We start from the raw sequence: 57,671 nt of genomic DNA, 5'->3' as shown, positions 1-57,671 counted from the left end.
CATTAGCCTCTGTATCCACGGTAGTACCGATCAACAATAACGGATCTACCGATAATTTAGCCCTATCTTGATCTAACAAATTGGACGTTGTACTTAAGTCATGTACTCCATCTGCTAAATCTCCACCAACAAAGACAGAATTAACTACATGATAAGCAGAACCATAAGATACCGGAGCATCAGAATAATCTAACTCTTCAAAAATTCCAATTGCAACATGCTGACCTCCTCCCCCTTTTAATTCTACATCAATATAAGGTACATTCTCTGCAAGCAAAAGTGCATCACCTTTACTATCTTCAAAAGTAGGATTAGTCGCTTTAATAATTCTCCTTCCGTTCGACACAGTTAATCTGACCTTCATATCGGCCCACTTATTGTCTTTAATATACTTGTCCAAATAACGTAAAGGTGGCGAACCAATTGGGACTGATAATTGATAATATTCACTATTTCCCGACAAACTTTCAGAACCCGCTATCGCTAATGCCGCTGCGTTAATAACAGTCCCATTTGGCAATGTTGCTGTAACCGTAATCCTAAAACTGACTTTACTTGCATCCCCACTCTGATTCGATTCTTTCTTATTAGAGAGACCTATAACTTTTGTACTGTTATTACTAAAACCACCATAACCAGACGGCATATTATTTCCAGACCAACTATCAACGTTTGCGCTCGTAAAATTAGTCCCATAAGAATTATACGCGGTTTTTACAATATTAGATATTGTAACTTTATATAATATACCTGAAGGACTTATAAACGTCCTTATGGTACCCTCTGTAATATTATCTTCAGATAATGAATTAGAATTTAAATCCCAATTAACCCAAAAAATTTTATCTTTATACAAACCCGCTCCTGATGTTGCCTTCGAACCCGATTGTGCAAATCCAAAAGTTTGTATCATAAATAAGGCTAGAAACAATAAGTAAGTTGCAAAGTATTTTATTTTCATATTTAATAAATTTGATTCATTTATTTATATTAGGATAACTATAAATTTTATATAGGATAACTATAAATTTCAGTACAACTGAAAGTGTACTTTTTTTTAGGATGATTTTAAGTGAATTTTATTCACACTAAAAAAAACCTTCAATAACCACATAATCAATATTTTAAACAGAGTTATTCTATTTTAAAAACGGCACTCTTTGAGTCAGATTTATCACATAAAACACTATAAGGTTATAAGTAATTTCTAACAAGTATTTTAAAATAAATTTATATAATAAGCATAATAAAACTTACTTAAAATCATCCTAAAAAACAACTACAACCACTCAACATTATCCTACATTATGAAGATTATAAAATTTAAACTCTTAGTATTATAGTAAAAAAGCAAAACAAAATGTAAGTTTTTACTTACCTAAAAAACCGCAAAAGAGCAAACTTATTAAATATAATTAAAAGAACATTCATTTTTATAAACAAAACACAGATATAATCGACGAAATACAAATAAAGCCGACAAAATACAATATCTACTAAGAATAATTTGATTCTCTTCCAAAAATAAATTTTTCTTTATTAAAACATGATTATCTCAAACTATTCATAAATAGACAAAAAAAAATTACAAATAATAAAAAAGTAATGAATCTATACAACGTTACAGCAAACTTTGGAAGCGAAAAATCTTTTAGATTTCATTTTTAAACTAGAACAAAATAAAATCAGGGATTAAGTGTAAATGCGGAAGTAAAGTACATTTTTGAATAAAAAATCGTTAAAATTATGAATATAAAAAAAATGCAGAAGTGGAATTTCATTACATAGCACTACAATAATCCAAAACTCTAACTTATCATTTTTAGCTTGACGTAAGAATATGTTTTTACTAATAGCAACAAAAAAAGGATTTTCGCGTAAAAAAATTAAAATGAATTAGGTCTTAAACGTTACGAGCCTATTTTATCTATGGTCTATAAACTTGGAAAAACAATGAAAATTAGAGGAGCATTTTAATTTTATCTTTTAGAAAAAATGATTGAATTTGGAGATAGTTATTTCACAATTAGATCTACTGAAATAAAGCAGGAAAGAGGAATATGAATGTAGTACTATTAAAAAATCTTACAGTACAATTATAGCAAAATTGACCGTTTTAAAAGACATAGAAACGAGATAAAAATCAAATTAGTGTAATATGTATTTTAAAACAACGGTTTTAACAAATCATACACGTGAGCAATAAATCAAAGGATACTAGTATCTTTTTTGAAAAGAGCATCCTTTTTACAGAAAAGAGTACCTACTTTAAAGATATTGCAGATTGTGTAGAAATTCAGATAACTGAAAATCAAATAAAGAAACAACTACAGAAACTTTAAGATGAAGTCAAATTGCAATTAGTAATATAAAAAAAACATAGGAACTTTTTATAAAATTAAAAGGAAAAATCATCAATTACCCCCAAATAAGTTCGTTTTAAACTTATTTTATAGAAGATCTTTGAAAAAAAATATTAAACAAACTAATGATAATGAGCATTACAGGAATATGCTTTAAAGGAGACAATCAATGTTAAAAAAATCAAAATTTTACGCCAAACACTTTATAAGTCTTTAATATTTTTAATCTTTAAATTAAATATTCAAAACACAATAAAATTACCATTTTAACTAACATAAATTACAAAATTCGAAATAAAACGTTCCAAAAATTCCCAAAACATCTTCACTTACTCTTGATTAAATTACAGCAGATATTCCGATTAAAATTTCACTATAATCTATATTAAAATCATAGTTGTAATTTTTGTATCTAATGTTTTTTTAAGTATTAATTCACAATAATACATTTACTTAAAATAAATTCACTTAAAAAAATTTGCTATAACAACTACTCCATTGTAATTAAAAAGATAAAATATTAAACAAACCTCTTTTACTGAAAGCACAGAGGTTTGCTCAACAAAAAACTCGAAATCACTTAAATTTTAATATTTTTTATCAGCACTAAAAAATTCAAAGATTATTATTTTTTTTCGCATTGCTTAAAGTATAGCAATAATTTGCAGAGTTTTAAACCTTAATCAGAGACCAATAAAAAATGCACTATTTCTTCTTTAACTACATATTTTTTTTTCAGTCCTATTACAGATATTATTCTCATTTTAGCATATCAGTACTTCACTTCTACTTGGGCCTTTCTTCACTACATTAAAAAAAACTTTCTTAATCTACATTGTCGTGTCAATACTTTTTTTACCATTTTATTTTCCATTGCTAATATTGTTTTTTTTTCGATTTCGAAATAGGAATCCAATTCATTGATGCAATACCATACGCATATTTTTATATTCTTTCAATATCAAAATTCTGTCTAATCCACTCACGAATTACCTGCCATAACTCTAATTATTGCTTGAGATCAATTCTTCTAAATTTCTTTTATTCTCTTTGTTAATTTCAGCTTTAAAAAAAAACTGAAGAAATAGTATTTTAAAAGACTTAAAGCATAAGATCTTAATAGCTTAAATTGTCTCTTTTTTCTCTTTAGATTCATTTTCTAATGAGATAGAGTAGTTAACAATTATTATTCCTTTGATAATATGATCTTTCGAAGAAACCCCATAAATAAAAGCATCCAATTTCGGGTCAGGATCGTTAAAATGATAAGAATGTTCTATCTCTACTTCATTGTAGCCTATTTTGCAATTATGATGTCTCGCATCTAAAAAGTCTTTCTTTGCTACAAAACTCATAATATACCCTTGACAGATAAGCCCCTCTAAGGCTTCTGTTAAATTTGTATATGGATTCATATTTTAATCTTTTTTTTTATTTCACATCCAAAGAAATATCCATCTGTTTTTAATTTTGATGTACTCTAAAGGTAGTGATTTAATTCCATTGAGAGTTGATAAATATCCAAAAGGTATCTATAGACAAACATTTGAACCGATAGATTTGAATTATTATTTTTTTATATCTCACTAAAATAATATGTTTTGCAAAACCGGCAATTTTTCTTCTATATCGGCAATCATAAACAATACCATTTTTGAAAAACCAGCCGTTTGTATTCTCCTGGACAAACTTGAAGTCTCTATTACTTTTGATTTTATTTTTGAATGAAGCTTTAAAGGCTTTACAAAGAAATAATCATAAAGCATACTGTAATTGTAGTCAGGATTTGATTTGATCTCTTGTATTTGATCTCCGTACAAGGTTAATCTTTCAGTCAAGAGTTTTTCGACATCTTTAATTTGATTCATTAAATTATGATTTTCGAGATAAAAAATAAGCAGAGTTGCTATTTGATCCCATAATTCATTTTGCTGTTTAATATTACTTTTCTGCAGTGCTGCCACACAATTAAAAAAGAGCACTTCAAAGGATCCTTTCTGGCTTATTTTTTGAAAATTGTTTATTTTCTCTACCTCTGAGAATGCTATAACAAATAAAGATTGTGCTGTATTGTAGGGAGAATATCCATTTGACAAAATACTTCTTTTTATGTTATGATTACTTTTATCAGTTAATTTTTGGAGTATGCGCTGGTCAAAACTACTGTTATGAAAATTTTGAAGATCGTTTAGTATCTGATTAAAAATCATGTACTGATTTATATTATCCAAAAAAATCCACTCTCTTCTCTGGCTATTGTTTTCAATGGTATTGGATTCGATAATAATGGAAATTATACCTGAATATTGAACAAAAAAAACAGCAATAGCCCCTCTTAAATTAGACGAAAATAATGTTATCTCATCCCTGCTGTCATCCTCTATCACCAGCTCTTTGTCCAGCTTTAGCAATAAGTGGATTAGTATAGAGAACTTTGAAGTTATTTGCGTCTTTTTTTTCCGAATCGCATTATAAATGATACAAAAAAGTACCGTTAAAAAACCAATACTGTAAAGAGTCCACATGATATAAAATTTAAGATTATAATTTGAAGTCCATTAAAATTTAGAAAGGTGAAGGCTGATTTTTAGACAGTTTTAATACAGTGCGGTTTATATAAGGGAATAAAGCAACTGCAATAAGAGTTACAATCAGCATTGCGCAGATCATCTCATAATAATCAATTGCATACCTAATGTGATTTTGTGCATTAATGGAATTAATTAACACTTTATTGGCGGCTTTTCCAGCATAATGTCGTGTCGCTCCGTCTTGAATCAGTGCTGTTTTAAAATTATTTACAGATTGCAAGGCGGCAGGGTTAAGATTGGAAATCTTATCCTGAAAAGTATTAAAATGTTTGCTTTTAGCATATAAATCAAAATAATTCATCAAACCAATACTCAAATAAAAACCAAAACACCTCATAAACAAACACATTCCTGCTGATGTCACACTGAGTCGCTCTGGCACAGAGGAAACCATAAAAATAATGGAAGGTGTCATTAAAGTCCCAACTCCTAATCCCTGAAGCAGTAGCGGCGCATAAAAGTTATTCTCATTGGCCTGCGAAGTAAAAAGAAAAATCATCCAGGCGTGATAAAACAGCAATAAAGAAAAACCATAGATCCATAACAAACGTATCGGACGATGCTGCAGGACAAAAACACCGGAAATAATCACACCAATTATAATTCCAAGAACATTAATTAAAGTAATCTCTCCGACATGAATAGGATCTAATTTTAAAACGGTCAAAAAATACGCTGTGGTAATTGAAAAAGCAAAACGACAGATGTAAAAAATTACAATTATCATGGCTCCTATTTTAAAATTCCTGTATTTAAAAACCTCCAGATCAAAATAAGGACGCTTTAATCTGGTTTGTCTCAGAATGAAAAGTCCTCCAAAAATAAAGATCGAAACTACACTCCAAAAAATCCGCGTATCCTCCAGCCAATAATATTCCTGGCCATAAACCATGATATAGCCTATAAGACAAATTGAAATGGCATAGAATAAAAAGCTCGCCCAATCCAATTGATATAAAGGAAATTTAACATCCAGCCTGACATTGTTCATAAATAAAAGCAGTGCGATAAGACTCGGCAGATACGAAAACATGGCACATTTATATACAATATTAAAATCAAAGGAATCAATGATTTCTGCCGTTATAAAATTATTAAAAGGAATCATGCAGACCAGCATCCCAAAAAATATAGAATACCCAATAACCCGTGCCCGCTCTGTTCTCAGACGCGCATAAATAAGTGCTAAGGATAAATTTACCGTCATTGTAAAGGCCATTCCCTGAATAAACCGGAAAATGAATAAAACGGCCATCTCTTTTGTACTGTAGCAGATATAAGAGCTTATTATCTGAATAATTGTAATTATAATAAAATATTCTTTTGCTGCCAGAAATTTAAAAAATCGTCTTTCAAGAGAAAAGAAACTAACATAACCTGCATAAAATAGAGCTACTGAAAAATACACATCATAAGTTTCACTTCCTGTATTTCCTGCAGCGGCATTAATATTGGCCATGGGCAGAAAAAACAAAACCAAACTGGGAAGCAGTACAATAAAGAGCGTTATTTTAACCAGCCACTCCGGAACCCATTTTTTAAATAAAAAACCTTTTGGAAGCATTTTAGTTTTGTTTTTTAGCAATTGAAACATTTACGTTCATTCCTGCTTTTAATAAATCAGCTTCGTTTTTAGGGTTTGTAACGCGGATTCTCACCGGAACCCTTTGCACAATTTTCACATAATTTCCAGTTGAATTATCCGGGGGCAGCAGCGAAAAACTTGAACCTGTAGCAGGCGAAAAAGAGATTATGACACCTTTAAAAGTTTTGTTGGGATACGCATCGACAATAAAACAGGCAGTGTCTCCTAGTTTCATCGAGCCTATTTGCGTTTCTTTATAATTAGCCACCACCCATTTATCGGTTTCTGCATTAACAATATACGCCAATACTTGCCCGGCATCGATCATCTGGCCTTTCTCAACAGTCCTCCTTCCCATAAAACCATCATAAGATGCCGTAACTGCGGTGTAAGTAACATCTAGTTTATGGCGATCCAACAGCGCTTCAAGCCTTGTAATTTCAGCCCTAACTACGGCTTCTTGCGACTGTGCATCGTTTATTTCAGATAATGACGCCTGATATTTATCGGTAGTCGCCTGCGATTCGGCTACAGCTATATTGTAGGCAGCCTCAATAGTTTCTAATTTCTGAGGTGTCGCTGATTCTGCCTGAACTAATTTTTTATATCGGGTATAGTCCAAATCTTCTTTTCTTAATTCGGCATTAGCCACATTAATCTTTGAGAGATTTACTTTGGCTGTTTTATTAAGTGTTAGCACTTTGCTTTGCCAAACTTCAAGCTGGGCTTTTGCATTTAGAAGTGCCGCCTCTGTTTGCTGCTCTTGAATACGATACTCCCTGCTGTCAATAATCAAAAGGGTATCTCCTTTTTTTACCGGCTGATTTTCTTCAAATTTAATTTCGGTGATAAACCCTCCTGCTCTGGAAATCACTGGATTTATATACTCCTGAACCTGAGCATCATTTGTTTTTTCATTTTTATAAATATCCCATAAGGATGCAATACCCCAAATGCTTAAAATGCATGTTATGGCTATTGCAATCCAGCTTGTTATTTTGGTTATTAATTTGTCTGTAACGGTATACGTGTTTTTATTTTTCATTTTTATAGTGTTCCTAAAACATTTTGAAGTTGATAGTATTGAATTTGTGCTGCTATTTTTGCTGAAGCGAAATCAAATTTGCTTTGCAACAATTGAATATCGGCATCTAAGAGATCCGTAATAAGGGCCGTTTGGTTAAAGTAGTTTTGCTTTACAATCCTTTCATTTTCTTCTGATTGAGCTACATCATTCTTGGCTACATCAATTTTTATGAGTGATTCTTTAAAGCGCAGATAGTTTTCATAAACCTGTTGTCGTATTTTATCATCGATGTCATGATGTTCTACTTCTTCTTTCTCTAAATTTAATTGGGCTGCTTTTACTTTTGGCCTGTTGATATAAAGCTCTGAAATTGGTATGGACGCCCTGACTCCAAAAATCCCAAGAGTATAGTTGCTGGGTGAATAGGGATACAAGAAAATTTGAGGATTGGCCAGATAAAATTCGCCATATATTCCAATTTTTGGTTTTACATTAGCCTTGGTACTTTTAAGTTCTATTTTTCTGAGGTCGACTGTCTTTTCTGAAATATGATAATCATACGACTTATTCTTCGCCACTTCCAAATAGCTTTGATAAGATTGCAATTCAAATAATCCAGGATCTAATTCTTCATACGGATTGACCAGCTCCAAATCAGGCAGTCCTGCTAAAACATTAAGTTTTTGATTGGCAATGGCAATATCGTTTTCTATTTTAACAAGCATCATTTTCTGGTTGGACAATTTGAGTTCTACTCTCAGGACGTCGCTTTTCAAAATCACACCATTTCTATAAAGCGCTTTAATTTCCTGCAGCTGTTTTTCCTGATTGGCAATATCTTTGATCATGAGTTCTTTAAAAATGTGACTCCTTTGCAAATTCAGATAATAGACTGCTCCTTGTAATTTGATCTCAGAAACCGTCATCTCTTTTTGCACTTTGGCAATCTCAAAAAGCGTCTTTTTCTTATCTATTTTTAAGTTTAATTTATTTCCGTTGTAAATATTCAAATACATATCTGTACTTACTTTATACAGCCAGTGAATCACTTCATGCTGGGTCGGCTTGCTGAAAAGGCCGTTTTCATAAACCGGAATATTGGTGGCATATTCATAATTTCCTTTTAGACTAATTTCAGGAAGACGCTCGATTTTGGTTTCTGAAATTTCCACTTCAGCTATATTTGATTCTAAAGTATTCAAGTGAATTTTCTTGCTGTTATCAATAACATTTTTCCACATCTGATCAATGGATAATGGAGTTGATTCGAGGCTTGGAATCAATTTATTTTGGGAAAAAAGTAATGAGGTTTGTAAGGTTAAAAAGAAGCAAATTAGTTTTTTTGATGTATCGACAAACATTATAATTTTATTTTAGACCACAAAGATATAATCCAAAAACCTCTTACTATTTATACAAAATAGACGATTATTTAATCATTCGAGCCAATCTTAAATTTAGCTGTAATTGGACCCGAAAGTTCTTTTATTTTTGTTTGAAATAGCTTTTGTTCTTAGCAAAATTCCTATTGCATTTTGTATATTTGATATAACCCTTGGCATAAACCATATCCTCATGAGCCTAATTGCTTCTTTACCTGAAATCGACAATTTATCATCTTCTGTTTTTGTGATGCACGAACGCTTTGAAAAATTCATTCCGCACCATAGCCATGCCAAAGGGCAGTTGTCATATGTTGAAGGAGGATTAGCGTATCTTCAGATAAATGACCGGCATTATGTAATTCCCGCAAGGCATTATTTTTGGGTTCCTCAGGGATTAACACATATCTTAAAAATTGGTCATTCAGGCACCGTTTTGCGTTCCTTATTTTTTTACACCCATGATGATGGCAAACATCCATTTTATTCAGAGGTTGGCATTTATCCTATTAATGACCTGCTGATGGAAATGATCAAATATTCTGAGTCTTGGGATGGACATATACTCCCTGGTGAGAGTCGTTATCTTTTTCTATCGGTCATTAAAAATATTCTCCCTGAAATAAGTGCCAAGAGGCTTCCAATTGCATTGCCTTTTACAGAAAATGAGCGTATGAAGCCTATCTTAGAATGGATTCAAAACAATATAGCAGATACCCATTCACTGCATAGCATAGGTACTCAGTTTGGATTAAGCGAGCGCACTTTATCGCGATTGTTTCAGTCTACTTTAAATACTTCGTTTTTACAATACCTGAAATTACTCCGAATGGTAAAAGCCATTGAGTTAATGCTGCAAACCAACTTATCTGTGAGCGAAATTGGATACGCCGTTGGTTATGGCAGTTTGCCAGCTTTTAGCAATACTTTTTACCAGCTGACCAATTTTAGACCCTCCGATTTTAAAAAAAATTTTTAAGATGAAAACAATAACTATAAAAAGAGTCTATGACCACAAAACCGCTGACGGATCCTATCGGATACTGGTTGATCGATTATGGCCTCGCGGAGTAAGAAAAATAGACTTACAGATTGATGAGTGGAACAAAGAAATTACGCCATCGCCTGAACTTAGGAAATGGTTTGACCACAAAAAAGAGCGTTTTGAAGAATTTTCCAGACTCTACATTCAGGAATTAATGGCAAAAGACCAAGAAATAAACAGAGTGAGATCCATTGCAAAAAATGAAGGTGTAACTTTATTATATGGGGCAAAAGATCCAGAGATAAATCACGCTGTAATTTTGATGAATTATTTATTGAAATAAAAAAAAATGTATTTATTAATAAATCATCCTAGAAAATAAAACTATAGAAAGAACTATGAAACACAATCCATTTTGACCCTAAATAGGAAAATAATACGATTTACTGTTATTGAAAACAATAAAAAACAGCGCATTGAAACCTACATAGACGAATATCCTAATTTAATGTTTCTGCTCAGAGACAGGCTCTATTTAGATAGTTTTGGCGAATACCAGGGTCATGGAAGATGTGCAACCTCTATTGTAAAAGCAAAAGGGATAAAAGGAAATTCAATTATAAAAGAAAGAAATGAACCCTCCACTTTGTCCAAAATGGATATACGGATCCAGACACTCGGCTGTCATGCCAATTATACATCACAACTGATTTAGATAATTCCGAAATTGAAATTCTTGAGTTTTAATAAATCAATTAAAACAAGAATAAAGCTTAAGTAAAAAAGAAATAACTCCGATACAATATCTGACTCATTATTACTAAATTCAATTATAAATTCGTCTATTTTTTTGGATGTAATATAAAAACAGGATTTAAGACTACATTTGAAATTATTACAATTTGATGATTATTCAACAAATTGATAGTATTTAAGAATCAGTACCTATCAATAAAGATAAATTTGAAATAAAAATGCCTTAACGAAGTTATAGATGGCAATAAGAAAAGTAAATTTAAAACGATAGCAAGAATTGAATATAGTAATCCATAAATATTTCAGTATTTTTACTTTTTCACAATGTCATAGATAAGACACCGTAATTAAGTTTGTAAACATACATTAATATATTCAACAACCTTCTTAATTTGCTAAAACCACCGACAGATTCAAAATACAAACTAATACTTAAATCCATTTTACACAATTTAAAAACGCTTTTTTTCAATCTTACTTTTGCAATACTGTAAATAATCTACACCGTATCAAAAACTTGTTACTTAACAATATTCAGTATCCTTTTTGAGTTATATACAGGTCATAATTAAGCAGAAAAATAACTTCCTTCATATAATTTCTTAAAACAAATCTTTAATTTTATTTGTTTTGTTAATCGTCATTTTTCTGTTTTAATTTTTAAAAAAATCTAAATCTTCAAAATATTATCCAACTCTAAAATTGAAATACCAGAGCACATTACTTTTGGTGCTTTTACTAGCTTCTCAACCAAAATATGAATTGGAATAGGTTCATATCTTTTTAAAACTCCTAATGCATTAAATGTTTTTATTATCCTCATTGCAATTTTTTCGCCCCTTAAATATTTACCGTTCCTTAATATCAATCCGGGCCTAAAAATAAGAAACTGCCAAAAGTCACACCCTGCAATTCCCTCCTCTAAAACTATTTTTAACGGAGAATAAAAAACACTGCTCTTTAAAGAAGCGCAGTATGACGAAATCATTACACAAGAACTAACCTCATTTTCTCTAGCAATCCATGCAAATTTCCAGAATATATCAAAATTAATTTCCCAGTATTTTTCTTGAGAACCAGCTTCTTTTAAAGTAGTTCCCAAGCAAGAAAAAAGAATATCACCAGTAATTAATTCCTTATAATTTTCCAACTTCGAAAAATCTATAATATACTCTCTAAGTTTAGGATGCGATTTACCAGAAGATCTTCTTACAAAAACTACTACAGAATTGTAAGTATTGTCTTCTAAAAGTGCATCTGTTAAACATTTTCCTACTGAACCAGTGGCTCCAATTATCAATGCCTTCATCATCTAAAATTTGGTCTACAAAAAACTACTATTCTTTTTAATCAAAAGACAATTAATCTTAATGAAAGATAATCTTTTTTCACTTTAAAAACTTTAAAAACAGTTTTTATTCGTACTAAAGATACAAAAAAATAAAAAAATAAAGTAAGCGACATAAACCACCGACAATATATTACTATAAAAAAAAAATAATTCAAATCTTTTTATTTTCATAATTACGAAAGATAATAATATACCCTGTTTACCAAATTAAAATCTTCAATACGTAGAGGTATCTGTTTTAATTATATACAAACTATAAAACATAAAAAATACACGATTAAAACACTTTCACATCACATTCAAGAAAGTTTTGCGCTTGCAAAATAATTGGAATTCATCTTCAATATCTCCATAAGTGAATATATCATTTACCAATCTTCTTTTATTTTGTCAAATTTTAGAATAGATGTGATAATAGTATATAGATAAATATCAATTCATATATCGTATTTATTACGAAACTGGTCACTATATATATCGGCAACTTCAATTCTAGTTTAACTTTGAGTTGACGCTGATAAAAAGTTTTGATTTTTTTTCACATTAAATAAAAGCTCATCTATAGCATGATCTTTTTTTGAAATGTAGAGCCAATGTTACATATTGTTTTAAAGTTTGCTCTTTTATTGCTCTTCCACATTGGGGAAGATTTAAATCGAATTTAATCTCCAATTCCAAATTCTCATCAATTACCACGATTATTGGTATAGGCTTTGTAAACGTTATTACATCTTCCACAATTAAGCATTTCACTATCAACACTTATATCGCTAATTCCTACAATTTATGAAGATTATAAGTAGTTTCATAAATAATATTGAAGGTAAGATTTTCAATATTAGAAAATGGATTCCTTTCAACATATATTTCACTCGAAAATTTAAAGTAGATAGTTGATTTTCCTCTCTAAACATACGTTTTCGATCATTTTCATCTCGAGGAATACCTGTTGAGAACGAAAATTGACACTCCTGTAAAGTAATTTTATCTCCCCCATGAGTTACTCTTAAAATAATTTATTCACTATCATGTTTAGATAAATCGTTAAAACTTCCTATTAACTCTAATACATGACGATTATTTGCAGGGTCAAAAGTTAAAATACCGGGTGCTTTTCTTTCTTCATTATGAGATAGAAACCACAAACCTTCAAATTCCAATTTATCAATAATGAAAATAATTTAAATTTTGTTAAAAAATATTTTTCGTAAAATCACATAATTCTTTTGTGATTATTTACAAAATTACCGAAAGAATTATTCACCATACAAAGGTACAAACTTAAAATATGTGTGTTAGACTCGACTGATCATTAGATCGTTTTTGTTAGGACGAATTAATAAATATCTTAATTTGACACACCGCGTATATTATTAAAAATATCATAAATAAAACCGGAGTCAAGAAATATCTCTAATCCGGTTTTACCAATTACGCACAAACATTAAAAATAAAATTACTTTACATCCTCAATTTTAAAAAAAATCTTTAATTGTATTATAATGTTATATACGTCCAATCGAAAACAATTAATGCTTAGCCCACCAAAGCGGAGTAAATACATTATCACCGCCAGTACCTAAGAATCCAACCGCTTGTGCATATCCTGTTGGATTTGAATTTTTCAAATCTGAAATATATTTCAAACGTTGTGGGAAGAAACCAACCTGATTACTCATATAATTAGAACTTGTCAAAGCAGGTAAATTAACTAAAGGAAGCTCTATCGCAGGATTTTCAAAGAAAGGCAAACCTAATCTTCTCTGATCATTCCATCCTTCTAGCGGCAACCAAGGTGTCTGTGAAATAAATTTTTGAGTTATAATTTTAGTCAACAAATCATTTTTCACTGTTCCATTTTTATACAAAGTATTACTAGGATATAAAATTGTAGTTACACCTGCTACATTTGTATAACCATCTACATATTGCATTACATGGCTAGCAGGTGGTTCAATTGTGTGATTCCAGCTTACAGAAGTTCCTGCTCTGTTGTAATCTTCAGAAGTTAAATAAGCCCCCAAATAAGAAGAAACACCCCAATACTCAAAATTCGCTTTAATACCAGATTCGTAAGCCGTTTTAGCATTCACTGGAACTGCCCAACCTCTTACAGCAGCTTCTGCAAGTAAAAAGTAAGTTTCCCAAGAAGCAAAAAAGATGCGTTGACTCTTACTCGCTCTAAACTCTTGAGATAAACGTGGCATTGTACCATTGAAGGATCTAACTTGATTCATACTACCCATTGCTCCCCAATTTCCAGCAGCAAAAGCATTCCAAGTATTTTTTGCCTCGATGGTCTTAACTACTTTACCACTAGTATCTACCAAATCTCTTTTTGTCGTTTCTGCACTGTCATCCCATGAAGGGTATCCGGAAAAATTAGAATTTGTAAAATCCCCAGGAATAATAAATGTCTTATATGCACGTGGATCAATCTTATTTGGCAAACCATCCAACCAATAACCAGCTGCAGGCTCATTCGTTTTCATTGTAAAATGATTGGCAAATTTTAATCCAATATAATCTGCTGGTTTAACACTGGCATGAAAAGAGGGATTTAATTGGTCTGTCGATTTTATACCTCCTAAACCAATATAAAGATTATTTAAGGTTACAGACATAATTTGCGCATTCCATTCGCGACTCATTACTCCAGTCAAATCACTCCAACCATCTTTTTCTTGTACCTTAAAATTATCGTTACCATCAATAATCAATTCTTCAGTCGCTGCCGCTTCAAATTCAACTTTGGCTTTAGCAGGATCAACTTCTGATAAACGCATTGCTAAACGCAAACGCATAGAATTAGCATACTTTCTCCACTTTTTATAATCATATTGATAAGCCGGATCTTCTTTCTTTAAAATATCAGGACTCACTACTGAAACATCTAATTTTTCAGAGGCATCTTTAAGCTCGGCTAACAAGAAATAATAAACCGATTTTAGATCATTGAATTCTGGATTCTTACCCTGAAATGCTTCAATAGCTACAGGGCCAAAGTTATCCGCCAATTCACTCATCAAATAGACTCTCCAAATACGTGCTACTTGTTTTAGATTCCCCGAATAAGCTTTTACAATTCCTTTAGTCTCTTTCTCATCTGCCACCTGAATCGCCGTATTGATCGAATTTAACCAGCTTGCAGAGCTATTGTAATAGGCAGATGACCAACCATCGTCGTAGCTACCACCAGAGATTCCGGTACTTAACATTTGATGCCCTGCTGTTTTCCAATAAAGAACGAAAGATCGCTCTGCTGTATCAGGATTCATTTGTGCTCCTATTATCGAATTATTTATAAAGTATTCTACCTGTACCTGATCAACATTGGCAGCGGTAGGATTCGTGTTGATCTCTTCAAAATCATTACACGAGGCAAGCATCGCAAGCATTGCGAAAACTAAACTTAATTTTTTTATTATATTTTTCATGATATACATTTTTAATTTAAATTAGAAGCTCAATGCCAAGTTTAACAAAAACGTACGAGTAGTTGGTGCTCCGCCATTTTCAAAACCAACAGCATTCGTTCCTGTTGCAAAAACAGATTCCGGATCAAGTCCGTTCATATGACTTTTAATCATCCATACATTGTTGCATGACATTCCGATTTTTGCTTTTTGTATCATAGTTTTAGCTAAGAATTTAGCTGGAAAATCATAATTAAACTGTATGTTTCTTAATCTATAATTAGTCGCATCGTATATATTGGCCTCTGTTATTCCTAAGTTACCTGTAGTAGCAATCCTTTCCCAATACAATTGACTGTTTGCTGCTTTGGTATTTTGAACGTAACCAGTCCCACTTGCAACAACACCGTCTGTCAAAATATCATTTCTTAAACCATTGACTACTGTTTTAGACGAAGTTCCACTAGCCTGCATAGCTGCTAAAGTTCCCGAAAACATTTCGCCACCAAATCTGGCATCAATTAAAAAGGCTAATGAAAAGTTTTTGTATGCGAAGGTATTGGTTATTCCCAACATTCCTTTAGCTTGTTGATTTCCTAAACGTACTGATGGACCATTATTCACTTGTGGCAACCCGTTTCCATCAAGTATTAATTTTCCGAATGAAGGACTTGCTTTATCGGTTACTCTCAAAAATTGAGTACCGTATATTTCTCCATATTTCTTACCTACTTCTGCGACTACAGAAACGTTGTCAAATCCTCCTAAACCGTAACGTGTTACTCCGTCTGCAAGTTTATTGATCATGGTTTCGTTTTTAGAATAATTAGCGGTTACATTCCACATTAACGATTTTGGATTCGTTAAAATTTTTGCATCTACTACTAATTCAAGTCCTCTATTTTGAACATCACCCGCATTAATTTTTCTTGAATTATATCCACTTAATGGATCCATTGGAAGATTAATTAACTGATTAGTCGCATTTGATTTATAAACGGCAAAATCGATACCAAATCTACTTTTGAAAAATCGCAATTCTGCACCAAATTCAGTTGATTTAATCAACTCACTTTTTACATTTTTGTCGAATAAAACTTTCCCTCTAAAAGCCGTAACATTTCCGTTAGGATCTTTACCAATTCCGTACACATTATCTAATTGGTATGGATCTAAATCATTACCTACAGAAGCGTAACTTGCTCTTAATTTACCAAAAGAAAACCAGTCTGGTAAAGTTTTACCCATAGAGGTCAACATATCTGTAAACACATAAGAAAGACTCACCGATGGATAAAAGAATGAACGATTCTCTGTACTCAAAGCTGAAGAATAGTCGTTTCTAAAAGTCGCATCTAGATATAAAAATCCATCATAACTAATCTGAGCCGATCCGAAAATAGAATTAATTGATTTTCTACTAAAACCTTCCGTAACTTCTGGATTCCCTTCCGCATTATTCAAGGTGAATAAATTCGGTACCGCCAATTGTCCTGTACTACTATTTATAGAAGACGATTTACGCGCCATCAAGTTCCCTCCAAGAGTAGCCATACCACCAAATTTACCAAAAAGATTATCCTTTTTAGCCACTAATAAGGCTTGGTAATTCGTTTCAGTAAAAGTTCCCTTTCCTAAACTATATCTTCCAGTAGGAGTCAATGGACTACCTCCATAAGTTTTTGCATTTGAGTTATTAGTGTACATATCCCCACCCGCTTTAACTTCAGCATTCAACCAACTTGTGAATTCATACTTCAGCGAAGCATTCATCATAAAACGATCTCTCACGTCTTCATTCAAATTGTATTTACTAGCCCAATAAGGGTTAATTCCGCTTCCGCTTCCGTACCAAAGCATATTCCCATCAGGTTTAGTTGCAGGTCTAAATTGTCTGATATCTAGTGATACTGGAAAAAGGTTCATAGAATAGAATTGGTTCGTTCCATTAGGTCCACCTATGGTTCTATTGTTTGCTTTTGAATTGGTATATTGCACTTTGGTATCCAATGTCCAACGGTCTCCTTCTCCAAATTTAGTTACCGCTCTAGCCAATAAGTTCGTTCTCGCTAATTTAGCCCCAGGAACCATACTTTGATCTTCCATACGATTAAAAGAGGTGTAAATCGAAGTTTTTTGGATCGCTTGCTGAAACGAAAGACTGTTATTTTTAGTTAGACCGCTTCCGCTAAAAAAATTTGATACATTATCATAAGACGCTAACGATTCTGTTTTTCCATCCCAATTTGTTAAAGTTTGACCTTCAATTTTAGGTCCCCAACTAGCTCCAGAAAGACGATCAAAAACACCATTAGAACCTTGACCATAATCTCTTTGCAATTTAGGTTTGGTAAAAATGCTTTCAAAACCAACTGAAGAAGTAAAAGTAATTCCCAATCCTTTTTGTTTTTTACCGGTTTTAGTGGTAATCAAAATAACTCCATTACCTGCTCTAGATCCATAAAGTGCCGCAGCAGAAGGCCCTTTTAAAACCGAAAGACTTTCAATATCTTCTGCATTCAAATCTGAAATTCCATTCCCCATATCAAGACTTGGATTCCAAAAATCATTATTAGATGCACCGGTAAAGTTATCCATTGGCACCCCATCTACTACAATAAGAGGTTGATTATCACCTGTCAAAGAGTTAAAACCTCTCAAAACTAATTTTGAAGATCCTCCAGGACCTGCACTAGAACGTACTACCTGTAAACCCGCTACTTTACCAGTTAAGGCATTCGCTAAGTTAGGTTCTCTGGCTTCTACCAAAGATGTACCTTTTATTTCCTGAACTGCATAACCTAATGATTTTTTTTGCTTCTTAATTCCCAAAGCAGTTACCACTACTCCATCAAGTTCATTTGTAGCAGTTTCCATCCTGATTTTCATTCCATCAGTAGCATTCACTTCCGTTGTTTTAAATCCAATTGAACTTACAATTAGAGTCGCACCTCCTTTTACTGAAATTTTAAAAGCTCCATTTTCATCAGTAGTTGTTACTTCTTTTGTTCCTTTTTCTCTTACAATAACAGATGGAACAGGCATATTTGCGTTATCTGTAATTACTCCGGAGATTGTTTTGTTTTGTGCCTTCGTTCCTTGGAAACACATCACCATTAGAAAAACTAATAGTGATTCATATAACAGTTTTCTCATAATTAATATTGGTTTGGTTTGGTTATTGATTTGTTTAATTAAAGGATCTTGATTTCATTAAAGCCTTTAATTTTTTTATTACTTGTACTCATCACAAGGACATAGTAATAATTAGGTTTCTTAATTAATACATCTTTAATTTCTTTTACATCATAAGCGTTTAGTTTGTTTAATAATCTATTTTGTTCCCTGTATTAGCTCTTTATCCAACTACAACGTTTTAGTGAGGTGATTTAAAAAAAAGGAATACAATTCCTAAACCGATTCCCTAATAGTTAGACTACCTTTTTTCTTTTCTTTCTCAATCTTGTAAACGCTTCCTTCATTCATTTGCTTCATTAATAATCTTACCGTTTTCTTTCCCATCTCCTCAATTGGCTGAGACAAAACCGTAATAGAAGGAGAATGCAATCTAAAACTGTCGTGATCATCAAAACTAATCACCGCTTTATCTGAGGGAATTTTTAAATCTAATTTTCTTAAAGATTGCAAACCGGCAAGCAACAAATAATTTGCTCCAAACAAGACTGCATCAATTTCCGTTGTATTACTCAAAAATTCAGATATCTTTTCTATTCTTTGCTCTTCGCCGATATGATATTCCAAATCAAGAATTCTAGATTCGTCGTATAAACCCACTTCTTTCAAGGCATTCGTATAACCTTGTTTTCTCAAATTCATCTGGATCAACTGGGAGGAATTCGTAACAAATGCTATTTTTTTGAATCCTTTTTTCAAGAGAAACTGTGTTGCGGTTTGTGCACCATCAAAATTATCCAGTACCACATGGCTTACGTCTTGTCCTTCAAAATACCCATCGAGTAAAACAACTGGACATTGAAGTTCTAATAATCTATCTATAGTCTCTTTCATGTTCTCGGTTGGGGTTATAATAAAACCATCAACATTTGCCTGCAATAAACTATTGACTAACTCTGCAGCACGTTCATCATCGCCTCCTGTACTGCAATAAAACACCCTATAATTTAAATCAATCGCTTCTCGCTCAATCACTCTTGCTAAATCAGAAAAAAACTGATTCGAAATATCCTCTACAATAAGCCCAATTGATCTTGTTTTACCTGTTCTCAGACTACTAGCAATCATATTCAGTTTAAATTTCATTTCCTCAGAAACTTTAAAAACTTTCTTGATCACTTCTTGACTAATTCCCTTCTTCTCTCCTTTGTTATTTAGAACAAATGAAACCGTAGTAACTGAAACATTAGCTGCTTTTGCGATATCTCTGATAGTTATCTTTTTCCTCATAAACGTTAATCTTATCTTAAAAACATGTTAATTTATTATTAGCCTAATATTTTTAATGAAATAATTCACAAAAACGTTTTAGTATTTTTTTATTTCAAAAATAACTTTTTTTTTAACATTAAAAAAGAAATAAATAAAAAAAAATCATAATAAAACTGGAATAAACAAAACAAAAAAAATCAAACAATCATAATTTTTCTTAAAAAAAAATAATTCCTTTAATATAACATGAACCAACAGGCAACTAAAAAACTCTTCCAACATCGATAAGCAGATAAATCAGAAAAGTACTAAAAATTGCACGATATTAAAACTTAAGAAAAGTTTTTTAACTATTACTACCAACTAGCTTAAATCCTAAAAACACTCAAGTAATAAAACCTGAATCTGTAACAAAATGTCATCTTTCACATTATACTTAAGCTAAAATCAATAATTATAGCAAACGTATATATGATCCTTTTTTTTGCACGATAATTGAAAAACAATAGTTTACTACTTATCCTATAAGCTCTATTTATTTAATAAATTTTAAGTTTAGCTGACTCCATAATTGTCGCTTCCTTAAAAAATATATCGCAAAACTTGTATTTACCTGAACTGATATAAAATCAGCATACCCTTAATTTTAAAAAAAAAGAACTCTTCAAAAACCTAATAAAAATCAAACTTTAATAAATCTTTATCTCAGTTAATCATAATCACAATTTGAAGATTCTAGAAACCTTAACACACTTAATTAGTATCCTTTTTTTATTTTAAAAAAAAAGTTTCTGCTGCAAAAAATTAAAGAAATTTCATAACGACTCTTCCTAAAAATTTCCAAAAAAAATTTGCTCTTTATATATAATTTTACAACTTAATTTTAAAAGAATGAATTATGCTTAAAATTTATTTTTCTTTAAAATCAGAAACAGTTAGCGAAAGAGATGAATCTGGTATTTGTGTCCTTATATCCTAACAACAATCAATATCTATATTCACAGCTAAAAATGTTTCGAAAGATAGGTGCCATTTCACTAATAAACTGCGAAATATTCTTGAACTAGAATAAGTCATTCACTGTATCCTTGCCACATTCCACCTTTACAATGAAAAAAATTTAATAAACTAGGTCATTAAAAAACGGAAATTCCACTATTAAACCTTAGAGATGAATTTGCTAGTGTACACCGTTCACAAATAAAACCTACAATAACTCAAATAATATGATTACTTTGAAATTAAAATAGGCTCTTTGAATAAACATTTTTTAAAACTAAACACTTATTATTGTCAAATAACTATTTAGGCAAGTCTATTTGACAAACAAACCGAATCAATATCTAAAAGACAAAATTTTGACAATTATAAACCACATCTGGATAACTATAGAAAATTTGAACTTTTACTGGAAGATTTGAAACTTTTAGTCAACTCTTTTTAAAATGTTTTGTAATACAAAACAACCAAATAAAAGTATTAATAAAATCTAATAGAAAAGAATTAATATCATGATTTTTGTCCAAGATTATGGACAACCTTAATATTTAATACATGCAAAATTAAGTGTAATATAGATTTATTCTGGGACGATAATTGTCATAACAATTAATTTTTATTTCTTATCTTTGACATTGTCTTTATTTAATACGCTGTAAGTTAAGTGACCCTATAGGTGACCCTTGCTTAAATAATATATCGCAATCCTTATATTTACTGGAATTGACATAAAATCAGCAGAACCTCTTTCTCCGCAAAAGAAAACCGATTAGGAAACTAATCGGTTTTTTCTTTTTATATTCTTAATTATTTTAGATAGTACAAGAAGACTATCTAATCTTTTTTATCTACTCCACTCTAAACTAAACAAATTCATTCAACATCCAAGCTCGCTTCAAAAGGCGAAGCCGGCAATCCTTCGTTATTATACAAATTAGCTTCTGTAGGATTATCTGCCCAAGCATATCTTACTTTGACTGGATCTGCGACAGAATCATTACTAACTATAATTTTATCTCCTTTAATTACAGCTTTTGCCCAAATAAACTTTCCATCAGTTCCTGCTATCGCAAATTCTTTTAATTCATTTCCATTTTTGATTACCAATCCAGTTCCAACATTTGAAAAACTTAGAATTAATTTATTTCCTTCTTTTTTTATCGATTTGTAAAGCGGTCCTGAAGCTGCTAAGTTTTTTTCACCATAAACCAATTTTCTAGCCTGAAGTGACAATCTTTTTCCAACATCGTACTTATTTAAAGGATGAATATCATTCCATTCGCCTAAATCTATTGCTACTGCCAATCCTGTATTCGGAACTTTCAAGGTATTCAACTGCTGTTGTCTCAAAGCTGTCCAATTACTTTCTGCAGGTTCTGGTTTTGGTTCCATAAAGTTTGGAAGCTGAACCAATAAAAAAGGCAGTTTTTCTTGTCTAAAAAGTGTTCTCCAATTGGTTATCAAGGTTTCCATTAGTGCAAAATATTCAGATGGCTTTTTTGTATTTGCTTCGCCCTGATACCATAAAACGCCTTTTATAGGATAATTTTTCAATGGAGCAATCATGGCATTGTAAAGTCCGACTGGTTTCCATCTCACAAAAGTTTGTCCTGGCAGCGGAAGCATTTTTGAACCTAACTTATAGCTCCAATTCCCTTTTAAATCAATTGTTTTGTCACCTATACTTAACTCGTATGGTTTATCGGTTACGAAACCTCCTCTTCCAGAATTACTGATAACTCGAATGGTAATTTCATTTTTTCCTTCCTTTAAAACATTAGCATTAAAAGAATAAATTCTCGGTGGATATTGATACGATGTTGTTCCAACAAAATTTCCGTTTACAAAAACAGAATCGGCATCTACAATTCGTCCTAAAATTAATTTAGCCTGACTTCCTTTTATTTTCTCTAAAGTAAATTCTCTTTTAAACCAAACTGAACCATTTGTATTTCCTAGTTCTCCATCGGCCCAATAACCTGGAATACTCATTGTTTTCCAATCGGAAATATCGACTGAATTTGCCCATTTATTCTTTAAACCAGTATCGGTCTGATTTAATAATTTATACCAATCTGAACTTACTTTTCGGTCATTTTCATCAATTTGTTTTTCTAGTTTTCCGTCTTTAAATTTTAAATATTCTGCATAATAATCCGGGAACTTTTTTATCCCTTCTTCACTGATCCAAGATTCTGCAGGCGAACCCCCCAAAGAACTGTTGATTAAGCCAATCGGGATTTTGTATTTTTCATAGATTTCACTGGCAAAAAAATAGCCGACTCCTGTAAATTGTAAAACACTTGTTGGATTTGCTTCAATCCATGACCCAGAAGAAAAATCGGTTCTTTCTTTTTCGAAATAATATTCATCCGGAACTAAAAATTGTCTGATGTTTGAATTACTAGCTTTTGCAACAATATCCTTGTATTTATCTTTAATTCTTTCCATCGGAAGTTCCATGTTCGATTGTCCCGAACAAAGCCAGACGTCACCAAAGAGAATGTTTTTTAATACAATTGTATTAGAACCTTTTAAAGTCATTTCGAACGGACCGCCTGCTTTTTGTGACGGAAGCTGAATCGACCATTTTCCGTCTTGAGCTGTTTTAGTCTTGTATGTTTTACGATTAAATTCGAGTTCGACTTTTTCATTTGGAGAAGCCCATCCCCAAATATTGACTTTGGCATCACGCTGTAAAATCATTCCATCGCTTATTAATCGGGGTAGTTTTATCTGTGCATTAATTGCAAAGCTTAAAAGGAAAACTAGTAATGTTATTTTGCTTTTCATTTGATATCTTTTTTTTTACCACAGATTAAAAAGATTTACACAGATTATTCAAAAAATCCTTCTAATCCTTTTAATCTGTGGCTAAAGTTTTTTTTCGCCACGAATTTCACAAATTACATTAATCTATACTTTGTCTATAATATCGCAATTTCACGAATTTTTTAATTTGTGAAATTGATGATAGTTAGAAAAAATTAGTGTCAATTCGTGAAATTAGTGGCAAATAAAAAAACTATTCATAAGTATATAATTTTATTTTTTGGATTTCATAATCGCCAACTGAAATTCTGAGATGTCTGCCTTGATGGGTTTGATCTCCATTAAAATGTCTTATCGTTTTCCATTTTTCATCTTCAAATTTACCTTGATCTGTTTTTAAAATTCCTGCATTTAAATTTTCTTTTAAAGGTTTAAAAGTTACAACAATTCCTGAACCCGCAATGTAAAATTCGTTCTTAGTAATTTCTATAATAATAGCACTTGACATTGGCCAAACTTCAGCCTTTGCGCCGTCAGACCAATTTAGGGTGTAATCGTGTTTGAATGTAAATTCATAATCTCCCAATTTAATAATCTGTGTATTATTTTCTTTGTCTAACAAAACACCTTCGATTTTTCCCAGACCTTTGTTAACTTCAATAATTGGAGTTAACTGATATATCAAATCATAAATTTTCCCAAGAGGTTCCTTTTTGGCATCGGCAACCGATTCTATTGAAAATGGTGAAAAACCAATCGCTTCATAATGTCCAATTGCGTACAAACCTTTAAAAGGCGCGGTTTCATCAAAACGATGTTCGGGAATAAATAACAGATCGCCTTGACGTGTAAACAAATCATTCCATTGTTTGAAAGATGGATTATAAAAATCGGGCGCTAAAAAGTCAATCGAATTTCCCGCAGCTTTCCAAACATCCATAAGATGCGGAAGCGGTCCAGCACTCGGATATTGACCTGGCTTTTTTTCGGGTGCATTTAAAGCTGCATTGACAAACATCGGAATTGGATAAATATCTTTGCCTGCTTTTGCAATTTGATTGGTAAATTTTGAAAAATACCAAGCCATAAAAATTTCATCGGTATGCAATCCTTTTCCAAAAACTTCTTCCCAATTCCATGAAGTTTTAAATCCGTTTTTTTTCCAAATTTCTAAAAACTCTGGAACCAGTTTTTCTTTATTTTTTTGAAGATATTGCAGTAATTCTTTTGGAACTTCTTTTTTAAGAGCTTCATTTGCTAACGGATGATAATCGCGGGCAGTTGGCAGCATTCCGATTTCATTTTCGACTTGAATCATAATTACAGTCTGCTCTTTTTGATCCAATTCTTTAATATGCCTCATCAATTTTTTGAACGCATTTAAATCGGCTTGCAAATTATTTTCGCTGAAAGGCGTTAAAATTTCATGACTTTTATCTTTGTCATCTTTAACTCTCGGATATTTTTTCTGATTTAATTTTACCCAAGCCGGCGCGTGACTCGACATACTATTTTTCCAAGATCCAAACCAAAGAAAAACGAGTTTTAAATTTTCTTTTCTTGCTCTAAGGATTAAATCATCAATTAATGAAAAATCAAATTTACCTTCTTCTGGTTCGATAAGTTCCCAATAAACAGGTGTTAGAACTGTATTGAGATTCATGTCAACCAATTTCGACCAAATAGTTTCCATGCTTTCCATACTTGTTGCGGAAGAATTTCCTAATTCACCTCCACGTATTAAGAATGGTTTTTGGTTTACAATTAATTGTGTTTTGTTTCCTTTTTTCTGAAGGCTGGGTATATTTTGGCAAAATCCAAAATGCACCAATAATAATGCAATTAAAAGGATTCTGTTTTTTAAGAAAAATGCCATTCGATTTAATTTAAGATTGAAAGCTGTTTAATTCTGTTTTTGTAAAATACTAAGCTGTAAAGTCAAAAAATAAATAATCCATAATATAAACCTTTTTACAGCTTTATACTATGGATTATAACCAACTCAAATATTTAAGGTTTTACTAACTCCCCTGAGAATCCTAAACTTACATCTTTTCCTGCAAGACCATCTGCAGTGCCTTTGTATGCATGTTTACGAACATAATTAGCATCCCAAAGGTTTGGAGATTCATTTGGAAGCCAATATTCATGTTCTTTTGAATTATCAGAAACTCCCCAAATTGTGATTCCATATTGCTGTGCTGCTGGAATGTGTTTTTTGTACATATCGATAACATATTGATACATTTCAGCTTGTGAAGCTTGTTGAACAACGGTTGGTGTAGCAGTTCCTAATCTAATATCTAACTCTGATATTTTAATCAATTTTCCTGAAGCAGCTAGTTTTTGAAACATTTGAACAATTTTATCTTTATCTGTCGTTAAACCAATGTGCATCTGCGTTCCGATTCCGTCAACAGTTGCTCCTTTGCTTTCAATATATTTTACATATTCGATTAATCCGTCACATTTATCTAATCTCGATTCTAAATTGTAATCGTTTATGAAAAGTTTATCGGTTGCATTTCCATATTGACGTGCTAATTTGAATGCTGAAACGGCATAATCTTTTCCTAGATATTTTACCCAAGAGAAATAATCTGTCGCTGTATCGCCTTCGGTTCCATTTCTTAAAGTTCCGTCTTCTTTCATTGGTTCATTTACTACATCCCAAGAAAAAACTCCTGTTTTATAATGTGTCATCATTTTAGAAATCCAATTGGTCATGGCATCACCAATAATTTTAGTTTTCTCAGCATCTGTTTTTTCGATTGTTATTGGAGCTGTTGGACCAGTTCCCGAAGACGATCCATCAGTTACTAAAACATTATCGATGTAATAAGTTCCTGCAGCTCTTCCTAAATCAAAACCAAAGCCAGTCTCACCTCCTTTTGCAGTAAATTTCCATTCTAATTGTTTCCAAGTAGTGCTAGTTAACTCATCTGGCTGATAATTTGCTAATGATGATGGTGTCGTTGAACATCTTACAGAACCCGCTGCTTCAGAACGAATCATATAAGAAATTGTATAATTTTTTCCAGCTACTAATGCAGAAGTAAAAGTAGTTTGAATCTGGGTTTTCCATTGGTTTGCAGCATCCGATGTCGCGTTTACTACTTTCATTGACCCGCTTCCTTCGTAAACATTTGATGCTCCCGTTCCTGCACTTAAAGCATCTGTAGCTCCATTGGCTCTACTCCATCCTGTTATTCCTGAATTGAAATTTCCATTAGCCACCAAATTAACCGGTCCTATTGCAGCATCTAAATCTACAACTGCTAAAGTATTAGCATCAATTAAATAAGTTACGTTTGGAAGATATCCTAAATCTAAATTAAATTGAAATGTTGTACTTCCTGCTTTAAAATCTCCTGGAGCCAATTTAATTTTAACTTGCTGCCAAGAAGATGTTGTTGCAAACGCTTCTGTCCCTGTTCCAGTATTCATCCAATCTTTGTATGGATATTGAGCGTTTAAAGAAGCATTAAATGAAATACGTCCTTTACCTGCAATATCTGATTTAATATAGAATGAAATCTCATAATTATGTCCTGTAACAATTGGTACATTTGGAGATGTCAATTGAAGATTATAAGCCAAAGAAGAAGTGGCACTAGAAGCTAGCTGAATTGCCGCAGAAGAACTTGTTAATCCTGAATTGGCAACAGTTGTGATTCCTTTTCCTGGATTATTTCTTGCCCATCCTGTAAAGGTTCCATTTTTGATCGGAGCTAAATCCAAAACATTTGTTCCGCTTGAACCCGGAATTACTGTTGGAGCAATAATACCGTTTAAATAACTTGCATTTTGATTGGAATGCCAAACTAAAGTATGTCCAAAAACTTTTAGTCCAGCACTTTTTGTTGCCGCGATAAAAGCATCTACATTGGTAAAATTAATTTCACCTTTTGCATTTACCATTGCACCATGTTTCATTTCGTAACCCGGTGTTACCTCATCAAAATTTTCATTTACAATCTTTCTATAATTGGCATCACTCATGTATAAACTTATTCCGATTCCGTTTCCTAATGAAAAATCTGAATAGTTTTTTAAAGGTTCGTAACGGCTGATTTTTTCTACTAAAGCTAACGGAAGCTCAGCTCCTGTTACTTCTCCATGTTCTGGGTCTTTTCCCCACTCCATTAAATTATCATCGCATGATGACAAAATCATTAATGATGAAGCAATTATTGGTAGGATATATTTATATTTCATTTTGCAGTTTTGTTAGTTAAAATCATTGTAAACTGGTGTGTCTAATGGTACAATTCTCCAATTATCAGTATATACTTTTACCGAAGTTGCTTTTGAAGGAAATTCTACTTCGCTGGTATTTCCTAAAACATCTTTCATTTTTACATCTGCATTTTCGAACCAAATTCCAAAGTTTTGATACGTTGCAGCTTCTCTATAAGCTAAAACAGCTTCGAAAGTAAAAGGTTCTTTAGACCATTGATAAAATTTATTTAATGGAATGGTAATCGTTGTCCATCCTGCAGTTTGGAAAGCAACTGATTTTCCATCAATAAGCCAAGGAATATAATTGTAAACTCCGCCAGACCATGTTCCTGCATTAAAATTATTGATTGTACATATTTTTAAATAACCTGAATCTTTCCATGCATCTGGCACATAAATATCAAATTGAAATGCAACTTTATCAAGCGGTGTACTTGCAGGAATAAAAGGAGTTAATTGTGCTCTCCAATTATCAACACCAGTTCCTGCTGTCCATGTTTCTGTTGCTCTACCTGTTGCTGGAGCAATAGAAGCAAGACGAGCTGGGCGATGCGGTACGTATTTTCCTTGCGAAAGATTTCCTTTGCCTATAGAGGCTGATTCTATATCAGTGCCTAAAATCATACCTGTAGCAGGAGGAGTACCCCAAAAACTATGCTGTCCTCTTCCATCAAAATCTAAAATAACACCTCTTTTACAGTTAAAATATGCTGGAGAATATACGCCTCCATTTGAAGTTTGAACAAATAGTGATCCTCCTAAATCTGAGATTCCGCTTGGAACTTTAACTGTAAATAATTCGCCATCTTCTGTTGATGTAATTCCTGTTGTTACCTCAACATTTCCAGGAAAAACTACTTTACTTACTTCGGTTAAACCGGTTCCTATAACTGTTATGGTTTCACCTGCATTTGGCATTGTGTTAGAAATATTAGTTATTGCAGGTTTTCCAGAACGAATTTCAAATTTAAAAGTGGTTTCGTTAGAATCATTTGCAAAACGAATTGTATTTCTCACGGATGGATCTGCTTCTAAAATTGGTGTATCTGCCGAAACGCTCACAAGCATCGAATTGTTAGATACAAAAACGACATTAAAATAGGTAGAATATCCGTTGATGTATACTTTCTTAAGCCCCTCAAATCCTGAACCTTCAATGCGCAGCAACTGTCCTAAACGAGCAAAACTAACTTCTCTATCTGGCACTGTTGAATTGACATCTTCTAAAAATACTCTTGAAATTGTGATCGCACCGCCTTGTGAATCGTTGTTATCACAAGAGGTAAACAGCATGCCGAAAACCATCATTGCAAGAAGTGCGATGGGCGCCCAATACTTTTTATTTAAAATATATTTCATATTACTATTTCTTTAATTTTTTATTTCTGAATACTAGAATAAGTCTTTAATTTTCTCTTCTGTAAACTGATACGGAACAGGGTTTTCTCTCAATAACGGATTCTGAACTAACTCAGATTCTGGATAAGGAAGTGTAAAAATTGTTGCATCAATTACACCAATAGCTCTTGGACTAGTACTTTTTGAAGCGTCAACTGTAACTTTATTAGTAGCTGTGTCATACAAAATTGGAGTAATTACACCTCTATTTTGTGCTGTAACATAATTGATTACTTCTTGTTGTTTGTAGTAAGCTCTACGAACTAAATCGTACCAATATTGTCCTTCCATACACAATTCTACTCTTCTTTCATGAATAATATCTGCATAAGTCAATGTCGCTTTTGGATCTAAACCAGCACGTGTACGTAATTTGTTTACTTCCATAAGAGCCGTTGCATCTGTCGTTGTTGCATTATTTCCTAATGCAGCTTCGGCATAGTTTAAATAAACTTCTGCCAAACGCAGCATATAAGTATTTAAGGCCGAATTCATACGGGTAATTTTAGAATTGTCTTTTGTAGAACCTACAACTCCTTTTTTAATTGTAAGGAAATCATTTCCGTGATCAACGGTGTAACCTCCATTTGCTTTGTTGATTTCGGCATAATGATCTTTATTTCCCATAAAAGTTGCTTTACGGCGAAGATCTTTTGATTCATATTCTTGTAATACATTGTAGGAAGCTCTTGTCCAGTATCCCCAAGCGGCATCGTCGCCAGTAATATCAGAACCTAATGCAAAATAAGCCTGTTGTGTATTGTTTACTCCATAATCACCGTTTGGCACCCATTGTAAGGCAAACATAGATTCTGTATTGTTGTTATTGTCAATCATGAATAAATCTTCATAATTTGTCATCAAACTATAGGGGCCAGAACTAATCACTTTTTCAGCTGCTTTTTTTGCTAAATCAAGATATGTTTGATTGCGGGTTCCGCTGTTTGGATTATCACTAACTCCCGAAAATGATAAGTAAACACGAGACAGCATTCCGAATGCGCTGTATTTTGTTAAACGTCCTGCCTGACCTGCAGTTTCTGGAAGATATTTAGCCGCAAATTCTAAATCACGCATCGAAAACTCGTAAACATCTTTCATTGGATTTTTGTTTACAATTGGATTTTTTACCAATTCTCTCGGATCTGTTGAGATAATTACATCTCCCCATAACGAAGCTAAATACCAATATGCTGTTCCTCTCATAAAACGAGCTTCGGCAATATATTTATTCTTAACAGCATCGCTAAGCGGACTTCCAGAGATTCCGATAATCACATTATTAGATTGCTGAACTACATTGTACAATGATGCCCACGCTGAAACTAATGGCCCTGTTAATCCAGTTTCTGTTAAATCTGTAAATGGATAAACGTAATCTGAAAAAGGAGCATACATATTTGCAGCACGTCCATCACCTAAACCATAATAAAATTTATCATTAAAATCGAACCATACTTTATTGTATAAAGGTCCTGTTGCAGCCTGAAAATCAGACTCGGTTTTATAAAAATTCTCTTTTGTAATTACATCATTTGGTTCAACGTCCAAAATGTCGCTGCAACTCGTCCAAACAAATGGCAATGCAATAATTAGAGCCGTGTAAAATATTTTCTTTGTTTTCATTGTGCGGTTTTTAGAAATTAACAGTTAATCCAAGTGTAGTTACCGTTGGTGAAGGATAACGTCCGTTATCAATACCATTTAAAAGCTGGTTTTGATTCATTGCGCCAACTTCAGGATCATATCCTTTATATTTAGTAAAGGTTAAAACATTCTGCATGTTTGAGTACACTTTGATATTTGAAATTCCGTATTTAGAATACAAATCTTTAGGAAGATTATACCCAATCGAAATATTCTTAAGTCTTACGTAAGATCCGTCTTCAACAAATCTGTTGCTTAAACGATAATTTGAAGCCGAAGCTGCAGATGACGCCGCAATTCTTGGCATATAAGGATCTCCACCAACAATCTGCACGTTACGATAATCGTTTGGTCCATTCGGATCGATTAATTCTAATTGTGCGTAACCTAAAGCTGTTTTCAATAAGTTGGTATTCTCACGCGGATTTTCTAACCATCTTCTTTGGTAGTTTAAAACATCGTTTCCGTAAGAACCTGTAAACAAAATGCTCACATCAAATCCTTTGAATGAAAAACTATTATTAAAACCGAAAGTAAAATCTGGATTAGGATTTCCAATATAACCCGCATCTTTTTCGTTGATTACACCATCTTTATTCACGTCTTCAAACATATAATCTCCAATCCAAACTCCGTTTTCACCAATTACCATTCCTTCCGGCAATGCAGTTGGTTTTACAGTTCCTGATGCATCTTTATAATAGAAATCTGTTGCTTTTTCAAAACGTCCAATTACTTTATAACCGTAAAATTGTCCTAATGGCTGTCCAACTGCAGTACGAGTAACCACTGTTACATCAGAACCTTGCTGCAATGTCTGATCATAAACTCCAGATTCTGAGTTTAATTTCAATACTTTAAATCTGTTCATAGAGATATTGAAATTTGATTTCCAAAGAAAATCTTTTCTCTGCATGTTTATGGTGTTTATCGTAAACTCGAAACCTTTATTTTCAAGAGATCCGATATTAGCAAAAGGCGGTGATGTAGCTCCTTGGCCTGTTGTACCTACATAAGCAGGAAGTGATAATCTTAGTAATAAATCATCTGTTCTTTTGTAATAAACATCTGTTGTAATTTCAATTCTATTGTCTAGAAGTCCGATGTCTAAACCGATATTAGTCTGGTTTGATTTTTCCCATTTAAGGTCTGGATTTGCTGTATTGGTTGCAATTTGTCCGCTTCCCCAATTGGTTGCAGAAGTTCCATAAACAGAAGTATAAGCGTTATTTGGTACGCTTGAATTACCTGTAACTCCCCATCCTGCACGTAATTTTAAGTTGCTAACGGTTTGATTGTCTTTTAAAAATGCTTCATTCGAAACTTTCCATGCTAAAGAAGCAGACGGGAACCAATCCCATTTATTGCCTTCAGCAAATTGCGAAGATCCATCTCTTCTGATTGTTCCTGTTAGAATGTATCTGTCATCAAATGTATACGTTGCTCTTGCAAAGTAAGAACTAAGAGATTTTGTAGAACTTGCATTTGAGTTTCTAGCCGTTGTTGGGTCTCCAGCGTTTAAATCTGTAGCTCCGTTTGTTAAATAACCTGAACGGTAACCATAAAGGTTTTCCCAATTTTGCTCTTGAAGTTCTTGAGCTACCAATGCATTAACATTATGTTTTCCAAATGCTTTATTATAAGTCAAAGTGTTAGTCCAAATCCAGTTTTCGCTGGTAGATTTTGTTCTAGATCCTTCTCTAACTTCATTTGATAATGCTCCAAAAGTATAAGATGGATTAAAAGTATATCTATTCCCGAAACCATAATCTATAGAATACTGGGTTTTAAGTTTTAAATCTTTTGTAAAACCAATTTCTGCATACACATTTCCTCTAATTCCGTAGTCTTTTCCATGATTGTCTTTCAGCATTGCAATTCCCAATGGATTTGTCTGAACAAATTCTGTTGTATCTGGTCCGTCAAAAGTTCCATCAGCATTTCTAGCTGCTACGTTTGGAGTTTGTTTTAAAGCGGTTAAAATTACCGAATCATCATTTACTGTAGTTACCTGATTGGTTTTGTAAGCATTTAAGTTTACTCCAACTTTCATCCATTTTTTTACTTGCGAATCAACAACTGCACGAATTGTCATACGGTCAAAAGATGACCCAATGATAGTTCCTTCCTGATCAAAGTAAGACATTCCTAATGCATAAGTAGTAGTATCTGAACCGCCTGAAGCAGATAGATTATAGTTCTGAATTAAACCTGTTTGAAATAATTCGTCTTGCCAGTTTGTTCCTTCTCCTAATAAATCAGGACGAATAAAATAAGGGTCTCTTTGAACGATTCCTAAATCTGAACGAGTATTTTTCAGAGTTCCATATTCTCTTAAATTGAGCACTTGCAATTCTTTAGGCATTTGCTGCCATCCTACATAACTGTCAAAATTTAAAGCCAAATCTCCTTTTCTACCCGTTTTGGTAGTCACCATAATTACTCCATTTGCCGCTCTAGAACCATAAATAGCAGTTGCAGAAGCATCTTTTAAAATGTCTATAGAAGCAATATCGTTAGGATTAATACCTGAAAGCGGATTTGTATTTAAAGAACCTGAATTACCATCTATAATAACTCCATCAATTACATAAATAGGTTCATTTGAGCCTGTAATAGAACTTATACCACGAATTCGTACCGAAGAACTTCCGCCAGGCGTACCGCTGTTTTGCTGTATCTGCACCCCAGCCGCACGACCTTGCAATACTTGATCTATAGTTGTAGAAACAGATTGTGTTACCGCAGAACTAGAAATAGAAGAAATCGCTCCTGTTAAATCTGCCCTTTTTGCAGTTCCGTATCCAATAACAACAACTTCTTTTAAGTCATTTAAGTTCTCTTCTAGAAGAGCATCAATTTTAGTTTTATTGTTTACCGCAACTTCATGCGGTTTATATCCAATAAAGCTAAAAACCAGAATACTATTAGTAGGAATCGCTTGAAGCGTATAAGTTCCGTCAAAGTTAGATACGGTACTTGTTTTGGTTCCTTTTACGATAATATTCACACCAGGTATTGGTCCGCTACCATCAGATACAATACCCGAAACAGTAATTTGCGCATTTACTGCAGCAGAAAATACCAGCATCAGGAATAAGAACCCCAAATTCTTAAAGTATTTAGATCTGCTTTTAGTAATTAAAAAGTTAGTCATAAATAATTGGTTTAATGAGTTAATAGTATGGTTTAGTTAGTTTTTCTTTTTTTTATTGACTTACTATCATTTTCTCTTTTTAAAAATCAGACAAATAATAGCTTATAGTCAAAACAAATATATGCAAAAAACAACAACACACAATCGGTTGCGTTAATTTTTTTTCTCAATTTCAAAAAAATACCATTAAAAAAAAACGTTTTAAACACAAATAATCAAAAAAAACTAAATAATTACCAAAAACAGACTTAATCTCAACGAAAACGTTAGAGATAATAAATTGTTTAGCTCAAAATCTTAAAAAAAGTATAAAATGTTAAATTTATATATTTCTTTTAAACCGACTAAAACTTCGCAATATTCTTTTGAAAATCAAACTAAACTAAATCCTTAATAATCCCTTATAAAACAAGACTTATAAGATATTACAAACTGCTCATCAAATAATTAACCTCTAAACAATACATTTCTTACAAAAGATAAAACAGTAACAATCGGTTGCTTTTATTCTACAAAAAACTCCCCTCAGAATAACTGGAGGGGAGTCTAAAAAAAAGTAAAAAAATGGATTTTGTTACATTACAGATTCATCTTTTTAGCATCTTCAACAAATTGCTTTAATCCGATATCAGTTAAAGGATGTTTTAAAAGGCCTTTTATTGCCGAAAGAGGCCCGGTCATAACATCTGATCCTACTTTGGCACAATTTACAATATGCATTGTATGTCTTACTGAAGCTGAAAGAATCTGCGTTTGATAGTTGTAATTATCGTAGATTTCTCTAATTTCTTCAATAAGATGCATTCCATCTGTCGAAACATCATCTAAACGTCCTAAAAATGGAGAAACGTAAGTCGCTCCAGCTTTAGCCGCAAGCAAAGCCTGACCAGCAGAAAATACAAGAGTTACATTGGTTTTGATTCCTTTTGAAGAAAAGTATTTACAGGCTTTTATACCATCGCCAATCATTGGCAGTTTCACTACGATCTGAGGATGCAAAGCGGCCAATTCTTCTCCTTCTTTGATCATTCCATCAAATTCAGTCGAAATTACCTCAGCCGAAACATCGCCTTCAACGATATTACAAATGTCTAAATAATGTTTCAGGATATTTTCTTTTCCTGTAATGCCTTCTTTTGCCATTAAAGACGGATTGGTGGTTACACCGTCTAAAACGCCTAAAGACTGGGCTTCTTTAATATCCTGAAGATTGGCAGTGTCAATAAAAAATTTCATATGTTTTTGGTTTGAGTTAAAAGTATTTTTGCGTAAAAAAAACTTTGTCAAAGTTTAAAACTTTGACAAAGTTCTCAGTTGTTCTAGTAAGTAAAAAATGTGCATTTCGATTGATTCTGCTCTTCAAAAAACCTTTAATAAAAAATACTCACTTATTTATTTTATCAAACTGACTTTTTATTCGTTTCGATTTTCAAAAAAATAGTAACTAAACCTTCAATCTATTTTTCTGAAATCTCAATGTGAAAAAAAGTCATAATCTTAATACACATTTTTAAAGTTTTTATCTAAAAAAAACATTTTTAAATATTTTTAACTTTTTACGGCTATCCTATTTAAAAATTTAGTTTTTAGTTTTTTTTAGAAACCTAACAGGTTTTGAAAACCTGTTAGGTTTGATATGAAAATCTAAATCAATTAAATATATTGATTGATGATGTTTTCAAACAATTCTTGTTTACCGCTTTGAAGATTTAATTCTCCATTTTCGTGAGCAACAGTATAAAGATCTTTCAGGTTTAATTTTCCTTCAGCAAAATCTTTTCCTTTTCCAGAATCGAATGAACTGTATCTTTCTGTTCTTAATTTTTCGTAAGGAGAAGAAGTGATAATTTTATCTGCAGTCAATAAAGCTCTTGCAAAAGTATCAGCTCCGCCAATGTGCGCTAAGAAAACATCTTCTAAGTCTGTAGAATTTCTTCTGATTTTAGCATCAAAGTTAACTCCTCCGCCTTGCAATCCGCCAGCTTTTAAGAAAACCAACATCGCTTCAGTAGTTTCTTGGATATTATTTGGGAACTGGTCTGTATCCCATCCGTTTTGGTAATCTCCTCTGTTAGCATCAATGCTTCCTAACATTCCTGCTTTTGCTGCTACTTCTAATTCGTGTTGGAAAGTATGCTGAGCCAAAGTAGCGTGGTTTACCTCAATATTAATTTTGAAATCTTTATCTAAACCATAATTTTTCAAGAATCCAATTGCAGTTGCCGAGTCAAAATCGTATTGGTGTTTTGATGGCTCCATTGGTTTTGGCTCGATGAAGAAAGTTCCTTTAAAACCTTGAGATCTTGCGTAGTCTCTAGACATTGCTAAGAATTGCGCCATGTGGTCTAATTCTCTTCCCATATCTGTGTTTAGTAAAGACATATAACCTTCTCTACCACCCCAGAATACGTAGTTTTCTCCACCTAAAGCAATTGTTGCGTCCAAAGCCAATTTTACTTGACCTCCAGCTCTCGCTACTACATTAAAATCAGGATTTGTAGCGGCTCCGTTCATGAATCTTGGATTTGAGAAACAGTTTGAAGTTCCCCAAAGTAATTTAATTCCAGAGTCTGCTTTTTTCTGTTTTAAGTAATCTGTAATAAAAGCCAAACGTTTTTCTGATTCTGCGAAAGTTGCTCCTTCAGCAATCAAATCGTAATCGTGGAAACAGAAATAATCGAATCCCATTTTGCTGATGAATTCAAAAGCAGCATCTGCCTTATCTTTTGCCGCTTGATATGGATCTGATGAAGCATCCCAAGCAAATTGCTGTGTTCCTGGTCCGAATGGATCGCTTCCTTGTCCGCAGAAAGTATGCCAGTAAGCAATAGCAAATTTAAAGTGTTCACGCATTGTTTTTCCAGCTACAACTTGGTCTGGATTGTAATATTTAAATGCCAATGGGTTGTCAGATTCCTTTCCTTCAAATTTAATTTGGCCAATACCTTTGTAGTATTCTTTATCTCCTAAAACTATCATTTGATTTTTTTATTTAGTTGTTAATATTAATTCTAATTCTTGTTTCCATTTTTTATATGCCGTTTCGTATTCCTCTTTATTTTTTAGAGGCAAAAAGGTCATTACGTGATCATTTGTTGTAATTCCTGAACCAAATTTTTCAAAGTCGCCATCTGTCAAGCCTACTGCTCTTGCTGCTCCTACTGCTCCGGTTGTATTGTAAATTTCTATTTCGTGACCAATTAAAGTTGCAACTGTATTAGAGAAAATTTCAGAACGGAATAAATTATCATTTCCAGCTCTAATTACATTAATCGTTGCATTATCATCTTTCAAACATTCCATTCCGTAAACAAAAGAAAATGCAATTGCTTCCAAAGATGCTCTGAATAAATGCGCGTTGGTATGAATATTAAAATTCAGGTTTAAAATATGAGATCCAATATTTTTATTATTGAACATTCTTTCAGCGCCATTTCCAAACGGAATGACAACCAATCCTTGTGAACCTACATTTATCTGAGATGCTTTTTCATTCATTTCTTCATAGGATTCATTTCCGATATTGTTTCGCATCCATCGGTATTGGATTCCTGCTCCGTTTATATTCAGCAATTTCCCAACTCTCGGATTTGATTCAGCATAATTCACATGAACGAAGTTGTTTACACGAGTACTTTTTCCTGAATTTGTTTCTGTCACAGCATAGAAAACACCCGACGTACCACCTGTTGCCGCAACTTCTCCCGGACGAAGCACATTTAATGACAAAGCATTATTCGGCTGATCTCCTGCTCTATACGCAATTGGAATTCCGGCAGGAAGACCTGATTCTGCAGCAGCTTTTTCTGTAACAACACCTTGATTCGTAAAATTTTCTACAATTTTAGGAGTCAATGCTGTATCAATTCCATAATATTCTAAAAGCCAGTCGGCTACTTTATTTTCTTTATAATCCCAAAGCATTCCTTCAGACAAACCATTTTTGGTAGTCGTTACTTCACCTGTCAATTTCAAAGCGATGTAATCTCCTGGAAGCATGTATTTCGCAATTTTATTGTAAACTTCAGGCTCGTTTTCTTTAACCCATTTCAGTTTCGAAGCCGTGAAATTTCCTGGAGAATTCAATAAATGCTCCATACATTTTTGTTCTCCAATTTCGGCGAAAGCGGTATTCCCAATTTCAACCGCACGGCTGTCGCACCAGATAATTGAATTTCGTAACGGAGCGTTATCTTTGTCAACAATTACTAATCCGTGCATTTGGTACGAAATACCAATTCCCTGAATTTTCGAGGCATCAATATTTGCTTCTTTAATGGCTCTTTTAGTCGCTGTACAAATGTGCTGCCACCAAATTTCAGGATCCTGTTCTGCCCAGTCTGGGTGAATCGAAAGGATTTCCATTTCGTTTTGCGGTTCATTCAAAACGATAACTTTTTTACCCGTTTCTGCTTCTACCAAGGCTGCCTTGACAGAAGAACTTCCAATATCATATCCGATATAATACATACTTACAATGATTCTCTTATTATTAATTTTGTCGGCACATAACACTGAGTATCTTCGTCATGCGTAATAAATGCCGCTGCTTTGGTTCCTATTTCTTTAAAATCAGTTGATACAACCGAAATTCCTTTATATATAAATTTCTTCATCGGGGTTTCGTTGTACGATAAAAATCCAACGTCTTTCCCAGGTTCAAAATCTTTCTCTTTGCATTGTTCCAAAAAGTGTCCTAAAATCCTGTCGCTTACGCTGATATAAGCAATTCCTTTTTCGATATTGAACTTTTTTGGATCGGTAATAACCTCATATTCAAAACCAAAATCAGCACAGAATTTCTTGAAAAACTCCACTGTTTCCCACGGGTGATTCGTAAAATCCGGATAGACAAATTGTATCTTTTTATACTTTTTAAACAAATCAACCGCCTCTGTCAAAGACTCATAAAATGCTTTTCCAAAATCCTGAAAAACATAGTTATTCGTTTTTTTCGCCTGAATATTCCAGTCTATCAAAAGCAATTTATCACTCGAAATTGCCGACAATGCCGGAGCAATGTCTTTATGATCAAAATTCATCACCACGTATTTATAATACTTCCCAATTCCGTTATTAATGATCGTTTTAAACACATCAATATTATAATGGTGAAACTGTACATCAATAATCACATTATCGGGCAGATTATTCACAACCGAATGGTACAAAACCTCTTTATAAGCCTTAAACGTATCTAAAACTAAAAGTACTTTTCTGGTTTCTCCCGCCACATAATAGCCTTTATTCGGCACAGAATCAATCACTTTCTGTTCTTTTAAAATCGAATACGCCTTAAAAACCGTATCTCTCGAAAGCTGATACGTTTTGCAGATCACATTCACAGACGGAAGCAAATCTCCCTTTTGCAAAATATTCTCTGCAATCGAATTTGTGATTCCGTCAACCAACTGCTGGTACTTCGGAATATCACTTTCGTGATTCATTATAAACTCAAATTTTTCTTCTTCTTTTAGCATACCGTTCTGTTCCGTTCTGTTATGCTAAAGTAGCTAAAAAACTTTTATAAAAAATTATTTTTTACATGAATTATGTTATTTTTTTAAAGCTCTTTTTATTCTAATAATTTGGGCGTGTCCCTCCGGGTCAGGCTATCCGTTGCAAGTCCTCGCCTGTTCGTTCCTCACGGCTGTGGGCTTTCCACTTCTATCCCTCACGCGAAACGGTTTCAGGAGACAATTAATCATAAAGTTTGTCATTGCGAGGAACGAAGCAACCTCACTACGATTTGGACTTGGCAAATGTGATTGCTTCGTTCCTCGCAATGACAAGGCTGTATGTATAACTTCATTAAAAATGCTCACTCGACGCATACATCCCCAAATACGTTCCCACAAAACCACCTGCTTCCTTTGTACTCAAAATCGAGCCATCAACATCTTTTATCAATAAAATCCAATCTTCTTTTTCTGTCGATTTATAATAAAAACTATACAACCTTCCGTTTCCTTCAATCTTCACAAACAATGACTTATCAGAATCCAAAAGTTCTTTCTTTGCAATAATTTCCGATTTTCCGTCATTAATTTTATCCGCAGTTCTTTCAACAAAAACTTCCAATTTGTGATCCGCATTCAGACGTTTTCCAATTAAAAAATAATGTTTTTCGTTTTGAAAAGCCGTTAAACCAGCCGTCTGTAAATTATCTTTCGGACTAAATTCAAACTTCACCGAAGCTTCAAATTTTAAATGCTGTTGCCTTCTTCCGATAAAAGAAAAATTAGTTTCGGTGTGAATTGATTCTGATCTTGGTTTTATCAGCAGTTTTCCATTAATCAGTTCATACCATTTTTCTTTTGGCGTTCTAATAAAACTCCATTTAAAATCTAATTTATTCGAATCAAAATCGTCTTTTGAAATAAAATTTCCATTTAATGGTTCTGTTTTTTCTTTAGAAAGTGGAAGATTTGGTCGTTTATGAATCATCGGAATTGGTTCATTTCCTCCCACAATTTCTGGCCAATCGTTTTTCCATTCCACAGGCATCATAAAAGTTTCCCTTCCTGTATTGTATAAATCGCCTTCATAAGGTCGGCAACCTAAAAATACTGTCCACCAATCACCATTTGGCAATTCTACAAAATCGGCGTGACCTGTTGTCGAAACCAAATTTTTACGATTTGGATCTAAATGGGACTGCGTTAAAATGGGATTTTCAGCATAACTTTCATAAGGGCCGTAAATATTTTTACTTCTAAAAATTACTTCTGAATGATTGAAACCTGTTCCTCCTTGAGCACAAAGCAGATAATAATATCCGTTCTTTTTAATCACATGTGGGCCTTCAATCCATACTGGTTTCTTAGACATATCGGTTCCGCCGTTAATAACCAATTTGGGACTTGTCGTGGTTTTTTGTTTTTCCAAATCATATTCCAGCATATAAATGGCGCGATGGCCATCATGAAGCGAAACATTATTAGGCGGAGGCCCGTTATGCGTGATATATACTTTTCCGTCTTCGTCAAAAAAGAGATCTGGATCGATTCCGTTTACATCAGGAAGCGCAATGGGATTTGACCAAGGCCCAGCTGGATTTTTAGCCGTAACAATAAAATTACCGACTCCGCTTACATTGGTACAAATCAAATAAAATGTTCCTTTGCTATAGCGAATCGTCGGTGCATACATGCCACCAGACAAACGAGAATTCCCAAAATCGGCTTGTTCAGGACGATTGATGATATTTCCAATTTGTTTCCAATTTACCAGATCGGTACTTTCAAAAATGGGCAATCCCGGAAAATAGCAGAAAGAAGAATTGACGAGATAAAACTTATCCTCAACTCTGCAAATCGTAGGATCTGGATAAAAACCAGCCAAAACAGGATTTAAATAATCGCCATCAGATTTTGTTAGATTTTGATAAGCATCGTCATTTCTTCGGTAATCAAACCAGTCAAAAGAAGCATAATCAGAATACACAACCGATTGTGATTTTTGCGAAATTTTTTTACACGAAGAAAACGCACTCATCAAAATGACTGCTGTAACAATTTTTAAACCTGTTTTTCTTCTCTTCATTTCTTAATCTAATAATCTTCTTATTCCGTACGGATCAATAGTGATAATCGAACCGTCTTCGAGATAATCGATTTTGGTTACTTTCATGCTTCGCAGATGCGTTACACCTTTTGACAAGCTCGAATCGTGATAAAACAAGTACCACTCTCCTTCTACTTCACAAATCGAATGATGCGATGTCCAGCCTACAACAGGATTTAGAATTCTTCCTTGATACGTAAACGGCCCGTACGGGTTTTCACCAATCGCATAACAAATAAAATGCGTATCGCCTGTTGAATAAGAGAAATAATATTTTTCCTTGTATTTATGAACCCAAGAAGCTTCAAAAAAACGACGGTCGTTATCGCCTGCCAGAATCTCATTTCCGTTTTCATCCAAAATTTTAATCTCTTTTGGTTCTTCGGCAAATTCAAGCATATCGTCTCTTAGCAAAGCTACAATTGGCCCTAAAGCTTTTTCTTTTGCCAAAGGTTCTTCGTTATTATCATCATATATATTGTTGCGGTATTTCTGAAGCTGACCGCCCCAGATGCCTCCGAAATAAATATAATGTTTACCGTCTTGGTCTTCAAAAACAGCGGGATCGATACTGTAACTTCCTTTTATGGCATCTTTTTCAGGAACAAAAGGGCCAACTGGCGAATCTGAAACAGCAACACCAATTTGGAAAATTCCGTTAGCACGTTTGGCAGGGAAATACAAATAATACTTCCCTTTTTTATGTGCGGCGTCTGGCGCCCACATTTGCTTTTCGGCCCAAGCCACATCATCTACATGCAATGCAACGCCATTATCAACTACTTCTGATGAAATATCTTCCATAGAAAAAACATGATAATCTTCCATCCCGAAATGATCGCCGTTGTCGTTAAACGGAATTCCGGCATCAATATCGTGCGAAGGGTAAATGTAAATTTTTCCGTTGAATACATGTGCCGAAGGATCGGCTGTGTACATATGGGATACTAAAGGCTTTGAAATCGCCAGGTCATTAATTTCCTCAAAATTAATGTTTTCAATGCTATCTTCAGGCATAGTAATATTTTGTTTAAATAATTAAGCTCTTCTTTCTTTTAATTCTGTTTCGATCTGCACTTCCATTTCTTTGTTGATTTTATAGAAAAAAAGCAATCCGGCTCCAATTAAAAAAGGGATTGCAGGGAAAATACTCACTAGTAATTTGATTCCGTTTATGGCTGTTTGAGACTGTTCTGGCGCATTTGGTACGTAATGGAAATGGCCTAAAAATAAAGTAGTTAAAGCGCCTCCAACGCTCAATCCTGTTTTTAGTCCAACCATCATTGCCGAAAATATAATTGCTGTTGCACGACGGTTATTCAACCATTCGGAATAATCGGCAACATCGGCAATCATCGCCCAAAGGATCGGGATTGTGATTCCATAGAAAAATCCGTGTAAAATCTGAGAGAAAAACATCAATCCGATTGACGCTGGCGGAAAAAAGTAAAAAGCGATAATGAACAAAGTCGAGATGAATAAAAATACACCGAATACATTTCGTTTTCCGTATTTATCTGCCAGATTTTTTGACAAAGTAATACCGACAATCATAAAAATAATGCCACCCGCATTGAATAAACCAAAACCTGCTGAAACGGGATCGTTCCCAAAATGATTCAATCCGATAGTAGACAAAGTATCCAAAATAGGCTGAATAAAAACCGCTAATTGATCTTTATCAACATAATTCTCAAAATAATACACATACGAACCGCCTTTCATTGCCAAAGTCACAAAAACCAAAGTGGTAAGCGTAAGCATAATTATCCAAGGTCTGTTTTTGATTAAATCGCTTAAATCTTCTTTTACGCTTGACTTTTGTTCTGGTTTCGGAATGATTCTTTCTTTCGTAGTTAAAAACGTAATTAAAAGCATAATTGTTCCAATAATCGCCAAAGCGGTCATTACTTTTTCGATTCCGATAGCTTTATCTCCGTTTCCAGCACTTTTGATAATGCCAAGCATAAAAACCTGAACAAAAAACTGGGCAAACATCACCGCCACAAAACGATAGGACGACATGCTGTTTCGTTCTTTCATATCGCCTGTAATAACGCCACTTAAAGCAGAATATGGCAGATTGTTTCCTGCATAAAAAAGAAGTAATAAACTATAGGTGACAACGGCATAAATTACTTTTCCTTTGTATGAAAAATCAGGAGTTGAAAACGCCAATAAAGCCACTACTCCAAGCGGAATCGCAGTTATTAAAATCCAAGGTCTGAATTTTCCCCATTTGGTACTCGTTCTGTCTGCTAAAACCCCAATAATCGGATTAAAAATAAAAGCGGCAATTAATCCAACAATCAGCATGATGATCGAAGAATCGGTTGGCGATAATCCGTAAATGTCGGTGTAGAAATACGCCAGATAGGTCATCAAAGTCTGAAAAACAAGATTTGCAGCAAGATCTCCTAAACTGTATCCAATTTTTTCTTTGATGGATAGTTTTTGTGAAATGTTAGTCATTCGTGGGTTTGTGGTCATTTTTTGATTAGTTAGTTCTATTCCTGCAAGGTTTTTCAAACCTTGTAGGTTTCTATTGTTTTTTACAGCTCCTAAAATCAGACCTACAAGATTTTGGAAACCTTGCAGGAAAGCGAATTACAATTTAAACAATCGGTTGTGTAAAATTAGACAAAAAAACATATTATGCAAATTTAGTTTACTTTATTTAAGTTATTTTTCATTTCACAACCGATTGTTGATTATTTCTCAAAACATACTCTTTTTCGATGCTTATTCTTTAGTTTCTTTCAGCTTTAAAATACTTTCGTAAGCTTTTTTATGTCTTAAAGTGGCATCAAATGGCAAAGGATAATTCGTTCTTCCTTTTATCGGCCAGTCGTTCAGCCAAGATTGCCCATCATGAACTCCCCAAAAAGTCACTCGGCTGATTTTATCTTTATGCTTTAAAAATAGTTTAAAAATCGATTCGTAACGTTCTGCGAGTTTGTTTTGGATAGAATCTGGCAATGCTTTTGGATATGGATTCATTTTTTCGCTTCCTTCAAACTTCTGACTGATCTCTGCTCCTTTCAAATCCCACGGATTTGGTAAAACGGTAATATCCAATTCTGTAAAAGCTACTTTAACTCCTAATGCCGAATACTCTAAAATACTTTTCTCAATTTCTTCTAATGACGGACTATTTAATCTCCAATGTCCCTGAATACCAACGCCGTCAACTTTTCCGCCTTCTGCTTTTATTTTTTTGATTAGAGCAATAGCACCAGCTCTTTTTGCGGGTTCTTCGATATTATAATCATTGTAATACAACTCGGCTTTTGGATCAGCTTTTTCAGCCAGTTTGAAAGCGTCAACCAGATATTTTTCGCCTAGCGTTTTCAAAAAAACAGATTGTCTTAAAGTTCCATCTTCGTTCAACGCTTCGTTTACAACGTCCCAGGAATTAATTCTGCCTTTGTATTTGGAAACGATTGTGATAATATGATCTTTCATAAAAGCTTTCATTTCTGTACTGTCGGCAATCTTTTCCATCCAAGGTGCTAATTGGCTGTGCCAAATTAAAGTATGACCGTGAATAAACATTTTGTTTTTCTCTCCATACGCTACAAATTTATCCGATAAAGCAAAATCATATTTGTCTTTTTGCGGATGCGTGTACATCGATTTCATGATATTTTCTGCTGTAATCGCATTAAATTCTTTTCGAATCAGAGAATCTTCTTTAGCGTTTTTGACTTCAATTTGATCCGCACTTAAAGCGGTTCCGATGTAGAAATCATTTTTATAAGCGTCTTTTAATGAAGCGGTTTCTTTCTGTGACGTACAGCTTACAGCCAGCAAAGTCGTGACGACAACTAAATAAGGTTTAATAAATTTCATGTCTTTTGGTTTAAATAGTTAATAGTTTTTTATTCGTTTCGTTTTGTCATTCCGAGGAACGAGGAATCACACTCGGAAATCGATAAAGATTGGCGATATTCTGTGTGGAGTTTCTAGTGTGATTCCTCGTTCCTCGGAATGACAAACTTTGCATATTATTCCTTCCTAAAACTCTCCGGAGGCCCTAAATACGACTCCAAAATTTTTCCCTCTTCCGTTTCAATTACAATTTTCTGAAGCACCAAAGCTGGATCAATCGCATAAATTTTCAAAACATGATTTCCTGAATTTTCGATTTCATGCGTTGAGGTAATAATTTTAATATTGTTCGCAACAGATTCAGCCCAGACTTTTTCTGAAGAATCTGCATTAAGGTTCATTATTTGCGGTTTTTCATCATCAAAACCAATTCCGTATTTTAAGCCGTCACCAATTTTAAAATTGATTGTTGGCGAAAAATAGACATTTACTTTTATCTTTCCTTTACTGAAAAAATGAACATTGTATTCTAATCTTGGAGATCTTTCTGAAATTTCAATTGATTTGATATTCGAAGGTTTTATCGTTATTCCTGAATCTGTTTTACCAAGATTTGGAATTATGGTCCATTTTACGGCATCTGAATTTATTGCTTTAGAATAATTTTTACTTTCTATCGAAATACATCCGTTGTCCTCAACAAAACCTCTAACATGATCTAAATCCCTATTTTTATTAATCGAAGTTCTAGCCTTTGATGAATCTTCTATAAAAACTCCCGCTTGAACTTTATTTGAAATTTCAATTGTTTTTGTTTTGGGCATCACATTTTTTTCAGGCTGTTGCCAATTATCATAACCAATATGTGTTTGTGACATCATATGATTCCACTTACCATTTGCTAATTGAGTGTGATAGTAATTTGTGAGCTCAGCATCTTTTTCAAATAACTTTTTTACTTTTTCAGCATATTCATTTGCAATGGCATTTCCTTGTTCTGCATACAAATGATTTTTAGCCGTTGTAACATACATTTCATTTAAATTGGCACTTGCCAAAACCGGAAACAAAACGATCTGATAAAAAGCATCTTTGTATTCTGGTTTCAACTTTTCGTTTATCGAATTGGCTTTTTCAACCAATTTTTGATAATCTGATACAACTCGATCTGCTTCGTTAAAATTTACAATGCTGTACGTTTTAGCATCCAATAATTCAGGTTTTCTTCGTGAATTGTATTTCGTATATAATTTTAAAATCTCGGCAATTTCTTCTGAAAACTGATTATCAAAATTTTCTTTAGCCCAATTAACATAATATTGCTCTAAATTTCCAGCATTAAACTTTTCAGGATTCCACGCCATATCTAAGAAAAATTCCATCGGAAATTCCATTGGTTTGATATCGCCTACATTTACAATCCAGATTTTATCGACTCCATATTGATATGCCAAATCCATTTGTTCCCAAACACGTTCGATTTGATTGGTATTAATCCATTTGTAATTTCGTGGTCCACCTACGTAATCGTAATGATAATAAATGCCATAACCGCCTTTTCTTGGTTTTGCCTCTAATTCTGGAAGTTTGCGGATATTTCCCCAATTGTCATCGCAAAGCAAAAGCGTAACATCATCGGGAACGGTCACTCCTTTGTCGTAATAATCTTGAACTTCTTTGTAAAGTGCCCACATTTGTGGCGTTTCTTCAGCAGGTTTTTTAGTAATTTCTGCAATAATGTTTCTTTGAGTTTTTACAATATTTTCTAGTACTTCAATTGCAGTTCCTTCCGTCATGGGTTCATCGCCGTCGCCACGCATTCCGATTGTAACGATAGTTTCTTTATTTCCCATTCGTTTAATTCCGTCTTTCCAAAATTGAATCAGAGCTTCTGAATTGGAATTAAAATCCCATTTCCCGTTTGCTTTTCCCCATTCGGCGTGTGCTCTCGTTAACGGTTCATGATGCGAAGTTCCCATGACAATTCCGTATTCATCGGCCAAAATAGCATTCTCCGGATCTTCAACATAGAACATTCTGCCCCACATCGCCGGCCATAAATAATTGCCTTTCATTCGTAGAATCAATTCAAAAACTTTATCGTAGAATTTCGAATTGAATCCGCCAAATTTTTCAAATGCCCAGCCAGACAAAGCCGGAGCTTCATCGTTTATAAAAATTCCTCTGTATTTTACTTTTGGTTCTCCCTGTGAGTGAATTCCAGGCAAAACATGCAGTTCCGTTTGTTTTTTAACTGGAACATCTGCCCAATAATACCAAGGAGAAACGCCAATTTGATTCGATAAATCGTAGATTCCGTAAATCGTTCCTCGTTTATCTGAACCTGCAATTACCAATGCTTTTTTACTTCCTTTAAACGGATTTTCGACAATTTGTGTGGTAAATTTTTCCCATTTTCCTTCAAGTGCTTTGGCATCAATTTTTCCTTGTTTGGCTAATTGATCGATAAATTTGCTTTTTCCTAATGTCCCAATAATGACAATAAAATCTTCTGCTTCTGAAATCTTTTTTATTCTTTTCGGATGCAAATCTGAAACTTTAAAAAGATCATTTTCTAAATGCCCTGCTACTTTTAAAACCCCAGCATAATCTTTATCGTCAACCAAAATCGAAGCTATTTTCCCTTTTGAAACCAAAGGGAAGTTTTCATTAGAAGCCCGATTGACTACATATTTTTCTGGATTTATGGCATACGAATTTGGGCTTAATCCGATTAGGAAAAGCAATAAAATCAGATGCGATATTTTCATTTTTAAATACATAGAATCAAAGATTTTCTTTGTTTGCAAAAGACATTTACAGTTTAAGCACATATCCTAACAGGTTTTGGAAACCTGTTAGGATACTTATATTACAAATTCAATTTATAAACAATTCCCATCTCCAAACCTCTTAATTCAGCCAAACCTTTTAATCTTCCTGTCAACGAATAACCTGGATAAGTTTCTGTTTCCTCATCAACTCGATGAAGAAAACCGTGATCAGGACGCATTGGAAGGCTTACTTTGGTTTTATTCATTAATAACAATAATTTCTCAACAATCACTTCCATTTTAACATCGCCATTTAAATGTTCCGATTCTCTGAAAATAGTTTCGCTTTCGCGGATGGTATTTCGAAGATGTAAAAAATGAATTCGGTCTCCGAAATCGTCTATTATTTTTTCGAGATTATTTTTAGGATCAGCACTTAAGGAACCTGTGCAATAACACAATCCGTTTGCTTTTGATGGAACGGCGTTGAAAATAGCTTTCAAATCGGCTTCAGTTGAAACAATTCTCGGAAGCCCTAAAACCGAAAACGGCGGATCATCCGGATGAATTGCTAATTTTTGCCTGTTTTTCTCCGCAATCGGAGTTACTTCAGATAGAAAATAAATCAGGTTTTCTCTTAGTTTTTGATTGTCAATTTCAGCATAGTTTTCTAAAAGAGACAAAATCTGCTCTGCCGTAAAATGGATTGTACTTCCAGGAAGTCCTAGCAAAACGTTTTTAAACAACAATTCTTTTTCTTCCTCAGATAATTGATTTCCAAATTGCAAAGCTCTTTCTTTTTCGACATCTGAATACTCATTTTCTGAATTTGGTCTTTTTAAAAGATAAACATCAAAATAAGTAAAAGCATCCTGATTGTATAAAAGAGCTTTACTCCCGTCTTCGTTTATAAAATTATGATTAGTTCTTACCCAATCCAGAATCGGCATGAAGTTATAGGTTATAATTTTGATGCCACACTCCGCCAGATTTTGCAGACTGATTTTATAATTTTCTATGTATTGCAAATAATTTCCTGAAGCTCTTTTGATTTCTTCATGAACAGGAAGACTTTCAACCACAGTCCACTCTAAACCATAATTGCGAATGATTTCCTGTCTTTCTTTTATCGCTTCAATAGTCCAGATATCTCCAACTGGAATTTGATGCAACGCAGTTACAATTCCAGTTGCGCCAGCTTGTCGAATGTCAATTAGCTTGACATTGTCGGTTGGTCCGAACCATCTCATGGTTTGTTGCATTTTTATCATATTGACTTTTTTTAATCTCGCAAAGTCGCAGAGTCACAAAGTTTTGTTTCATGCTCCCGATAGCTATCGGGATTGCAGATTGAGCTGATTTTAATCTTTTTAATCCTTTAATCTGTGGCTTCAAAAAACCTTTGAGCCTTTGAGCCTCTGCCCCTTAGAAACTTTAAATTAAAACCCAATACTGTTTCCACCATCAACTGGCAACACTGTACCAGTAGTATATTTTGACTCGCTTAAAGCGAAATAATAAACGGCATCTGCAATATCTGACGGCTCTCCTAAATAGCCCATTGGCGTTCTTCCCAATACTTTATTTTTTCTTTCTGGATCGTTATCCAAAGCTGTCGATGACATTTTGGTTTTAATAAATCCTGGTGCAATACAGTTCGCACGAATACCAAACTGAGCCAATTCAACCGCCATAGCACGAGTCATGGCTTCAATTGCGCCTTTACTTGATGAATACGCAATTACTTTTGGAATTCCGTATTGGGATGCCATCGAACTGATATTGATAATGCTTCCGCCTCCATTTTCTTTCATATTCTTTACAACTTCTCGGCTTACAGCAAAAACACTCAAAAGATTGGTGTGAATGATTGATAAAAATTCTTCATCGGTCACATCTGCAAATTCCTTTTTCATATTGATTCCGGCGTTGTTTACCAAAATATCAATTGCCCCATTTTTTGTAATGCTCTCAATCATCGCAGGAATTCCTTTTAGATCATTTAAATCGAAGATTATTGGAATAGCATTTTCTCCAATTTCTTTGCAGGCATCTTCTGTTTTTTCTTTTGATCTGCCAATGATGTAAGTTGTGATTCCGTTGTCACATAATTTCTTTGCTGTTGCAAATCCTAAACCTGAATTTCCTCCGGTTACAATTGCCGTTTTCTTGCTCATAATTTTTAGTAAAATATATTTACAGTACACTGATTAGACGGATTCGCTATCGCGAAAACGCTGATTAACACAGATTTTTTTATTCTAATTTTTATTGGAAAAAATCCGTTTTTTTCCGTGTCTTCGCGATAGCGAATCCGTTTTATCCGCGTTACAATTATTCAATTTATTTATCCATTCCCCGGTGCAAATGGGAATTTTAATGATTTAAAATACTCTAAAGTTTGTGTTGGTTTTTCAACTCCATTTGGAAGTTCTTTACCCGAAAACTGTTGAAAATACAGCAAACAAGCATCTCGCCACCATTTTGCTTCTTTGTACTGAATCTCTAATAGCATTTTTACTTCGTTGAAACGTTCATTATCAACATATTTTTCTGCTCGATTCCAGACGTTCTGCATTTCTTTTACTTGGTCTACACCCTCCTGATATTTAAGCGAAAGTCCATTCCAAAGAGTTTGTCCGTTTTTGAGTTTATAATCCCACGAAACATGATGAAACCATAAAAGATCTTTTTCAGGACAAGTTTCTAAATTATCAAAAATATTGGCGACTTCTGATGCGTATTGCGAAACAGCATTCGTTACGGATTTTGATCTGTCAAAACCAATTCCGTTTTTGTCTGCTTTATGATAATAAGTTGGATTCCATTCTGGTCTTGACAAATTCGAAACCCAAGGCCCTGGCCCGTAATGATGTCCTGTGTCCATAATATGATGGAGCCCAAGTGGAGTCATATAATTAACAACGGCTTCTCGCGATTCGATCATCATGTTTTTAACTGGTTTAATGAAATTTTCATCATTTGAAAAAGTACTTCTTAACCATTCATCGGCAATCGCTTCAGAATCTAAATACGGATTCCAAGCCATTCTTCCGAAACCATACCAATTCACTTGCGCAAAAGGATGACCTGTCCAGTTTAAATCGCTTCCGATATTCGCAACGCCGGCAATTCCGGTTAGTTTATTTTGATATAAAGTGCCATCAATAACTTTAGCAACGGTTGAGCCTTTTCCTTTTTGATATGTATCTGATTCCAAAACTTCCTGAAATAATTTAGGTAGAAAAACCAAATGTGTGCTGAAACCTAAATATTCCTGCGTGATTTGAAACTCCATCATTAAAGGCGTTTTCGGCATCGCTCCAAATAACGGATGAAACGGTTCTCTCGGCTGAAAATCGATTGCTCCGTTTTTGACCTGAACGATTACATTTTCTTTGAATTTTCCATCATAGGGCTGAAATTCGGCGTAAGCCTGCTTGGCACGATCATTCGCATCATGTTCTGAATATACAAACGCCCTCCACATAATTACGCCTCCAAAAGGAGCAACGGCATCTGCCAACATATTAGCGCCATCGACATGGTCTCTTCCATAATTTTGAGGCCCTGGCTGACCTTCTGAATTGGCTTTCACCAAAAATCCTCCAAAGTCTGGGATTCGTTTATAAATTTCAGCTGATTTATTTTTCCACCAATTAATCACTTCTGCATCTTTTGGATCCGCAGTTTTTAGGTTTCCAATTTCAATTGGTGCCGAAAATCTTGCTGTTAAATACACTTTTATTCCGTAAGGTCTGAAAACATTCGCCAATGCTTCGACTTTTTCTAAGTATTGTGGAGTCAGAATTAAAGCGTTTGCATTTACGTTGGTCAAAACTGTTCCGTTGATTCCGATTGAAGCATTCGCTCTGGCATAATCAATGTAACGCTGATCGATAAAATCAGGCAATTTCTGCCAGTTCCAAAGTGAAAATCCGGCATAACCACGTTCTACAGTTCGATCGAGATTATCCCAATGATTCAGGATTCTAATATTTGTTTTTGGAGAATCGGCAATATTTAAATTTTTAACTGGTTTATTGGTTTGCAGTATTCTCAGAAAACTAAAAACTCCATATAAAACAGCCACATCATTTTTTCCTGTAATAACAATTTGCTTTTTGTTTTTAAGAGAAATAGATTTGATTACAAAACCTTCATTATTTATTTTATCAAAATCAGCCTGTAATTCGCTTATGATTTCAGCATTTAAATTCGATTGTGAACCAATGATAAGATTGTTCTCTCCTTTTATATCAGATTTGATTTCTGGAATATTTCCGAGCATATCCGAAAATCCCATTTTGAGTTCCTTTTCGGCAATTTTTATGGTTTCCGAATTCCCCAAAAGGACAATTCCTTCAAGATTGTTTTTGTATTCTGAAGCTATTGCAGCATTGGCAACTGAATTATACTGAAGCCACAATTTATAATCCTTTTGTGCCAAAGCCGAAAAAGAAATCAGAAGAAACAGGAAAATAAATCTAAATGAAGTCATGGTTATAATTTATTCTTTACAATCTCACTTTTTACAGCATCACTATTTTATTTACTTTTAAAAGTATTTCATAAAATTTTAATTTAAAAAATACATTATCCTAAATAAAACAACAATTGCAATCGGTTGCGTAAAAATATAGGATTGTTGTTTAAGAAAAAAATTTTAGCTCTCTTTTTTTCGAAAAAATAATTTCTATAACAAATAAAAGCAGGATAATTATAAAAACTATCCTGCTATAACGGGGTTGGATTTAGAGTTTAAATCCTTAATTATTATCGCTTGTAATACGCTACAATACTGGCTTTCGCTAAAGTCTGGTTCCAAAGATTAAATCCTACTACAGCCGGATTTGTATTATCGTCTGTTCCCAGTTTATCGGTTTTTAAAGCATAAACCGTAATAATATATTGATGAAATCCGTGACCAACTGGCGGACATGGCCCTCCAAATCCTTTGATTCCGTAATCGGTTACACTTTGGATAGCGCCTTTTGGAACAAGATTTTTAGTTCCTGCATTGGTAACCAATTCGTTTACATTTGCTGGGATATCAACTACAACCCAGTGCCAGAATCCGCTTCCTGTTGGTGCGTCCGGATCGTACATGGTTACGGCAAAACTTTTGGTTCCTTCGGGAGCATTTTTCCATGATAATTGTGGAGACTGATTCTCTCCAGAACAGCCAAATCCGTTGAATTCCTGAATTTTAGTTGTTTCTCCTCCTAAATCTTTACTGCTTAAGGTAAATGTTTTCTGTGCAAAAATCGATGTCGAAAAAATGGCTGACATCGCCAAAATTAAACTAAGCTTTTTCATTTTATCTGTTTTAAAATTTTAAGCAAAGTTAAATTTGGAACTGCTGAATAATTTTAGCTAAAAAGCCAAAAACTGTTGCTAAAAGCTCAAATCATTTTGTGATATTTGGGCGTAACGCCGTATTTGGTTTTATACGCCTGACTAAAACTGGAAAGGTTTTCGTAACCTGCTTCAAAGTAAACTTCGGAAGGGCTTTTTTCCTGACTCAATAAGTAATGTGCATGTTCGAGTCTTTTGTTTTGAAACCATTTTATTGGTGATTCTGAATAGTGTTTTTCGAATTCTCTTTTAAAAGTCGAAACACTCATATTACACAAAAAAGCCAATTCTTTTAAAGTAAGTTTACTCAAATGACTGTTTTCGATTGTTCGAATGAATTTTTGTGAGTTGTCATTGCTGTTTATAGTTAACGAATACAGAAAATCGGTTCCGCACTGAGCCGTTAAATAGAGCATTATTTCTTCAAACTTAACTTCCAATAATTTTGATTGAACAACTTTTGAAAGTTTAGAAATATCGGTTAAGCTTTCTACAAAGCGTTTCAGGAAATCATCGTAATCAAAAGCATAAACTGATTTTACTTCAATTAATTCTGATTTCTCAGATTCCATTTTTCTAATAAAATTATGAATCATTTCATTAGAAAAAAACAACAGAATGCTTTTATAACCGGAAGTCATTGAGATTCTTTTTTCTGTCATCAAACAATTTCCGGAACGCATTATCAGAAATTTAGAAGGCGTTATAGACAATTCTGTAGTATCAAAAATAACTTCTTTCGTTCCTTCAATCAAAAAACTAATTACATTGTGATTTAGAATAATTTGCTGTTTCGAAACGTCTTTAGAACTGCTGTAATCGACAACATGTACGTGTTGCGATTTTTCTAAATTCATTTCGTCCGGAAGTGTAATTGTTTTCATAAAAGTTGATGGTTTATCAAATAAATGACAAACCTTACTATTTAGAGTATTTTTGATTTTATTTCTGAGTAGATTCTCTGGCGAGCACTTCTGTATTTAAAAAAGTGATTTCTTTAGCATCATCATTTTTAGCAGACTTCAAGTTCTTGATGATAATTTCAGCAGCCGCTTTTCCCATTTTTTCCGCCGGATGTGTGATAGTCGATAAATTTGGATCTATAATCTGCGAAATAGGGTCGTTGTTAAAACCAATTACTTTAAATTCTTCTGGTACTTTTACACCACGTTTTTTAGCGGTCTGAACGGCGCTTACTGCCAAAATATCTCCAGGAGCAAACAATCCATCAGGAATTGGATTTAAATCAAATAAAGCATTGCTGGCTTTTACACCATCTTCATAAGTAACGGAATTAAGATTAATAATCAATCCTTCTTCTACTTCAATGTTATGATCTTTTAAAGCTTCAATATAACCTCTTTTTCTTTCGTTATACAAATTCCCTAATTCTGATCCTGCGGTTAAATGAGCTATTCGAATACAGCCCTGCTCAATAAGATGTTTGGTCGCTTTGTAGCCTGCTGTATAATTATCAATAACTACTCTAAAAGTATTATAATCTTTCGGAACCCTATCGACAAAAACCAACGGAATATTATTATTCGAAAACTGATGAAAATGCGCCGTATCTCTAGTTTCCATTGCCAACGAACAAATTACACCACTAACACGATTGCTGTATAAAGATTTAGCCATATTGACTTCTTCTTCATACGAATCATGCGACTGCATAATGATTACGGTATAATCAGATTTTTGAGCCGTGATTTCGATTCCGCTGATTAAGGATGATAAAAAGGGCTGTGTAACAGTAGGAATTAAAACACCAATCGTTCTGGTTTTGTTACCACGCAAACCTGCTGCCAAAGTATTGGGAACAAATCCCATTTCTTCTGCAGTTTTTTTCACTTTCTTAATCGTCTTGTCACTTATAGTATGATGGTCCTTTAAAGCTCGTGAAATAGTCGACGTCGCTAAATTTAGACGCTCAGCAATATCGTAAATCGTTACATGTTTATTCTCTTCCATGAAATAAAAAATAGAAATGTAAATATAAACTATTTTCGCTCAAAATGTTCTTTCGCAAAATTAGCTTTGGATATATCCATATCGCAAATTCGTCTGTTATTTGACATTATTCTTCTTGTCTTTTAGAATTTTACCGTCTTTGGTAAATTCCAAATCAATTTTATTGGTCAAATCGACATCTAAATCTTTGTGTCCATAGTCAATGTGCGTTATTTTTTCGTTTGGATGATTTTTGGTTACATATGCTAAAATATTATCTGGAATAAAACCAGTCGGAATCGGATTGTCTCCTCCATCAACTTCACGGTACGATCCGTCTTTCCAGAACTCCACTTCTGTTCCGTCTTTAAGTTTGACTTCATACCCCTTTTCACCATGCTCGGGATCTTTTTGAGCTGTCACTACTGAAGTATGATTAAAATGCTTTTTTAAAAATTCCTGTGCTGGTTTTGGTAATTCTGTCACTTCAATTCTCTTTTGTGCACTAACCGAGACTGTTACGATTAACAATGCTATGGCTAAAAATATCTTCGTTTTCATAATTTGAATATTTTAAGTATAGTATTACTAATTTACCACTTCAAAAAATACTTTCAAATTATTTTAAGAAAGTTTTAATGTTTCTAAATATCGTAACATCATTATTTACAAATACTTAAATCAAATTTTAAAGTAGCACTCTACATATAACTATAATTTGTAAATTAGTAAACACCATTAAAAATTAAAATCTATGCGTAGTATTATTACTCTTTTAGCTTTCTTTCTCTTGACATCTTGTAAAAAAGAAAACAGCACTAATATCTTATCAAACTATTTTACATATGGCAAAGAAAAAGTAGAAGCTGCCGGAGTAAAAATGATTCCAATAAATACACCCGTTGGCAAATTTAAAGTCTGGACTAAGCGTTTTGGAAATAATCCAAAAATAAAAATTCTATTATTACATGGAGGTCCAGCAATGACTCATGAATACATGGAATGTTTTGAAACATTTTTTCAGCGTGAGGGATTTGAATTTTATGAATACGATCAATTAGGATCCTATTACAGCGATCAGCCAAAAGACAGCAGTTTATGGACTATTGATCGCTTTGTAGATGAAGTAGAACAAGTGCGCAAAGCGATAAATGCTGATAAAGATAATTTTTATGTTTTAGGAAATTCTTGGGGCGGAATACTAGCTATGGAATACGCTTTAAAATATCAGCAAAACATGAAAGGTCTTTTAGTTTCAAACATGATGGCAAGTGCTCCCGAATACGGAAAATATGCCGAAGAAGTTCTATCAAAGCAAATGAAACCTGAAATTCTAGCCGAAATAAGGGCTTTAGAAGCTAAAAAAGATTTTAATAATCCTAGATATATGGAATTGTTGCTTCCAAATTTTTACAAAGAACATTTATGCAGATTAAAAGAATGGCCAGACGGTTTAAATCGTGCCAGTAAACATGTAAATGGAGAAATTTATACTTTAATGCAAGGTCCGAGTGAATTCGGTATCAGCGGAAGATTAGCCAAATGGGATATTAAAAACAAACTCCACGAAATTACAATCCCTACACTCATGATTGGTGCTAAATATGACACAATGGATCCAAAAGCAATGGAAGAACAAAGCAAATTAGTCAAAAAAGGACGTTATTTATACTGTCCAAACGGGAGTCATTTAGCCATGTGGGATGATCAGAAGACTTATATGAATGGAGTAATTCAATTTATAAATGATGTCGACAATCAAAAAATATAAATACGTAAACAACTAGCAATCAAAACAGTAAATATAACAGCGTCTCCCTACGGACCGGGCTGTGCGCTGTATCTTTTGTTCTTTAAAGGAAAAAACAAAAGGATGCCACTTCCATCCCTGACGCATCGGGGTTTAAAGAACTTTTCGGGCTTAAAGAAAAATTAATAGATCCATATCCAAATGGTCTTCAGCGCTGAACCCAAAACCGCTATAAAGCAAAAAATCCTCATCAAATACATGATGAGGATTCTTAAAAGAAAGGCGACGACATACTCTCCCACAAAATTGCAGTACCATCTGCGCAGGCGGGCTTAACTACTCTGTTCGGGATGGGAAGAGGTGA

Annotated in this window: 36 protein-coding genes, 1 rRNA gene and 1 pseudogene (1 of these 38 running past the window's edge); 4 read left to right on the top strand and 34 right to left on the bottom strand. The window is 33.6% G+C overall.

All coding sequences use genetic code 11. From position 1 onward, the window contains the following. Positions 1-961: the beginning of a gliding motility-associated C-terminal domain-containing protein gene (locus tag ACHRV0_RS14260; protein ID WP_395441309.1), read on the bottom strand. 3,254 nt of this gene lie to the left of the window's left edge; only the first 961 of its 4,215 coding nucleotides appear in the window; the start codon lies at positions 959-961; the stop codon falls past the left edge of the window. 644 nt (positions 962-1,605) lie between these two features. On the opposite strand from ACHRV0_RS14260, the pseudogene ACHRV0_RS14255 reads away from it, so the two are divergent. Continuing rightward, a pseudogene (locus ACHRV0_RS14255) lies at positions 1,606-2,539 on the top strand (IS1595 family transposase). Between the two features lie 948 nt (positions 2,540-3,487). On the opposite strand, the gene ACHRV0_RS14250 reads toward ACHRV0_RS14255, so the two are convergent. The 5 genes from ACHRV0_RS14250 to ACHRV0_RS14230 all read right to left on the bottom strand — a co-directional run bounded on the left by ACHRV0_RS14250 (position 3,488) and on the right by ACHRV0_RS14230 (position 8,927). Beyond that, positions 3,488-3,778, bottom strand: coding sequence for a hypothetical protein (locus ACHRV0_RS14250; protein ID WP_395441308.1), 291 nt, complete (start codon positions 3,776-3,778; stop codon positions 3,488-3,490). 171 nt (positions 3,779-3,949) lie between these two features. Next, a complete protein-coding gene (locus tag ACHRV0_RS14245) occupies positions 3,950-4,888 on the bottom strand; it encodes a hypothetical protein (RefSeq protein WP_395441307.1) in 939 nt (312 codons plus the stop codon). 40 nt (positions 4,889-4,928) lie between these two features. Continuing rightward, on the bottom strand, positions 4,929-6,518 hold the full coding sequence (locus tag ACHRV0_RS14240) for a beta-carotene 15,15'-monooxygenase (RefSeq protein WP_395441306.1): 1,590 nt from the start codon (positions 6,516-6,518) through the stop codon (positions 4,929-4,931). Position 6,519: 1 nt separating this feature from the next. Beyond that, positions 6,520-7,584 (bottom strand): HlyD family secretion protein, encoded by a 1,065-nt coding sequence (locus tag ACHRV0_RS14235; RefSeq protein WP_395441305.1) that lies wholly within the window; start codon positions 7,582-7,584, stop codon positions 6,520-6,522. 2 nt (positions 7,585-7,586) lie between these two features. Then, positions 7,587-8,927 (bottom strand): TolC family protein, encoded by a 1,341-nt coding sequence (locus ACHRV0_RS14230; RefSeq protein ID WP_395441304.1) that lies wholly within the window; start codon positions 8,925-8,927, stop codon positions 7,587-7,589. Positions 8,928-9,033: 106 nt separating this feature from the next. Between ACHRV0_RS14230 and ACHRV0_RS14225 the strand changes: the two genes are divergently transcribed. Then, positions 9,034-9,927, top strand: coding sequence for a helix-turn-helix domain-containing protein (locus ACHRV0_RS14225; RefSeq protein ID WP_395441303.1), 894 nt, complete (start codon positions 9,034-9,036; stop codon positions 9,925-9,927). A 1-nt stretch (position 9,928) separates the two neighbouring features. After that, positions 9,929-10,276 (top strand): DUF488 domain-containing protein, encoded by a 348-nt coding sequence (locus ACHRV0_RS14220; RefSeq protein WP_395441302.1) that lies wholly within the window; start codon positions 9,929-9,931, stop codon positions 10,274-10,276. A gap of 1,083 nt (positions 10,277-11,359) precedes the next feature. On the opposite strand, the gene ACHRV0_RS14215 is transcribed toward ACHRV0_RS14220, so the two are convergent. From ACHRV0_RS14215 to ACHRV0_RS14085, 27 genes are all read right to left on the bottom strand, one after another. Continuing rightward, the gene (locus ACHRV0_RS14215; protein WP_395441301.1) at positions 11,360-11,998 is read right to left on the bottom strand and encodes an NAD-dependent epimerase/dehydratase family protein; all 639 of its coding nucleotides are present in this window, start codon (positions 11,996-11,998) and stop codon (positions 11,360-11,362) included. A 1,058-nt stretch (positions 11,999-13,056) separates the two neighbouring features. Next, positions 13,057-13,185 (bottom strand): hypothetical protein, encoded by a 129-nt coding sequence (locus ACHRV0_RS14210; protein WP_395441510.1) that lies wholly within the window; start codon positions 13,183-13,185, stop codon positions 13,057-13,059. Between the two features lie 384 nt (positions 13,186-13,569). After that, positions 13,570-15,477, bottom strand: coding sequence for a SusD/RagB family nutrient-binding outer membrane lipoprotein (locus tag ACHRV0_RS14205; RefSeq protein WP_395441300.1), 1,908 nt, complete (start codon positions 15,475-15,477; stop codon positions 13,570-13,572). Between the two features lie 21 nt (positions 15,478-15,498). Continuing rightward, the gene (locus ACHRV0_RS14200) at positions 15,499-18,612 is read right to left on the bottom strand and encodes a SusC/RagA family TonB-linked outer membrane protein (protein ID WP_395441299.1); all 3,114 of its coding nucleotides are present in this window, start codon (positions 18,610-18,612) and stop codon (positions 15,499-15,501) included. Positions 18,613-18,867: 255 nt separating this feature from the next. After that, the gene (locus tag ACHRV0_RS14195) at positions 18,868-19,881 is read right to left on the bottom strand and encodes a LacI family DNA-binding transcriptional regulator (RefSeq protein ID WP_395441298.1); all 1,014 of its coding nucleotides are present in this window, start codon (positions 19,879-19,881) and stop codon (positions 18,868-18,870) included. Positions 19,882-21,735: 1,854 nt separating this feature from the next. Continuing rightward, positions 21,736-23,655: a sialate O-acetylesterase gene (locus ACHRV0_RS14190; protein ID WP_395441297.1), complete on the bottom strand. Its 1,920-nt coding sequence runs from the start codon at positions 23,653-23,655 to the stop codon at positions 21,736-21,738. A 232-nt stretch (positions 23,656-23,887) separates the two neighbouring features. Beyond that, positions 23,888-25,510: a DUF5597 domain-containing protein gene (locus ACHRV0_RS14185; protein WP_395441296.1), complete on the bottom strand. Its 1,623-nt coding sequence runs from the start codon at positions 25,508-25,510 to the stop codon at positions 23,888-23,890. Positions 25,511-25,644: 134 nt separating this feature from the next. Further along, positions 25,645-27,852: an endo-1,4-beta-xylanase gene (locus ACHRV0_RS14180; protein WP_395441295.1), complete on the bottom strand. Its 2,208-nt coding sequence runs from the start codon at positions 27,850-27,852 to the stop codon at positions 25,645-25,647. 12 nt (positions 27,853-27,864) lie between these two features. Further along, entirely contained in the window at positions 27,865-29,235 is a 1,371-nt protein-coding gene (locus tag ACHRV0_RS14175; protein ID WP_395441294.1) for a glycan-binding surface protein, read from the bottom strand. 33 nt (positions 29,236-29,268) lie between these two features. Then, positions 29,269-30,900 carry a RagB/SusD family nutrient uptake outer membrane protein gene (locus ACHRV0_RS14170; RefSeq protein ID WP_395441293.1) on the bottom strand — a complete coding sequence of 544 codons (1,632 nt, stop codon included), beginning with the start codon at positions 30,898-30,900 and terminating at the stop codon, positions 29,269-29,271. 10 nt (positions 30,901-30,910) lie between these two features. Then, positions 30,911-34,078 carry a SusC/RagA family TonB-linked outer membrane protein gene (locus ACHRV0_RS14165; protein WP_395441292.1) on the bottom strand — a complete coding sequence of 1,056 codons (3,168 nt, stop codon included), beginning with the start codon at positions 34,076-34,078 and terminating at the stop codon, positions 30,911-30,913. A 579-nt stretch (positions 34,079-34,657) separates the two neighbouring features. Then, positions 34,658-35,314, bottom strand: a complete 657-nt coding sequence (gene fsa, locus ACHRV0_RS14160; RefSeq protein ID WP_395441291.1) for a fructose-6-phosphate aldolase — start codon at positions 35,312-35,314, stop codon at positions 34,658-34,660. Between the two features lie 417 nt (positions 35,315-35,731). Beyond that, positions 35,732-37,057 (bottom strand): xylose isomerase, encoded by a 1,326-nt coding sequence (gene xylA, locus ACHRV0_RS14155; protein ID WP_395441290.1) that lies wholly within the window; start codon positions 37,055-37,057, stop codon positions 35,732-35,734. Positions 37,058-37,066: 9 nt separating this feature from the next. Next, on the bottom strand, positions 37,067-38,548 hold the full coding sequence (locus ACHRV0_RS14150) for a xylulokinase (protein WP_395441289.1): 1,482 nt from the start codon (positions 38,546-38,548) through the stop codon (positions 37,067-37,069). 2 nt (positions 38,549-38,550) lie between these two features. Then, positions 38,551-39,558, bottom strand: coding sequence for a GntR family transcriptional regulator (locus ACHRV0_RS14145; RefSeq protein WP_129024209.1), 1,008 nt, complete (start codon positions 39,556-39,558; stop codon positions 38,551-38,553). A 331-nt stretch (positions 39,559-39,889) separates the two neighbouring features. Further along, entirely contained in the window at positions 39,890-41,623 is a 1,734-nt protein-coding gene (locus ACHRV0_RS14140; protein ID WP_395441288.1) for a glycoside hydrolase family 43 protein, read from the bottom strand. A gap of 3 nt (positions 41,624-41,626) precedes the next feature. Further along, positions 41,627-42,661 (bottom strand): glycoside hydrolase family 43 protein, encoded by a 1,035-nt coding sequence (locus ACHRV0_RS14135; RefSeq protein ID WP_395441287.1) that lies wholly within the window; start codon positions 42,659-42,661, stop codon positions 41,627-41,629. A gap of 21 nt (positions 42,662-42,682) precedes the next feature. Continuing rightward, the gene (locus tag ACHRV0_RS14130) at positions 42,683-44,116 is read right to left on the bottom strand and encodes an MFS transporter (RefSeq protein ID WP_379828451.1); all 1,434 of its coding nucleotides are present in this window, start codon (positions 44,114-44,116) and stop codon (positions 42,683-42,685) included. A gap of 270 nt (positions 44,117-44,386) precedes the next feature. Beyond that, positions 44,387-45,496 carry an endo-1,4-beta-xylanase gene (locus tag ACHRV0_RS14125; RefSeq protein WP_395441286.1) on the bottom strand — a complete coding sequence of 370 codons (1,110 nt, stop codon included), beginning with the start codon at positions 45,494-45,496 and terminating at the stop codon, positions 44,387-44,389. A gap of 155 nt (positions 45,497-45,651) precedes the next feature. Beyond that, positions 45,652-48,246: a glycosyl hydrolase 115 family protein gene (locus ACHRV0_RS14120; RefSeq protein WP_395441285.1), complete on the bottom strand. Its 2,595-nt coding sequence runs from the start codon at positions 48,244-48,246 to the stop codon at positions 45,652-45,654. Between the two features lie 101 nt (positions 48,247-48,347). Further along, a complete protein-coding gene (gene uxuA, locus ACHRV0_RS14115) occupies positions 48,348-49,511 on the bottom strand; it encodes a mannonate dehydratase (RefSeq protein ID WP_395441509.1) in 1,164 nt (387 codons plus the stop codon). A gap of 177 nt (positions 49,512-49,688) precedes the next feature. Continuing rightward, positions 49,689-50,426 (bottom strand): SDR family NAD(P)-dependent oxidoreductase, encoded by a 738-nt coding sequence (locus ACHRV0_RS14110; RefSeq protein ID WP_395441284.1) that lies wholly within the window; start codon positions 50,424-50,426, stop codon positions 49,689-49,691. Between the two features lie 170 nt (positions 50,427-50,596). Beyond that, positions 50,597-52,750 (bottom strand): alpha-glucuronidase family glycosyl hydrolase, encoded by a 2,154-nt coding sequence (locus ACHRV0_RS14105; RefSeq protein WP_395441283.1) that lies wholly within the window; start codon positions 52,748-52,750, stop codon positions 50,597-50,599. A gap of 275 nt (positions 52,751-53,025) precedes the next feature. Then, positions 53,026-53,568: a YbhB/YbcL family Raf kinase inhibitor-like protein gene (locus tag ACHRV0_RS14100; protein ID WP_395441282.1), complete on the bottom strand. Its 543-nt coding sequence runs from the start codon at positions 53,566-53,568 to the stop codon at positions 53,026-53,028. An 86-nt stretch (positions 53,569-53,654) separates the two neighbouring features. Continuing rightward, the gene (locus ACHRV0_RS14095; RefSeq protein ID WP_395441281.1) at positions 53,655-54,491 is read right to left on the bottom strand and encodes a helix-turn-helix domain-containing protein; all 837 of its coding nucleotides are present in this window, start codon (positions 54,489-54,491) and stop codon (positions 53,655-53,657) included. 58 nt (positions 54,492-54,549) lie between these two features. Then, positions 54,550-55,578 carry a LacI family DNA-binding transcriptional regulator gene (locus tag ACHRV0_RS14090; protein ID WP_395441280.1) on the bottom strand — a complete coding sequence of 343 codons (1,029 nt, stop codon included), beginning with the start codon at positions 55,576-55,578 and terminating at the stop codon, positions 54,550-54,552. Between the two features lie 96 nt (positions 55,579-55,674). Next, on the bottom strand, positions 55,675-56,118 hold the full coding sequence (locus ACHRV0_RS14085; protein ID WP_395441279.1) for a PepSY-like domain-containing protein: 444 nt from the start codon (positions 56,116-56,118) through the stop codon (positions 55,675-55,677). 193 nt (positions 56,119-56,311) lie between these two features. On the opposite strand from ACHRV0_RS14085, the gene ACHRV0_RS14080 reads away from it, so the two are divergent. Continuing rightward, positions 56,312-57,328, top strand: coding sequence for a proline-specific peptidase family protein (locus ACHRV0_RS14080; RefSeq protein ID WP_395441278.1), 1,017 nt, complete (start codon positions 56,312-56,314; stop codon positions 57,326-57,328). 256 nt (positions 57,329-57,584) lie between these two features. On the opposite strand, the gene rrf is transcribed toward ACHRV0_RS14080, so the two are convergent. Then, a 5S ribosomal RNA gene (rrf, locus tag ACHRV0_RS14075) occupies positions 57,585-57,671 on the bottom strand; the annotation flags it as partial.

This window comes from Flavobacterium sp. FlaQc-30 (genome assembly GCF_044005885.1).
Taxonomy (GTDB): domain Bacteria; phylum Bacteroidota; class Bacteroidia; order Flavobacteriales; family Flavobacteriaceae; genus Flavobacterium.
This window is presented reverse-complemented; position numbering and strand designations above follow the sequence as displayed.

Bases quoted from the DNA above. Each gene is read 5' to 3' on its own strand.
- ACHRV0_RS14250 (WP_395441308.1), bottom strand. From the start codon at position 3,778: ATGAATCCATATACAAATTTAACAGAAGCCTTAGAGGGGCTTATCTGT.
- ACHRV0_RS14245 (WP_395441307.1), bottom strand. From the start codon at position 4,888: ATGTGGACTCTTTACAGTATTGGTTTTTTAACGGTACTTTTTTGTATC.
- ACHRV0_RS14240 (WP_395441306.1), bottom strand. From the start codon at position 6,518: ATGCTTCCAAAAGGTTTTTTATTTAAAAAATGGGTTCCGGAGTGGCTG.
- ACHRV0_RS14235 (WP_395441305.1), bottom strand. From the start codon at position 7,584: ATGAAAAATAAAAACACGTATACCGTTACAGACAAATTAATAACCAAA.
- ACHRV0_RS14230 (WP_395441304.1), bottom strand. From the start codon at position 8,927: ATGTTTGTCGATACATCAAAAAAACTAATTTGCTTCTTTTTAACCTTA.
- ACHRV0_RS14220 (WP_395441302.1), top strand. From the start codon at position 9,929: ATGAAAACAATAACTATAAAAAGAGTCTATGACCACAAAACCGCTGAC.
- ACHRV0_RS14215 (WP_395441301.1), bottom strand. From the start codon at position 11,998: ATGAAGGCATTGATAATTGGAGCCACTGGTTCAGTAGGAAAATGTTTA.
- ACHRV0_RS14205 (WP_395441300.1), bottom strand. From the start codon at position 15,477: ATGAAAAATATAATAAAAAAATTAAGTTTAGTTTTCGCAATGCTTGCG.
- ACHRV0_RS14200 (WP_395441299.1), bottom strand. From the start codon at position 18,612: ATGAGAAAACTGTTATATGAATCACTATTAGTTTTTCTAATGGTGATG.
- ACHRV0_RS14195 (WP_395441298.1), bottom strand. From the start codon at position 19,881: ATGAGGAAAAAGATAACTATCAGAGATATCGCAAAAGCAGCTAATGTT.
- ACHRV0_RS14190 (WP_395441297.1), bottom strand. From the start codon at position 23,655: ATGAAAAGCAAAATAACATTACTAGTTTTCCTTTTAAGCTTTGCAATT.
- ACHRV0_RS14185 (WP_395441296.1), bottom strand. From the start codon at position 25,510: ATGGCATTTTTCTTAAAAAACAGAATCCTTTTAATTGCATTATTATTG.
- ACHRV0_RS14180 (WP_395441295.1), bottom strand. From the start codon at position 27,852: ATGAAATATAAATATATCCTACCAATAATTGCTTCATCATTAATGATT.
- ACHRV0_RS14175 (WP_395441294.1), bottom strand. From the start codon at position 29,235: ATGAAATATATTTTAAATAAAAAGTATTGGGCGCCCATCGCACTTCTT.
- ACHRV0_RS14170 (WP_395441293.1), bottom strand. From the start codon at position 30,900: ATGAAAACAAAGAAAATATTTTACACGGCTCTAATTATTGCATTGCCA.
- ACHRV0_RS14165 (WP_395441292.1), bottom strand. From the start codon at position 34,078: ATGACTAACTTTTTAATTACTAAAAGCAGATCTAAATACTTTAAGAAT.
- fsa (WP_395441291.1), bottom strand. From the start codon at position 35,314: ATGAAATTTTTTATTGACACTGCCAATCTTCAGGATATTAAAGAAGCC.
- xylA (WP_395441290.1), bottom strand. From the start codon at position 37,057: ATGATAGTTTTAGGAGATAAAGAATACTACAAAGGTATTGGCCAAATT.
- ACHRV0_RS14150 (WP_395441289.1), bottom strand. From the start codon at position 38,548: ATGTATTATATCGGATATGATATTGGAAGTTCTTCTGTCAAGGCAGCC.
- ACHRV0_RS14145 (WP_129024209.1), bottom strand. From the start codon at position 39,558: ATGCTAAAAGAAGAAGAAAAATTTGAGTTTATAATGAATCACGAAAGT.
- ACHRV0_RS14140 (WP_395441288.1), bottom strand. From the start codon at position 41,623: ATGAAGAGAAGAAAAACAGGTTTAAAAATTGTTACAGCAGTCATTTTG.
- ACHRV0_RS14135 (WP_395441287.1), bottom strand. From the start codon at position 42,661: ATGCCTGAAGATAGCATTGAAAACATTAATTTTGAGGAAATTAATGAC.
- ACHRV0_RS14130 (WP_379828451.1), bottom strand. From the start codon at position 44,116: ATGACTAACATTTCACAAAAACTATCCATCAAAGAAAAAATTGGATAC.
- ACHRV0_RS14125 (WP_395441286.1), bottom strand. From the start codon at position 45,496: ATGAAATTTATTAAACCTTATTTAGTTGTCGTCACGACTTTGCTGGCT.
- ACHRV0_RS14120 (WP_395441285.1), bottom strand. From the start codon at position 48,246: ATGAAAATATCGCATCTGATTTTATTGCTTTTCCTAATCGGATTAAGC.
- uxuA (WP_395441509.1), bottom strand. From the start codon at position 49,511: ATGCAACAAACCATGAGATGGTTCGGACCAACCGACAATGTCAAGCTA.
- ACHRV0_RS14110 (WP_395441284.1), bottom strand. From the start codon at position 50,426: ATGAGCAAGAAAACGGCAATTGTAACCGGAGGAAATTCAGGTTTAGGA.
- ACHRV0_RS14105 (WP_395441283.1), bottom strand. From the start codon at position 52,750: ATGACTTCATTTAGATTTATTTTCCTGTTTCTTCTGATTTCTTTTTCG.
- ACHRV0_RS14100 (WP_395441282.1), bottom strand. From the start codon at position 53,568: ATGAAAAAGCTTAGTTTAATTTTGGCGATGTCAGCCATTTTTTCGACA.
- ACHRV0_RS14095 (WP_395441281.1), bottom strand. From the start codon at position 54,491: ATGAAAACAATTACACTTCCGGACGAAATGAATTTAGAAAAATCGCAA.
- ACHRV0_RS14090 (WP_395441280.1), bottom strand. From the start codon at position 55,578: ATGGAAGAGAATAAACATGTAACGATTTACGATATTGCTGAGCGTCTA.
- ACHRV0_RS14085 (WP_395441279.1), bottom strand. From the start codon at position 56,118: ATGAAAACGAAGATATTTTTAGCCATAGCATTGTTAATCGTAACAGTC.
- ACHRV0_RS14080 (WP_395441278.1), top strand. From the start codon at position 56,312: ATGCGTAGTATTATTACTCTTTTAGCTTTCTTTCTCTTGACATCTTGT.